The following is a 57671-nucleotide window of genomic DNA, read 5'->3' on the forward strand; positions in this document are numbered from 1 at the left end:
TTGCCCTGGTAGCCGGCGACGTCCACGCCTTCGGTCTGGGTGGCGTCACCCGTGGTCGGCGTGCCGCCCTGACCGTCGTGGGCGACGACCCCCATGCCCATCCGGGCGGTGCCCCGGGCGGGGATGTCGGCGGCGGAGGAGGGGAGGGTGGAGAGGAGGGAGAAGGCGGCGAGCAGGGTTCCCACCGCGAGTGCTCGCAGGCGGCGGGCCGTTCCGGATCTGTGCACGGACATGTGCGTGCCTCCGAAGGGCGAGGGAGCTCCGGGGGCTCGGGGGAGCCCGGGTGGAGCCCGGTGGGGGGAGTGCGCGGCACGCGTGCCGATCGGGGGGATCAGGCCGGAATCCGGCCCAGGAGTGGCGTGCGCATGCCAGCAGATAAGTGTCTGATAAAGAAGCTACGCACGTAGACGGGGACGTGGGAAGAGGGGCCGGAGGCTGCCGTTGGTCTACGCCTGCGAAATACTGGCGGAGCTGCGGCAATGGGTGAGTTCTGGCAGAAACTTTCAGGATCGGGAAACCGGGTCAGGGGTGCTGACGTGCACGAGGGCGGAAACGACGGCGGACGTCCGGTCGAATCCGGTGTGTCGGGAAATGGTATGGACCGGCCCACGGCGCCTGGCGGCGCGGAACGCGAATTCCTCTCCTTGGAACGCGAGTTGACGGTGTTTCTGCGGCGCGCCCGGGCCAGTCAGGGGGAGATGGCCCGCGAGGTGCACCCGGACCTCGAGTCCGCCGCGTACGGACTCCTCGTCCGGCTGGAGGAGTGCGGCCGTCAGCGCGCCACGGAACTCGCCGCCTACATCGGAGTCGGCAAGGCCACCATGTCCCGGCAGCTGCGCGCCCTGGAGGAGCTGGGACTGGTCGCGCGCGAACCCGACCCGGCCGACGGGCGCGCCTGGCTCGTCCACCTCACCGAGGAGGGCCGCGGCCGCGTCTCCAGCGTCCGTGAGGCCCGCCGGGCCCGCTATGTGCGCCAGCTCGCCCACTGGGACCAGAACGAGGTCGCGGAACTCGCCCGGCTGCTGAACCAGCTGAACCGGAACATGGAGAAGTAACCACCTCCGCGGCGCCGCGCGACCTCACAGCTCCACGAACACCACCGACGCGTCGTCGTGCGGCTTGCCCCGTCGGAGCCCCGGCCGCTCCCGCGCGTCCGCGCGTTCCAGGTCCCGTACGCGCTCGACGAGCGAGGCCGCGCCCTCCTCCCGTACGAGGGCGAACAGCTCGGGCCAGCCGCCCGCCCCGAACCGCTCCACCCAGCGGGTGGCGCCGTCCGTCAGGGCCGCCAGGGCGCGCACCGAGGACCGGGGGAGCGTGCCCGTCACCGCGCGGGCGGCCACCGACGGGTCCGCGGCCGCCGTGAAGAAACCGCCCTCCTTGTTGCGGACGGTGGTGTCGACGACGGCGTCCGACACGAGGGCGGAGCGCGGGAGCAGCGAGAGACGGTCGTCCAGCAGGGCGGTGACCTCCCCGGCCGGGGATTCCACCAGCAGCGCCGAGTCCGAGAGGACCAGGTACTCGACCCGCGCGGCGGACCACCGTGCGAGGACCACGGTTGCCTGGGGCGTGCGCGGGTGAGAAAGGTCACAGGTGCCGGCGTGTGCGTCGGCGACGCGGCGGACGGCCCGCGCGAGGACCTCCCGGAGGGGCAAATCCCCCTGCGAAACGGACAGTTCGGTCAGTGCCCCGCCGAGCCGCGCGGTGAACCAGGGGACCGTGTGCAGACAGCCGTGGTCCCCCCGCGGCGGGGTCACGCCGTCCAGGACGACCAGTGAACCCCCTTGTCCTGAAGCGGGAAGCCCGACCGATGCGAAGTCCTCGTTGGGACGCTCCGGGTCTCCCGGCTCGGACACGAGTTCAGTGCGCATTCCGCCAGTCTGCACGAGCCCTTCACACCGGCCCCGGAAGACCGGCCGGACCGCCCGACGTGCGGTTCGGCGCGGCGGCCGCCGGGTTTGGCACGGAATGATCGACTCCGGCGGAACGTGGCGGCGAATACTGTCAAAGCCCGTCCCCGACGTCCAACCGGCCCGCCGCGCGGCCCGGCCACGGGCGCCGTGGAGACTTGCCCGCCAACTCCCCTCCGATGTTCACTCCTTCGGGTGGCGGGTCGGACGATGCGGGACCACTGCCCACCGGCACTGGGAGGGTCGGGAGCCGTACCGGGCGTACGCCGCGATTGACGGGACGTCACCCGGGCCCCAAATGGGTACACGAGTCAGGAATGCGAGCACCGGTGCAGAAGACGCGGCCGAGGCGCACAGGCAAGAAGACGGCCTCCAACTCCACGGAGGGTGGCGCCGTCGGCGACGCCACCGGCTCCACGGGTCGGGGCAGGACCGCCCATGTACGCAACCGGCTCATCGTGGCCGTGGCGGTCGTCGCGGCCGCCATCGCCGGAGCCGGCACGCCCATGGTGCTGTCGGCCTCCCAGCAACTGAACGACTCCCAGAATCTGGTGACGCTCGCCCAGCGCACCCAGCAGGCGCTGACCCTCGCGCACGCGCTGGCCGACGAGCGCGACGAGGTCACCTCCTACGTCGCCGCCGGCCGGCCCAAGGCCAAGGCGCCCTCCGAGGAGCGCAGCGCCCTGGTCGACCGGCAGGTCGACGAGCTGCGCGCGGACGAGGACACCCCCGCCGCCCTCGTCGAGGATCTCGACGGCATCGCGGCGCTCAGGCGCTCCGCCCTCACCGGCAAGAGCTCCGCCCTCGAGGCGCACCAGGCGTACTCCGGCGCCATCGCCGAACTCCACGCCCTCGCCGAGGACCTGGCCGAGGAGATGCCGCCCCGCGCGGGCTCCGGCGCGCACGCCCTCGCCGAGCTGGACACCGCCGTCCAGCAGTCCGCCGCGGCCCGCGGGCTGCTCCTGGCGGCCCTCGCGGTCCCGCACACCACCCAGAGCGTCTACAACCCCGTCACGGGCCTGACGAGCACCACGAACACCTCGTCGGCCGCCGACGCCAAGCAGCGCGACGCGCTGAGCGCCGCCGCCCAGCAGGCACGCGTCCGCTCCGACGCGGCCGTCGCGGACTTCCGCGAGACCGCGCCCAAGCAGGCCGTGTCCTCCTACGACTCCACGGTCACCGGACCCGACGTGGGCACCGCCGACAAGTACCTGGCGAACCTCACCGCGCAGCCGGCCCTCTCCGACTCCGCGCTCGGCACCGGCGTCAAGAAGCTCGACGCCGCGCTGTCCGCCCGGATCGACCTGATGCGCGGCGCCGAGTCCTCGCTCAACGACCACCGCACCAAGGACCTGGAGAAGCTGCGGGACGACGACGTCACCGCGCTGGAGCTGCGCGTCACGCTCCTCGGCGTCCTGATGCTCGTCGCGGCCGGCATGACCATGGCCATGGCCCGCAGTCTCACCCGGCCCCTGGCCGTCCTGCGCCTCGGCTCCGCCCGGCTGGCCGCCGACCCGGCCTCCTCGGAACCGGTCAAGTTCACCGGCCGCAACGACGAGTTCGCCCAGGTCGTCCGCTCCGTCAACGCCCTGCACGCCCACGCGACCGGACTGCACGAGCGGATCACCACCCTCGAGGCCGACCGCAAGCACCTCGTCGGCCAGCGCCAGCAGATGGCCGACGAGCGCGACCGGCTGCGCGCCGAGCTCGCCGAGGCGGCCGCCCACCTGGAGCAGGTGCGCGGCACCATCCACAGCACCTTCGTCAACCTCGCGCTGCGCACCCTCGGCCTCGTCGAGCGCCAGCTCGGTGTCATCGAGGGCCTGGAGGAGCGCGAGCAGGACCCGGACCGTCTCTCCACCCTCTTCAAGCTCGACCACTTCGCCACCGTCATGCGCCGGCACAGCGAGAACCTCCTCGTCCTCGCGGGCGCCGAGCACGTCCAGCACCACGCGGGCCCGGTCCCGCTGGTCGACGTCGCCCGCGCCTCGGTCAGCGAGATCGAACGCTACGAACGGGTCCGGATCGCCGCGCTGCCCCCGCACGCGCACATCGCCGGGTTCGCCGCCGACGACATCAGCCACCTGGTGGCCGAACTCCTGGAGAACGCCACCGCGTTCTCGCCGCCCGACGTGCCCGTCGAGGTCTCCGGCTGGCTGCTGGAGAGCGGCGACGTGATGCTCTCCGTGCAGGACGAGGGCATCGGCATGACCGACGAACGGATGAGGCACCTCAACGTCCGCCTCACCGAGTTCGACCCCGAGGACACCTACGACCAGGAGAGCGGGGAGGGACTCGGCCTCGGCCTGTACGTCGTGGCCCGGCTCGCCCACCGGCACGGCGTACGGGTCAAGCTGCGCGAGCAGAAGCAGGGCGGGGTGGCCGCCGTGGTCGTCCTCCCGAAGGCGCTGCTCGCCGCCGCCCCGGCGTCCACCGTCCCCTCCTCGGTCCGGATCGTCGGCGGAGCCCCCGCGGTGGCCCTGCCCGGCGCCGACGCCGAGGCCAACTCCAACGTGCTGCGCGGCCGTGCCGTCCGGCGCGCCTCGGTGCCGGTCCCGGCCGACGACGACCCGCTGATCGCGGCGGCCGAGGCAGTCGTACGGGAGACCGCCGCCGACCCGCGGACGGCGCCCGAGGAGACGCCGGCCGCCGAGGCCGCGCAGACCCCGGTCATCCCGGCGCCCCGCGGTCCCGAGCCGGCCGCGGAGCCGGAATCCGTCTCCGAGACGACGATGGAGCTGCTGCTCCCGGAACTCGCCCCGGAAGTCCCCGCGTCGGACGCCCCCGCACCGGACGCCTCCGCGTCGGGGACCACCGGTCCGGACGCGGCCGGCGAGCCGTCCGGCACGACCGGCGCGCCCGTCTCCGTGACGGCCGGCACTCTCGTGGAGCCGGCGCCCGGCGCCACCGCCGCCCACCCGGACGGCCCGGCCGCCGACCCCGCCCCGTCGACGGACCCGTTCGCGGAGCCGGACCTCTCGACGGACCCGTTCGCGGAGCCGGACCGCTCGTCCGACCCGTTCGCCGCGCCGGACCTCTCGACGGACCCGTTCGCCGAGCCCGTCCCCTCCGTGGACCGGTTCGCGGACCCGGACCCGTTCGGGGAGCCGGCGCCGCAGCCCGCCGCCGAGGCGCCCGCGCAGGCGCCGGCCGAGCCCGCGGCCCCGGTCGCGGCGGACCCGTACGCCATCGGCCCCGACCACCACGAGCGGGTGCCCGACGAGCAGCCCAGGCTCACCGACAAGGGCCTGCCCAAACGCACGCCGAAGATCTCCGCCCCCGCCGCCGCCCCGCGGCCGCGCGTGGGCGGCGTGGACGCCGACGCACTGCGCCGCAGGCTCGGCGGGTTCCACCGGGGAGCGATCGAGGGCCGCCGCGATGTGGAGGCCGAGATCGCCGAACGGACGGGCGAGACCCCCACGCCCGAAGGACAGGCCCCGGCGGCCCCCACACCAGCACACGCGCCCGCAGGACCCGCGCCCACCGCGCACCGGACCGACGCACAGGACGTAGAAGCATCGGGGGGCACAGTCGAGGAGGCAAGCAGTTGACCGCGACCAGTACCTTCGGCCTGAGCAGCGAAGCACGTAACCTGCACTGGCTGCTGACCAATCTCGTCGAGGAGGTGCCCGGCCTCCAGTCGGTGGCGGTCGTCTCCTCGGACGGCCTGCTCCTGCTCTCCTCCGACCCCGGCCACCACGCCGAGGCGAGGACGGCCGACAGCGCCAGGCCGAAGGGTCCCAAGGGCTCCGCCGCGGACCTCGCCACGATCGTCTCCGGCATCGGCAGCCTCACCCTCGGCGCCGCCAAGCTGATGGACAGCGGCGGCGTCAAGCAGACCATGGTCGCGATGGACGAGGGCAGCCTCTTCGTCATGGCGATCAGCGACGGCTCGCTCCTCGGGGTGCACGGCTCCGCGGACTGCGACATGAGCGTCGTGGCGTACCACATGGCGCTGTTCGTCGGCCGGGCCGGACACGTCCTGACCCCCGAACTGCGCATCGAGCTCCGAAAATCCATCGAGGCCGACGCTTCCGGGAGCGCCTGATGACCGCGTCGAAGGCCAGGAAACTCCCGGTGCGCGGCGGCGACCGCAAGCCCGCCCGGGTACGGCCCTACTCGCTCACCGGCGGACGGACCCGCTTCGGCCACGTCCTCCTGGTGGAGACGTTCGTGGCCGCGCTGGACGCCCCGGAGACGCGCAGGGAGCTCACCAACGGCTCGCTCACCACCCGGGTCATGCCCGAGATGCGGGCCATCGTCGAACTCTGCCGCCGCATGCGTACGGTGGCCGAGATCGCCGCACTTCTCAGGATGCCGCTCGGAGTGGTCCGCGTGCTCTTGAGCGACCTGGCGGACCAGGGAAAGATCCGTGTGTACGGAACAGGTCACGGACCGGGACAGCCGGATCGTGCCCTGCTGGAAAGGGTGCTGAGTGGACTCCGTCGTCTCTGACGCCGAAGCTGGCGTCGCCTCCGACGCCGAACCCGGCGTCGACCCCCTCCTCGACGACGAGGAGAACTTGCAGGCCTGGCAGACGGACCGCACGCGCGCGCCGATCGCCACGAAGATCGTGGTGGCCGGCGGCTTCGGCGTCGGCAAGACCACGCTCGTCACGTCCGTCTCGGAGATCACGCCGCTCCAGACCGAGGCGCTGATGACCCGGGCCAGCGAGGAGACCGACGACCTCACGGGGACGCCGGACAAGCTGACCACCACGGTGGCCATGGACTTCGGGCGCATCACGCTCGACGACGACCTCGTGCTCTACCTCTTCGGCACGCCGGGCCAGCAGCGCTTCTGGTTCATGTGGGACGACCTGGTGCGCGGAGCGATCGGCGCGGTCGTCCTCGCCGACACCCGCCGCCTCTCGGACTGCTTCCCGGCGCTCGACTACTTCGAGAGCTGCGGACTGCCGTACGTCGTCGCCGTCAACCACTTCGACGGCAGCGAGGTGTTCGAGCCGGAGGATGTGCGCGAAGCCCTCACGGTTCCTCCGCACATACCTGTCATGATCATGGACGCGCGCCGCCGGATCTCGGTCGTCGAGACCCTGCTCGCACTCGTCGGCCACGCGCTCGAAGTCAGCCCCGAATAATCAGGGCCCCCGAGGACTGGGAGAAGCAACCCGCATGCGGAAGATACTCGTCGTCGGAGCCGGCCAGTCCGGACTCCAGCTCGCCCTCGGACTCCAGTCCCACGGGTACGAGGTCACCCTGATGTCGAACCGGACCGCGGACGAGATCCGCTCCGGCCGGGTCATGTCGACGCAGTGCATGTTCGACACGGCGCTCCAGCACGAGCGCGATCTCCAGCTGAACTTCTGGGAGTCCCAGGCGCCGAAGATCGAGGGCCTCGGGGTCTCCGTCGCGGTCCCCGGCTCCTTCGACCCGGGCCCCTCGCAGCGCGCCATCGACTGGGTCGGCAAGCTCGACGACTACGCGCAGTCGGTGGACCAGCGGGTCAAGATGGCCGGCTGGATGGAGACGTTCGCGCAGCGCGGGGGCCAGCTGGTCATCCACGGCGCCGCGGTCTCCGACCTCGACTACTTCTCCCGCGCCTACGACCTGGTGCTCGTCTCGGCGGGCAAGGGCGAACTCGTCTCGATGTTCGGCCGTGACGCCTCCCGCTCCCCGTACACCGAGCCGCAGCGCGCCCTCGCGGTGTCCTACGTGCACGGTCTGGGCTCGCGCCCGGAGCACCCGGACTACGACGCGGTCCGCTGCAACCTGGTCCCCGGCGTCGGCGAGCTGTTCATCATGCCGACCCTCACCACCTCCGGCCGCGCCGACATCCTGTTCTGGGAGGGCATTCCGGGCGGCCCGCTCGACGTCTTCAACGGCGTCAAGGACCCCGCCGAGCACCTCTCCCTGACCCTGGAGCTCATGGAGCGGTTCACGCCGTGGGAGTACGCGCGGGCCACGAACGTCGAACTGACCGACGCGGGCGGCACGTTGTCCGGACGGTACGCGCCCACCGTCCGCAACCCGATCGGCCGGCTCCCCGGCGGCGGTCTGGTCCTCGGCGTCGCCGACGTCGTCGTGGCCAACGACCCGATCACCGGCCAAGGCTCCAACTCCGCCTCCAAGTGCGCCGCCGCCTACCTCGCCTCGATCGTCGAGCAGGGCGACAAGCCCTTCGACGAGGAGTGGATGCAGGCGACGTTCGACCGCTACTGGGACACCGCGCAGCACGTCACCAAGTGGACCAACGCGATGCTGGGCGTCCCGCCGGAGCACGTCCTCAACCTGATCGGCGCCGCCGGCCAGCTCCAGCCCGTCGCCGACCGCTTCGCCAACGGCTTCGACAACCCGGCCGACTTCGAGAACTTCTTCTTCGACCCGGAGAAGACGAACGCCTACCTGGCGTCGGTCGCCGGGGCCTGACGGGCTTCTGACCTGCGGTGCGACTGTCGGCGTCTGTCGTTGTCTGTCGTCGCTGGTTCCTCTCGGACGGCCCACAGACGGCCCCAGGGATATCCCTGGGGCCGTCTCTGTGGGTGGTGTTCCCGCGATCCCGCTGGACCGCGCGGGCCTGTCGGCCACCGCTTTAGGAGCGAGGTGGGGTGATCACTGGCGTGACCAGGGAATCCCTGCCTCCGGCAGCGTGGGGCGGTACGCACCCTGGCGAACCTCGATTCCCCGTGAGGCCCCGTCCGATCCGGCACGGAAGTGGCACGCCCCGCGGCCCAGTAGGGCACGAAGGGGGCGAGCTTGACGTCTCGATGGACGGCGTGGCTCGTTACCGCGACACCGGCAGCGGGGCCCACCGGTTGACCGGCCATGCGACGACGAAGGCCCGGCCGATGACTTGGTCCTCGTCGATCGTGCCACCGCCGGGCTGGTCCTGGTGGTACCGGGAGTCCTGAGAGTCCTGGCGGTGGTCACCCATCACCCAGATCCTCCCTTTCGGCACCTTGACCGGCCCGAACGGTTTGTCCCCGCAGGGGGTGTTGCCGGGGTGGATGAACGATTCGTCCATCGCCTTCCCGTTGACCTTCACCGGACCGCTTCCCGAGCATTCCACGGTGTCGCCACCCACCGCGATCACCCGCTTGATCAGGTCCTTCTCGTCCGTCGACGGCATCAGGCCGACGAAACTGAGCACCTTCTGCACCGCGTTCGGCTCCTCGGTCTTCTCAGGGAGCCAGCCACCCGGGTCGTGGAAGACCACGACCTCTCCGCGCTGCGGCTTGGATCCGAACCACGGCGTCAGCTTGTCGACCAGCACGCGGTCGCCAGGTTGCAACGTGTTCTGCATCGAGCCGGACGGGATCGAGAACGCCTGCACGAAGAACGTCTTGATGACCAGCGCGAGCACCAACGCGATGCCGATGAGAATCGGCAACTCCTTCCAGAACGAGCGCGTTTTCCGCCGGCGCTCACCCGCCGTTCCGTCGTCGGTTTCGTCGCCCCCGGATCTCGACCGTTTGCCGGCGACAAGATCTTTCACAACCACGCCTCCCCTTGCGCCCGGTCCGAGCGCACCGTGTCCGAAGTGGTCCCTTGCGTGCAGAGCACAGGGCCCACCACAGCCACAACGAGCGGGAGTTCCCGACTGCCGGAGCTCTCGGCCTGGCTCTGCGCCGGGCATGGCCCTCCCACACCTCAACCTGCCTGCCGTGTTATCCGGGGCCTCTCAGCAAGCTACGCGGCCGGCGGAGTCTCAATGGCTCCAAGCCGGCGGGCCACAGCCGACGAGCCTGCGAAGCCTCTGGACTCGCTCGATGCGAACTATGGGCAGGAAGGTCGTTGAGGTTTCCTCGACCGACCAGCCGGCGGGCTGCGGCGGGTGACGGTCAGCTACGGTTGGGCTGGTTGCTGTACTTCATTGGTGTACAGCAGTTGGGGCATGGGCTTCCTTCTTCGAGTGTCTGGTCAGGATGCACCAGTTCATATCGTCGGGGTCCCCTACGGTCAGACCCACCAGCAAACGCCCCTTGTCCCGGTAAAGGCCGAACGAGATGTATTCGTTGCCCACGGCCACTTCGAGTTGCTGCTGATCGCTGAACTCGTCGATTCTCCAGGTGCCATCCCCGCCGACCTTCTGCGTGACCTTGCCGTCCAGTTCCATCTCGGTAGGGATGCCGACGGCGGACGCCGATCCGTCCGGCTTCAAGGTCACCGTGGTGCCACACTCTCGGGCGCGCCAGGTACCTACGAGCTGAGATTCGTGGACGTTCTTCGCAGACGGATAGCCACCCCATCCCACGCATGCGGAGACCGACAGCACCACCGGGGCCGAAATGAGTGCCCACTTCCATGCTCGGCTGTTCATCGGCCGCCCCCTTCGTACTGGTGGCCTGATCTTAGGCTTCTACCGATGATCTCGGCGTGCTGCCGCCGGAAAGGTACAAGTCCTCGCAGTTCAGGGCCTATCTCCTCGCAACATCACGTGGTGAATCCAGTAACCAGCCGGGGCAACATGCGGTCCGCACGCTACGACGCGGTCGGTGGAGTCTCAACGACCGAGTCACGTCGGCAGGGCGTCAGCCCTCGGATCATGGTGGCACCCCGCGCGGGACCCAACTTTTGAGGTCTGGCCTCATCCTTATCCGGTCGATTGAGGGGCCCCTCGACCTCCATCAACTTCTGTCGTGACCCGGTTCGCCTGCCCCTGAGGTTCGGCGTTGATCGGCCCCGTTCGCGCTTGTTGGTGTCAGCTGGTGATGTCAGGAATCGGGGCGCTCTTGACAGCGCGCCCATCCCTGTCCGAGTCGAACGTAGCTTTATCCAGGAGAGCATCGGAATGCTGGCACCTACGCTGCGGTCATGGACGACCCTGTGCTCACCGCCCGCGAATTGGTGCGGGATCGGTTTCCCGCCGCCCAGGCCGCGTTCCTGGCTGGCAGTGTGCTGACCAACCGCCGGACGCCGACATCCGATCTGGACATCGTGGTCCTCTTGGACGGGCCGCCGGCGCCCAACCGGGAAAACCTGCTGTACCGCGGCTGGCCGGTGGAGCTGTTCGTACAGACCGAGGCCGTCTGGCGTAGCTTCGCCGACCAGGAGACCGCGAAGCGGAATTCGCCGTTGCTCGCCATGTGCTCTACCGGCGTGCTCCTCGTGGATACGAACGGGCTGGGTGCTTCGCTCCAGGCTGAGGCGCGAGAACGTTGGGCGGCGGGCCCACCTCCACTCTCGGACCGTGAGCGTGAATACCAGCGGTACATCCTGACCGACCTGCTCGACGACCTGCGTGGCTGCGCGGACCCTGCCGAGCGGGTGCATTTGGTCTCGCACATGCTGCAGCGCGCGTCGGAGCTGGCTCTGCTGGTCGGCGGACACTGGCTTGGCGGAGGTAAGTGGTTGTCGCGGCGGCTGTCTGCGGCTGACCCCAGGCTGCATGGCGCGTTGACCGAGGCCGCCGTGCAAGCAATCGCAGGGCACACGAGCGTCTTCGCCGCAGCCGTGGCGGAGGTGCTAGACCAAGCCGGCGGCCCGCTGTGGGACGGGTATGCCATCCGATGAGGTCGGTGGACTCCACGCGCCACCACAGGGGACACGAACGCTCCAACCTCGGCCACAGCAACCCGGCACTGACGCTCCGGATCTACGCGCACCTGATGCCGAGCAGCCAGGAACGCACGCGCAAGGCAATCGCGACTGTCTACGACAAGGCCCGGCACGCGGGCTGACGGCCCACAGACGGCCCACGGCCCGTCAACGGCCCACCTGTTGGAGAGAAGTTGCAGGTAGAGGGACTACAGGGCCGAGAGTCCACTTCTCCTACCCGGAGAAGACGAACGCCTACCTGGCCTCCGTCACCGGGGCGGCCGAGGCGTAGCCCTCGTCGGATCCGTCCGTCGCGCCCTCGGGGAGCTTCGGCGGCGTGTACTGCCGCAGGGGCTCCCCGTCCGGGTCCGGGCGAACGGCGCCCAGCAGGGGGTTCGCGGCGATGGGGGACACCTTGATCCGTGCCCCGGGCCGCGGTGCCTGCACCACCATGCCGTCGCCGACGTAGAGGGCGACGTGCGTGGCCTCGGGGAAGTAGACCACCAGATCGCCGGGGCGCAGACGGTCCAGCGGGATGTGCGGGAGCTCGGCCCACTGCTCCTGACTGGTGCGCGGGATGGGCCGGCCCGCCTCGCCCCAGGCCTGTGACGTCAGCCCCGAGCAGTCGTAGGCCTTCGGTCCCTCGGCGCCCCACTCGTACGGCTTGCCGATCTGGTCGACGGCGTAGCGCAGCGCCTCCTCGCCCTCCCGCGTGGGCGGCCGGACGCTGCTGAGGGCGCCGGACGCCATGACCTTCCTCTGCGCCGCGTCCGTCCCCGACCGCTCGGCGCTGTTCAGCTCGGCGATCTGGTCCGCGGTCAGCGAGGCGAGCAGCCGCTGGACGTCGTCGAGGCGCTCGCGTACCTGGTCCCGCTCCTTCTTCTGCCGCGCTGCCAGCGAGAGCTGCCCGTCCAGCGCCTTGCGCGCCGCCCGCGCGAGCCCGTCGGTCCGCCTCTCGCCGCCCGCGACCCGCCGCACGGTCGCGGCCCGCTCCAGCGACAGCTGCCCGATCACGTGCCCCTGGTCGAGGGCGTGCTGCGGATCCCGGGCGAGCAGCAGCCGTACGTACGGGGAGATCCCGTCCCCGCTCTGGTACTGCTGCCGGGCCAGCCGTCCCGCGGCGACCCTGCTGTCCTCCAGCGACAGCCGGGCCCTGGCGAGCCGCGCGTCGAGCCGGGCGACCTCAGCCTGCTGCTTCTTCAGCTTCTCGGCGGTCCCGTTGTACGTCTCGGTGGCCCGCTCGGCGTCCCGGTAGAGCCGCTGAAGGTCCGTCAGCAACGAGGCCACGGACTGTTCCGACGTCACCGCGTCCTGCCCCGGCTCCGGAACCGCCCCCGCGGGCGCGGAGGGAAGCAGCGCGCCGACCGCCACCGCTCCCGTACAGACCAGACGCAGAAGCCTTCCTGACACGCCATCACCTCCGGATCCGGGGCGGCCCTCCACCGCCCGTCTCGCACCGGAAGGATCGGACCATCGGGCGCCGGCCGCGCGCCCACAGGCGGCTTCGGAGCAAGAACGTCACTCGTCGGCGTTGTTCTCCGGCGTGGCGCCGCCACCGCCCTCACCCTTGCGAGCACCCGGGGACCACGGCAGCCGGAACCGGCGCCCGGACGCGTCGCCCTCGGGGTCGTACTCGTACTTCCACCCCTGGTGGAGCCCGAGCCGCTTGCTCGTCGCGGCCTGGACCCGCCGGTAGACCAGCACGGTGGACGGACCGCCGTCGACGCCGGGCACGGGGATCCGGTACGTCTTCGGCGGGTGGCCGGTGATCCCGATCAGGACGGGCAGGACGCGCCCGTCCAGCGGGCCGCCGAAAAAGGGGGTGTCTTCGCTCTTCACCGGACCAGTGTCACAGCAGGTGGGCCGCATTCCCGACAACGGGCAGCACCCGGCGGACCAGGGCGCCCGCGATGCCGTCGGGGCGCTCCATCGCGAGCGCCGCCCGGATCACCGCCGCGGTCTGCGGATCACTCCCGGAGCTCACCACGAGCGCCGCCGTGAACTGCTCGACGAGCCAGTCCCGCAGCTCGTCCAGCGGCGGTTCCTTGTCCTCGTCGAGCCAGATCAGCGAGGCGGCCTCCACGGCCGTGATCCACATCCGCACCGTCATCCGCAGCCGGGGCCCGGGTTCCGGCACCGCCAGATGCACGAGGATGTGCTCCGCCGCCGCCCGGCGGACCCCGTCGACTATCGCCGTGGTCCGCGAGGTCTCGATCACGCTCCCGCCCTGCAGCAGCGCGCTGAACCCGGCGTCGTGCTGGTCCACGAACGCGAGATACCGGTCGAGGGCCCGGGAGAGCCGCTCGGTCAGCGGCCCCTCCGCCGGCTCCGCGAAGCACTGCTCCAGCTCCTGCGCCGCCGACCGCAGGGCAGCCTCGTACAACTGCTGCTTGCCGCCCGGGAAGTACCGGTACACGAGCGGCCGCGACACCCCGGCGGCCTCCGCCACGTCGTCCAGCGAGACCTCCTCGGGCACCCGCTGGGCGAACAGGGACAGCGCGGCCTCGAGCAACTGACTGCGCCGCTCCTCGACACTGAGCCGACGGTAAGCGGGGGTGGAAGCCTGCGAGGTCATGACGGGCAGCGTAACCGCCCCCGGACACACACCCACGTACACAACCAGAGCACCACATGAGCCAACGGCACACATCCACACAGCGATCCCCGGTTCCGGCCCCAAGCCCAAGACGACCCGCAGCCGCCGTACGACGATTCCCGGCCCCACGCCCAAGACGACCCGCAGCCGCCGTACGACGCGAGGGGACGTGCCGGTACATCAGATGCCCGCAGCCGGACGGATCGTCACCAAGGCACACCTTGCGACGCCGGTGGGATCCGTTCGGATGTGGGCGGATGTACCGGCGCGGCCCCGCCCCCACCGAAGCCTCGGCGCCCCGAGCCGAGGCCCCCGGCCGGCCGAGCACACCCGAGCCGAGGCCCCCGGCCGGCCGAGCACACCCGAGCCGAGCCCCCCGCCCCGCCGAGCACTACCTGGTCGAGGCCCCCGGCCCGAACCCGCCGAGGTCAGGCCAGCAACCCCGAAGACCGCCAAAGCCGCCGCCCGGCCCCCCGCAGCACCCCGATCTCGTCCAGGAAGTCCGTCAGCTTCTTCGCCCCGGTCTGCATCACGTCCCGCCGGTGCCCACTGGCCTTCACCTGTGCCATGGCCTCCCGCTTGTCGAGCCCGACGTTCGTGTAGACGTCGGGGTTGACGAACGCCACGGAGAACACCCGCGCGAACTCGCCCGAGGTGAGCCGCGTGAACTCCTGCGACCACCGCGGAGCGGTCAGCATCTGGCGCCGCAACTCCTCCCGGGCGTACCGGACATGCCGGGCCTCCTCCACCACATGGATCCGCGTGACCCCCCGGACGAGGGTCTGCACCCGCTCGTCCGGGAACGTCAGCCGCTGCATCCAGTCGAGGATCTCCTCGCCGAGCAGCGTCGCCGTGAAGGACCCCGGAGTCGTCGAGATGGTCTTGAACAGCCGCCCGAGGTTCATGTGCGCCCGGCTCACGGGATAGTGCGGGGTGCCCCCGCGCGTGATCAGCCGCGCGAACATCTTCGAGTGCCGGCACTCGTCCTCGATCTCGGTCAGCGCGTACCGCACGTGCGCGCTCGTCGCCGCCTTGTCGTAGATGTGCCGCACGAGCAGCTGCATGAGGATGATCTCGAACCAGATGCCCAGCGAGGCCAGCGCGGCCGACTCGTGCTGGGACAGCGCGATCCGCTGCTCCTCGCCCATCGTCCGCCACAGCGGGGTGTCGTACAGCGACACCAGCTCCGGCGGCCAGAACCACTTGCCCTCCTCGAAGGGCGCGTCCCAGTCGAGCTCCTTGTCGGGGTCGAAGGAGTGCTTGGCGGAGGAGTCGAGGAGGCGCTCGGCCACCTGCTCCCGGTCCTTGAGCAGACCGAGCGCGTCACGGAGCACATCGGCCTCGGGCACCGTCGTCATGGCAGTTCCACCTCGTCGTACGGGATCGCTTCTGGAGTTACCGGCGGTCACCACTTATGAGACTGCTTGTCAGCAAGCTCGTCAATCCCCTGTGCCGGACTTGTTGACGGCGCGTCTACTCCGTGTGAGCCTGCGATGTATGCCGACGCATGAGCTGTACGCCGCGGACTCGGGAGATCCCCTCTGGCAGGTGCCGGCCTCGGGGGCGGCCCGCTTCAGCTGGGAGTACGACGACGGTCGTGACCGGCTGCTCGCCCTCTACCAGAAGGGCAAGGACAAACAGTGGGACGGACAGAAACGCATCGACTGGAGCCTGGAGGTCGACCCCGCCGATCCGCTCGGCACCCCCGACGAGGCGATGACGCTGTACGGCACCCCGTACTGGGCGAAGATGACCGACCGGGACAAGGGTGACCTGCGCAAGCACTACTCCGCCTGGCAGTTCAGCCAGTTCCTGCACGGCGAACAGGGGGCGATGGTCTGCGCGGCGCGGATCGTGGAATCGGTCCCCGACCTCGACGCGAAGTTCTACTCGGCCACCCAGACCATGGACGAGGCCCGGCACGCGGAGGTCTACTCCCGCTTCCTGCACGAGAAGATCGGGATGCTCTACCCGGTCAACGACAACCTCCGGGCCCTGCTCGGCGACACCCTCCGCGACTCGCGCTGGGACATGCCCTACCTCGGCATGCAGGTCCTGATCGAGGGGCTGGCGCTGGCCGCCTTCGGGATGATCAGGGACACCACCGACAAGCCGCTGCCGAAGCAGATCCTGTCCTACGTGATGCAGGACGAGGCCCGTCACGTGGCCTTCGGCCGGATGGCGCTGCGCGACTACTATCGGCAGCTGTCCGACGCCGAACTGCGCGAGCGCGAGGAATTCGTCATCGAGGGCTGCTACTTGATGCGGGACCGGCTGCGCGGGGTCGAGGTCCTGGAGAACTTCGGGATCCCGAAGGCGGAGGCGGAGGAGTTCAGCGAGAACTCCGAGTTCCTGCACCTGTTCCGCAAGCTGCTGTTCAGCCGCATCGTCCCCTGCGTCAAGGACATCGGACTGTGGGGCGAGCGCCTCCAGCGCGCCTATCTGGAGATGGGCGTCTTCGACATGGGCGACTCCAACCTGGACCTGCTGATGGCCCAGGACGAGGAACTGGCCGAACAACTGGACGCGGAACGCTTCGCGGCCGAGGAACGGGACCGGGTGACGGAGATCGAGACCACGATCGACGAGGGCCGAGGCTGACCGACCCACCCGATCCGCCCGGACCCGCCCCCGGACCGACCCGACCCGCCCCCGGACCGGACCCGCCGGACCCGACCCCGAGCCTGACCGACCCGCCCCCGGACCGGCCGGACCCGACCCGACGCAAAGCGTCCCAGCCGGACCCGACCGGACCGGCCCCAAGCAGCGGCTAAGGCGCCAACACCGTGGACCCCGGACGCCCGGAGTCGTCGGCCGCCCCCGGCGGGAAAGAGGTCCGCAGGGTGAAGGCGTACGGCGTGGGGCCGTGCTCCCGCAGGTGCAGCAGACGGGACTCGGCCTCCGCGACCGTGGGACGGTGACCGGCCGGGACCCACCACAGGGCGGTCACCGCCTCCTCGAGACGCTCGAAGAACTCACGGCGCCGCGCCATCAGTTCGCGGTGCAGACCCTGGTACATGAACGCCGTCAGGGCGTTCGGGTCGCGCCAGGTGGACATGTTGACCATCATCCACGCGTCGCCGAGGACACGGATGTCCGTGGCGTCGCCGGTGTCGTCCTGGAGACGCCAGACGAATCCGTCGGCGGCGTCCGCGACGGCGTTCACGGGTTCGAGGCCGTCCACGAAGGCCTTCAACTGGGGAGATTCCAAAGGTGCTTTGAGGCGGGCGATGTTGACCTGGGCGAGCTCGTACGAAGCTGTCGACGAAGTCATGACCGAACGGTAGGTCGGCCCCCATACCGGACACAGCCCCTGTCTCACGGACTGAGAGCCGAGAGCCCCCGCCCGCCCCGGACCGACCCCCGCGAAGCCGTCCCGGACCCCCGCGAAACCGTCCCGCACCCCGCGAAGCCATGCCGGACCCCGCGAAGCCATGCCGGACCCCCGCGAAGCCGTCCCGCACCGAACCGATCGCCCCACCCGGCGCCGGAACAGCAGGCACCGCCCTCAAGAGCCCAGCACCGCCTCCATCACCGCCCGCGCGATCGGCCCCGCGAACCCGCCCCCGGTGATGTCCCCCCTGCGCGCCGCCGCGTCCTCGACGACCACGGCGACGGCGACGGCGGGCTCCACGGAGTCGTCCGCCCGCGCCCACGAGATGAACCAGGCGTACGGCGTACCGGAGTTGCCGATGCCGTGCTGGGCGGTGCCGGTCTTGCCGCCCACGGTGGCCCCGGGGATGGCGGCCACCGTCCCGGTGCCCTTCTCCACGACGTCGGTCATCAGCTCGCGCATGCGCTGCGCCGTGGAAGCGGTCATCGCCTGGTGCAGGATCCGCGGCCCGGTCGTGGTCAGCGTCCCGCCGGAGTGCGAGGTCGTCCGCTCCACCAGGTAGGGCGTCTTGACCGTGCCGTCACCCGCGACGGCCCCCGCGATCATCGCCATCTGCAGCGGAGTCGCCCGGGTGTCGAACTGGCCGATGGAGGAGAGCGCCAACTGCGCGTTGTCGAGCCGCAGATCGAAGTTGCTGGGCGCCACCGAGAACGGGATGCGCAGCTTGCGGTCGTTGAAGCCGAACCCGGCCGCCGTACGGGTCATGCCGTCGAGCCCGACGTCCACGCCGAGCTTGGCGAAGACGGTGTTGCAGGACCAGGTGAAGGCGTACCGCAGGGAGGCGTCCGCGCAGCCCTCCGTCTCGTTCGTGAGCCGGGTCGTGGTGCCGGGGAGCCGGTAGGGGTCCGGCGACCCGGTCGGCGCGTCCACGTCGTCCACCACCCCGGAGTCCAGCGCCGCCGCCGCGGTCAGCACCTTGAACGTCGACCCCGGCGGATACGTCTGCCGGATGGCCCGGTTGAGCATCGGCTTGTCGTCCTGGTCGTTCAGCCGGGCCCACGCCCGGGACGCGGCCGGCCCCGTCCCGGACAGCTGCCCGGGGTCGTACGAGGGGGTGGAGACCAGGGCCAGGATCCGGCCGGTGGACGGCTCGATCGCGGCGACCGCGCCCCTGCGGGGGCCGAGCCCCTCGAAGGCGGCCCGCTGCGCCTCCGCGTTCAGCGTGGTGACGACCCGGCCCCCGGCACCGCGGGCCCGGACGAGCCCGTTGAACAGCGGGTACGGGGCGAGCATCGGATCGCTGCCGGACAGGACGCCGTCCTCGGTGCCCTCCAGCAGCGTGGTCCCGTACAGCTGCGAGGCGAAGCCGGTCACGGGCGCGTACAACGGCCCGTCCAGATAGGTCCGTTCGTAGCGGAACTGGCGGCCGGTGTCGCGGGAGCCGGTGACCGCCCGGCCGTCGACGACGATGTCCCCGCGCGGCTGGCCGTAACGGGCGATCGCGGTGCGGCGGTTGGCGGGGTTGTCGTCGTAGGACGGGGCCTGGACCACCTGGATACGGGCGGCGTTGACCAGGAGGGCGACGAGCAGCAGCGCGCACAGTCCGACGGCCCGGCGGATGTACTTGGTCATGGCGCGGGTGTCCCGTCGTACTGACCGCGGGCGCAGTCGCTGATCCGGATGAGCAGGGCCACGATGATCCAGTTGGTGACGACGGAGGAGCCGCCCTGCGCGAGGAAGGGCATGGCCATGCCGGTCAGCGGGATCAGTCCGGTGACGCCTCCCGCGATGACGAACACCTGGAGCGCCACGATCGAGGCGAGGCCGACCGAGAGCAGCCGGCCGAAGGGGTCGCGCAGGGCGAGGCCCGCGCGGTAGCCGCTGACGACGAAGAGGGCGTAGAGGAGGAAGACGGCGGCCAGGCCGGCCAGTCCGAGCTCCTCGCCCGCGGTGGCGAGGATGAAGTCGGACTTGGCGGCGAAGCCGATGAGGACCGAGTGGCCGAGCCCGAGACCGGTGCCGAGGATCCCTCCGGCGGCGAACGCGAAGAGGGACTGGGCGAGTTGGTTGGGTCCCTGGCCCGCGGCGATCGAGGCGAAGGGGTCCATCCAGTCCTCGACCCGGCTGTGGACGTGCGGTTCGAGCCGGCCGACGGCGAGCGCGCCCGCGCAGGCGAGCAGCAGCCCGACCGCGATCCATCCGGTGCGGCCGGTGGCGACGTAGAGCAGGATCACGAACAGGCCGAAGAAGAGCAGCGAGGTGCCGAGGTCCCGCTCCAGGACCAGGACCAGCACGCTGAGCAGCCAGATCGCCACGATCGGGCCGAGGACCCGGCCGGTGGGCAGTTGCAGCCGACGGAACCGCCAGATCTGACGGCCGCTGTAGGCGAGCGCGTTGCGGTTGGCGGCGAGATAGCCGGCGAAGAACACGGCGAGCAGGACCTTGGCGAACTCGCCCGGCTGGATGGAGAATCCGGCGATCCGGATCCAGATGCGGGCGCCGTTCACCGCCGGGAAGAGGATCGGCAGGACGAGCAGGGCGAGCGCGCCGACCACCGACACGTACGTGTAGCGCTGCAGGACCCGGTGGTCGCGCAGACAGAGGACGACGACGATGAAGAACGCGACGCCGAGCGTGGACCAGACGAGCTGGATGGGAGCCGCCCGGTCGTCCGGGGTCTGGAGGTCGAGCCGGTAGATCAGCACCAGGCCCAGGCCGTTGAGGAGGACGGCGATGGGCAGCAGCAGCGGATCGGCGTACGGGGCCCGCAGGCGGACGGCGACATGGGCGACGAGGGCGAGCACGCCGAGCCCGGCGCCGTAACCCGCGGCGCCGGGCGGAACGGTTCCGTGCCGGGCGAGGCCCACCGCGCAGTAGCCGTACACACAGAGCAGGACGGCGAGGACGATCAGGGCGAGCTCGATGCCACGGCGCCTGGGCAGGCGTTCGGCGGGAGGGGCCGGGTCCGCCGCCACGGCCGTTCCGGACATTCCGGGCAGGGTCATGTCCGGAACGTAGCAGGGGGCGGCCCGATGTCCCGTCAGGCGATGACGACCGGCGGGCCCGGTTCGTCGTGGGGGGTCAGCACCAGCGGGGGGACGGGCCGATGTTGTCGATGTAGCGCGCGGCGCCCCAGGCCCAGGTGCCGTCCGTGAGCAGGTACCAGAGCGGGTTGCCGTCGACCTTCTCGCCCGCGGTCTTGCAGAAGATGGAGACGATCTCCCCCTGTCGCGCGACCCGGATCAGCTGGCTGCCGCGGGTCGGGGAGCTGCGCAGGGCGAGTCCGCCGCGGGCGGTGATCCGGCCCTGGTAGAGCCGCGGGTTGCTCTGCGCGGCGCCGTCGCCCCGGCCGTTCCCGTTGCCGTTGCCGTTCCCGTTGCCGTTCCCGTTGCCGTTGCCGTTGTTCCAGGTGTGGCCGCCGCCGTCACCGCCTCCGTTGCTCCAGGTCTGGCCGCCTCCGCCGCCTCCGCCGCCCCCGCCGTTGGTCCAGGTCTGGCCGCCCCCGCCTCCGCCGCCCCCGCCGTTGTCCCAGGAGTTCCCGCCGGTGCTCGGCTCGCGGCCGTCGCCGCCCCCGTCGCCGCCGCCGTCCCACTGGTGGGCGCCGGTGCCGTTGCTCGACTGGTGGCTGTCACCGTTTCCGGAGCCCCCGTCGCCGTCGGCGAGGGCGGGAGCGGCACCCGCGAGGGCGACGAGACTGCCGGCGGCGAGAGCCATACCGACTCGGGTGTAGGTGGACCGCAGAGACATGGAAGGCTCCTCCGGGACGGGGACGGAACAGGGGCGAAGCTGACTTACCGCCACATTAGGATCGGGAGCCGGGGACCGCAGTTCACAGTCCGCCATCGGGGACGCCCGGCTCCGTCCGCCCCTCCTGAGGGAGCGTCAGCGTCGCCACCGCCCCGCCGTCCGGGGCATTGGCGAACTCCAGCCGGGCACCGAGGACCTCCGCCTGGCCGAGCGCGATGGTCAGGCCGAGTCCGTGCCCGGTCGCGCCGCCCTCGGTGCGGAACCGCTGCGGGCCGTGTTCCACCAGGTAGGCGGGGTAGCCGCTCCCGTGGTCCCGGACGGTGACGACCGGGCCGTCGACGGTCAGCACCACCGGGTCCCCGCCGTGCTTGTGGGCGTTCGCCACCAGATTGCCGAGCACCCGCTCCAGCCGGCGCCGGTCGGTCTCGACCCGCGCGTCCCGCACCGCCCGGACCTCGGTGTCGGTCCCCGACGCCCGCACCACCCGTTCGGCCAGCGGCACCAGCGGCTCCGAGTCCAGCTCCAGACGTTCGGTACGGGCGTCGAGCCGGGAGATCTCCAGCAGGTCCTCGGTGAGGGTGCGCAGCGTGGCGACCCGGTCGCGCACCAGCTCCGTCGGCCGCCCCGGCGGGAGCAGTTCGGCCGCCGCGTGCAGCCCGGTCAGCGGAGTGCGCAGCTCGTGCGCCACGTCCGCCGTGAACCGCTGCTCGCTCAGCAGCTTCGCCTGGAGCGACGAGGCCATCGTGTCGAGCGCTCCGGCGACCGCGGCCACCTCGTCCTGCGGGCGCGTCGGGTCCTGGGCGCGGGGGTCGTTGACACGCGCGTCCAGATCGCCCGCGCTGATCCGCCGCGCCACCCGCGCGGTCGCGTGCAGCCGCCGCGTCACCCGGGTCACCGCGAACACGCCCACCAGCAGGGTCACGCCGATCGCCAGCGCCGACGACCACACGATCGCCCGGTCGAGGGCGTCGATGGCGTGCGCGCCCTGGGCGTAGTCGAACTGGACCGCCAGCGCGCGCCCTCCGCCGGCCGGCCCGGCCGCCCACATCGTGGGGTGCGCGTCGTGCTCGCCGACCATCGTGCCCCGCTTCCCCTCCGCCGCCAGTCTCCGCAGCCGCGGGGGCAGCCCGGGCGGGTCGACACCCGCGTCCGGCGGCAGCCGCTCGCCCGCCTCGTAGGCCGCCGTGACGTCGGCGAGCCGCCCGAGCGCACGGTCGCGGGCCTCGCCGACGGTCTGGTCGGTCACCGAGACGTGCACGAGGGCGCCGAGCAGGGCGACGAGACAGCAGCACATCACCGCGATGAACGCCGCCGCCTTCCAGGTGAGGGTGGCGGTCCAGTGCGGCAGCCGCAGCGACGGCCTCATGACGTGCTCGCGGACGGAGAGAGGGCGGGGGAGGGGGCCGGGGAGGCGCGGCGTGCGGACCGGGACGTCGGCGGTGGGGCTCCGCGGGCGGAGCGGGACGTCGTGGGGGAGGTCCGGTGTGCGGACGGGGACGGGGACGGGGATGGGGGCGGGGGCGGTGCCGGTGCGGGTGAGGTCTCGCGTGCGGAGGGAGGCGGCGTCGGAGCGGGCGACCCCGGCCCGGTCGGTGACGCGGGCGGTCCGACCCGCAGGATCTCGTCGCGGGTCGCCAGCATGGCGTTCTGCTGCGGGTCCCAGGACCAGACGGTACGGAACTCGTAGCCCGGCAGGGTCGAGGGCGAGCGGATGATCACCTCGCGGCCCGCCAGCTCCACGCTGAGCACACTGTCCGCGGTCCCCATGACCTGCACCAGCCGGTGACCGATGAACGTGTACACGCGTACCGCCAGCTGGTGGGCGGGGAAGCGGATGCCGAGCACCATGTCGGCCTTCCCGTCGCCGGTCAGGTCGCGGTAGTACGCCCGCAGGACCGGACACCTCGCGCCCCGGGCCCCTGGCTGCCCGCAGTCCGCCAGCAGCCGGGCGGTCTCGGCGTACGCCGCGTGCGGTCCCCGGTACTCGTCCGGATGGGCCGCGACCTCGGCGCGTACGACCGCGACCGGGTCCAGGGCGCGGACGTCGTCCCCGGGAGCCGTGACCCCCTTGACGGTCTCTGTGTCGGCCTCGCCGTAGTCGACGGCCGGCGTCGAGGCGGGCGGGAGCAGCGGCCACAGCCTGGTCGGGCCGACGGCGGTGGGGGTCGCGCCGGCGCCACGCAACTCTCCGGAGTCCCCGCAGCCCGCCAGGGCGGCGACCAGCGCGAGGGCGAGGGCGGCGGTGACGAGGGTGGTTCGGAGGGTGCGGCTGGCCGCGGGGGCTCCGAGTGGGGTCCGGCCGGTCCCGGGAGCTCCGAGCGCGGTCCGGCCGGTCCCGGGGGCTCCGAGCGCGGTCGGGCGGGTCCCGGGGGTGCGGCTTGGTCCGGCGGTGCTGTGGACGGTGCGGTCGGATCTGGGGGCGCGGATTGGTCCGGCAGTGCCGTGGACGGTGCGGCCGGTCCCGGGGGTTCCGCCGAACCGGGTGGTCCGGCGGGTGCCTCCGTACGCGCGCCCGTGTCCGGACTCAGGCTCACGCCGGGGCTCGGGCCCGCTCCGGGGCTCAGGCCGGTGTCCGGGCTCACGCCCGTACCCGGGCCCGCGCCCGTACCCGCGCGTGAGGCGGCTGTGGATCACTGCGCTCCCGGGTCCGGGCCGCCCCGTCCGCCGGCGCCGTCACGGCCCCACCGCACGAGACCGGCAAGGGGAAGGACGCCGTCCGCGCCGTCCGCGGGATGACCGCCGAGCGCGGCCACGCCCCGGTGAGCGGGCCCGGCACGGGTCGGCCGGCCGACCCGTACCCATATTCACTCAGAGATCCTTTATGCCCGCACGAACGCGAGCCGCGCCCACTCGTGCCTGCCCACGCCCGTTCGCACCCTCGCCGCCGCGTCCCCCGTCCCCTGCCTCTGGGCCCTGCCCCGCCTACTCCGCCAGTTCTTCTAGAAGGCGTGCCGTGGGGAGCCCGGCCCGCAGGTACTCCACGAACAGTTCGTTGTGCAGTGCCCAGGGTGAGCGCCGGGCCCGGATCAGCCGGATCGCGTCGTCGGCGGAGTGCCCCGCCAGGATGAGCGCGTGCGCGACGACCAGCCCCGAGCGGTTGTACCCGTGATGACAGCGGACGAGCACCCTGCGCCCGTCCTCCAGCGCGTCGTCGGCGGCCCGCGCGAGCCGCATGACCCCCGTGAGCTGCGTACCGTCCAGCGGCCCGTCCGGGATCGGCCACACATGGTGCTCGACCCCCGGATCGGGCCCGTGCCCCGGCCGCCGCAACAGCGTCAGGACCAGGTCGAACTCATCGTGTACGACGACGGATTGCGGCTGACCCGAACGTCCCGCGCATTCGTGGCCGCCCATCCACAGGCCGGGCACGATTTCACTCCACGGGCTGTCCGGGGACGGAACATCCGGATACCTTCTGCGAGTTCGCAACGGCGCCTCCCACCCAACTGCCCCAACTCCTGCCAAAGGTAACCGGGTTCTTGCCCCTGGAGCACCCCGCCTGTTCCCATGGTCATGGGGTGATGGTGCATGAACGGACTGCGCGTCGTACCGGCCCGGCGTCATGGACAGGAGCGTCTGTACGTGTGCCTGACCGACGGCAGGAGCGTCGCCTGGTACGACCGTGACACGGCCAGGGTCAATCTGCTCAGCGAGGACCGGCGCGAGGACGTGCTGGATGTCCTGGGCCCCTTCCTGACCGGCCCGGTGACCGTCGGACCACCGCCCGTCCCGACCCCGGCCGAGCTGGCCCGCCTGGCCCTGCACCCGGACGACGACCTCGCGCCGAACCGGCCCGGCGAGGCCCTGCTGGCCGACCTCGACCGGGACCCGGGCCCCGTCCGCCGGCTGCGACCCGACCCGCGCCGCCGCGCGCTCGCCGCCGAGCAGACCGTCGGCGCGGCCCTGGAGCCGCTGGAGGGCGGCGGCTGGCACGCGCTGCATTCGATCCCCCTCCCCGGGGGCGACCGTATCCACCACCTCCTGATCGGCCCGGCCGGTCTCTTCTGCCTCCACGCCCTGTACGCCCACAAGCAGCGCGTCCTGGTCGGCGACCCGACGGTCACCGTCGGACGCCGGGAGCCCCGTCCGCTGCTGCGCCGGATCCGCGCCGACGCCGACCGCGCGTCCCACGCCCTGACGGCCGAGGTCCGTGCCGTCCTCGTCGTGGCCGGCCCCGCCCGCCTGGACACACCGGCACTGCCGCGCGGGGTCCGGGTCCTGCGCGACACCGACCTCGCGGGCCTCGGGCGGCTCGGCGGGGTGCTCAAACCGGCGGACATCGAGGCCCTGCACGCGATGGCCCGCGACCGGCATACGTGGCTGCGGGTGTGAGGCGGGGTGGCTGCTGTCCGACGGCGGGCCGGGTTGCTCCCCGGCGTTCAGGGCAGCCGACCGGCACGCTTCTGGGCGTTCAGGGCAGCCGACCCGCACGCTCCTGGGCGGTCAAGGCAGTCGACCGGCACGCTCCTGGGCGGTCAAGGCAGCCGACCGGCACGCTCCGGCTCGAACAGCGGGGCCAGAAGGTCGCCGAAATCCCGTACCCGGGGAGCGATGTCCGTCGCCCGGAACGTGAGTTCGGCGGCCGAGCCGCATCCCTCGACCTCCTCCCACGTCACCGGCGCGGACACGGTCGGCTCCGCCCGGGCCCGTAGCGTGTAGGGGGTCGCGGTGGTCTTGCGGCCGGCGTTCTGACTCCAGTCGACGAACACCTTCCCGCGCCGCAGGCTCCGCGTCATCCGGTGCACGACCAGCCTCGGGAGCGCCTTCTCCGCCTCCACGGCCAGCTCCTTCGCGTACGCGCTGACGTCGGCGGACGGGGTCGGCGCGACGGCGGCGAGCAGATGCAGCCCCTTCGACCCGGACGACTTCGCGTACGCCTCGATCCCGTCGGCGGCCAGCCGCTCGCGCAGCCACAGCGCCACCTCGCAGCACTCCACGACCGTCGCCGGCTCGCCGGGATCGAGGTCGAAGACGATCCGGTCGGCGATCCCGGGCGTACCGATCGTCCACTGCGGGGTGTGGAACTCCGTCACGAGGTTCGCCGCCCACATGAGCGAGGCCAGATCCTGGACGAGGACCATGCGCGCGGGCCCCTCGGTGCGCGGAACCTCGGCGGTGGTGACCCAGGCGGGTGTACCGGGCGGGACGTTCTTGGTGAAGAAGACCTGCCCGTCCGGGCCGTCGGGGTAGCGCAGGAAGGAGACGGGCCGGTCCCGCAGATGGGGGAGCAGGACGTCCGCCACCGTGGCGTAGTAGTGCAGCACCTCGCCCTTGGTGAATCCGGTGGCCGGGTGGAGGACCTTGTCGAGATTGGTGAGCGCGAGCCTCCTGCCCTCCACCTCCGTGATCGGCGTCATACGATGACAATCCCACGAAACCGTCACGAACCCTGCTCAAAGTGATCGGAAGGGTGCTGCACGTGCGATCCATATGGAACGGCGCCATCTCCTTCGGCCTGGTCAGCATCCCCATCAAGGTCATGAACGCCACGGAGAGCCACGCGATCTCCTTCCGCCAGATCCACCTCGACGACGGCGGCCGCATCCGCTACCGCAAGGTCTGCGAGCTGGAGGACAGCGAGGTCACGTCCGCGGAGATCGGCAAGGCGTACGAGGACGCGGACGGCACCCTGATCCCGATCACCGACGAGGACCTGGCCTCGCTGCCCCTCCCGACCGCCCGCACGATCGAGATCGTGGCCTTCGTCCCCGCGGACCGCATCGACCCGCTCCAGATGGACACGGCGTACTACCTGGCCGCGAACGGCGTCCCGGCCGCCAAGCCGTACGTCCTGCTGCGCGAGGCCCTCAAGCGCAGCCGGAAGGTCGCCGTCGCCAAGTTCGCGCTGCGCGGGCGGGAGCGGCTCGGCATGCTGCGCGTCGTCGACGACGTCATCGCGATGCACGGCCTGCTCTGGCCGGACGAGATCCGCGCCACCGACGAGGTCGCCCCCGACGACGCCGTCACGGTCCGCGACAAGGAACTCGACCTGGCCGACGCCCTGATGGACATGCTCGGCGAGGTCGACCTGGAAGACCTGCACGACGACTACCGCGAGGCCGTCGAGGAACTCGTCACCGCCAAGGCCGAGGGCCACGAGGCACCAGCGGCGCCCTCCGACGAGGACTCCGGCGGCAAGGTGCTGGACCTGATGGCGGCCCTGGAGAAGAGCGTGCGCGCGGCCAAGGAGTCGCGGGGCGGGGAGGCCGAGGACGGCGCCGCGACCGGCGGCCGGGACGCCGAGGTCACCCCACTGCAGTCCGGCAAGACGGCGTCCCGGCGGTCGACCCCGGCGCCGAAGGAGGTCGGCGGCAAGAAGTCGACGTCCGCCGCGAAGAAGACGGCGGCGAAGAAGACGACGGCGAGGAAGTCGACGGCGAAGTCGACGGAGACGGCCTCGGGAACGGAGGCCCGGACCGCGAAGCGGGCCGCCCGGAGCACGGCGAAGGAGTCCGACGACACGGGATCCTCCCGGACGGCGGCCAAGAAGACCGCGGCGAAGAAGACGACCGCCAAGAAGACGACGGCGAAGACGGCGGCCAAGAAGACGGCGTCACGCAAGCGGGCGTCGGCCTGAAGGCGAACGACGATTCTGCTGCGGCCGGCGGCCTGAAGGCGAACGGCAACTCTGCTGAGGCCGGCGCCCGTTGACTGCCGACTCGCCACCCGGACATGGGCCGTTGGCCTTCGCCTCACCACCCGAGCAGATGCACCAGCACTCCGCACACGAGGAGGAGCGAGGCGATCTGGGCGATGGCCCAGGAGAGCCGGTAGCTGAGCGTCCGCTGGTTCCGGACCTCCAGCAGCCGGGGAAAGATCTCGCCGGGGTGCTCCAGGTCGTAGGTGTCGGTCCAGTGCACCGAGACCACCATCAGGCTCAGCGCCCCGGACAGCCCGCTCGCGACGAGCGCCGCGACCAGCAGCGCCGTGGACCCCGTACCCCCGGGGAGGACGGTCAGCACGACGGAGGCGGCGGCGACGAGGAAGCCGTCGTAGGCGAGGAGCACCTGCGCCTTGGAGTCCAGGACGCTCAGACACGCGTACAGATAGTCGTGCGCGTACATGTCCTTGGGTTCGGGCTGAAGCCGCTTGAGCGCCTCCAGATGGGCCCGGGAGGACGCGGGCCCCGCGAAGATCCCTTGCCGCAGCCAGGACCGCATCCGCCTCGCCTCCCCGAGCACCGCGCCGCATCCCCGGTCGAGCATGCCCACGAGACCCGGCCCGGCACGCACGCGGGCACGTACCTGCGGCATGTCTACGGCGGTGTCGGTAGGGGGAGGTCCGGCAGGACGAGGAGGAGAACGGCGCGGGCGCGGCGGATGGGGGCGCGCCGGGATCAGGAACGGTCCGGGACCCAAGGCACGTCGGGACCCCGACGGAGCCCTCGGCTCCGACGGAGCTCTCGGCCCCGACGAAGCCCTCGGCCCCGACGAAGCCCTCGGCCCCGACGGGGTTTTAGGCCCCCGACGGAGCCTGCCGTCCGCAGCGACCAAGTGACCAAGTGACCATGCTGCACCGCCCCCATGCCAAGATCGCCCCGTGAGTGATCCCGTGAGCGATCCCGTGAGCGATCTCGAATTCCGTCGGGCGGCCGGCGAAGACGTCTCGACCCTCGTACGCCTGCGGGACGACGCCGCCCGCTGGATGAACGCCCGCGGCACCACCGGCCAGTGGCAGCCCGGGGAGCTGGGGGAGGACCACTTCCGCCGGGTGATGCGGGACGGGGAGGTCTGGCTCGCGGAGATCGAGGGCCGGACGGTGGGCGCCTGGGAGCTGTGGTGGTCGGACCCGGACGCCTGGGGCCCGCAGTCCCCGACCGCCGGATACGTACACCGCCTGATGACCGACCACGCCCGCGTCCCGGCGGGAACGGGCCGCACCCTGCTGCTGGCCGCCGAGCGCCGCGTGGCCGAGACGGGCCGCACCCTGAGCCGCCTCGACTGCCTGGCGGGCAACGACCGCCTGACCGGCTACTACCTCAAGGCGGGCTACCAGGTCGTGGGCCACAAGGAGGGCAAACCCCAGCCGGGCGGCCTCCCGAAGTCGTTCACGCTGCTGGAGAAGCGGCTGGGGTGAAGCGGCGGTCCCCTTCGGCACCGAAACGGGAACCGGCTCAGCCTTGCCCGCCACGGACGAGAGCACCGCAAACCGCCTCGACTACTGCGAGTTGTACGCCTTGATGCTCACCGCAGGGCCGTAGGAGTTGCGGGCCACCGCGGCGGCGGCCTTCCCGGCCACATGGACGACAGCGGTGCCATGGGCAGGGACCTCGGTCAGGCCGCCGATCGGGGTGACCTCGATCGCCTGCTGGGTGACGCCCTTGGGCGGCTGGTCCCACAGAACGTAGGCGATCCGCACGGAGACGGGGATGTCGTCCTCGTTGGTCAGCCTGACCGCCGAGAAGCGCTCGAACTTGGTGATCTCGCGCCCGTGGCCGTCGAGAGCCTGGGTCGTGACCTCGTGCAGTCCCGCGGGTACGGAAGCGATGGACGTGCGCCGCACGGTGACCCGGACGTCTGCCACCTCGTGCTTGCCCGGACCGGAGAAGCGCAGGATGTCGAGGCTCGATCCGTACGGCGTCACCAGCTCCCCGCGGTCGCTCCCGTAGATCGTGCTTACCTTCACGCCGTGCAGCACGTGGTGATGCTTGTCCAGCGCCTCGAACGAGAGCACCGGGACAACGGAGGCTGGCAGATCGTTGGTGATCTGCAGGGTCTGATTCATGGTCTCGTCCACGCCGGAGTCGCCCACGTAGTCGAACGACAGCCCCGTGGCCCCGAAGTTCTCGTCGTCGGAGCGCCCGGAACCGCTCGTGGCCCGGCCCTTCCCCGTGTCCGCGCCCGGTCCACAACCGGTCAGAAGCGCCCCGCCCGCGACCATGGCCACGCACGCGGCAGCCAGTCTTCGTCGGCCCACCTTCACAACCGTCCCCTCCCTGTCGATCACTCCTGGCGGGAAGGTATACGACCGCACCCCACGGCCCCGCGGCATTTTCGCCCCGACCGTTCCGGCTGCTCCAGCGCAGAGCGGGCGACAGCGGTCGGGATCGCGAGCCGATGGGCCGGGACCGCACGTTCATCGGCCAGCCCATCGAGCAGGCCGTAGAGCGAACCGAGAACCCGTTGCCCGAAGACAACTGACCGCGACCGGCCTGGGCTTCATACATCCGATGTGGACGCATCCGACGATGGCCGGAAGCTCGACCCTGAGCGGGTGGAACTCGGCACCAATCCATGCGGCGTTCTTCTCGGCTGCCGCGATGCCTTCGAGGCGGCCCGCTACTTCGTGCGGCCGAAACGGAATTCGAGGTCGTCCTCCTGCCGGAGCTATGAGGCCGAGACCGACTGGTGCCAAATGGAGGTCGTCCCGATCGAAGACCCAAACCTTCCACTGAACGGTGGCCTCGCCCCGAAGCCTTTCGACGAGCTCGACGGCGTACTCCGCCCCTTCGGTCCGAGATACTCCCTGGAGCCCTACGAAGGAGACGGCACCCTGGTTCACGGGAGCCGGGCGTGATCGCTGCCTTACGGGCGGGGGCCTGGCGTCTGCCCAGACGCCTCGCCGTTTTGGCCGACCCACCAGCAGCCCCAAGACCCTCTCCAAGCCTCGTCCACAGACTGCGACATGGAGCCGCCCCAGGCTGCATCTGCCTACGCGTACAGGAGGGCCCGGCCTCACCGTTTCCCCCCGGCGACGGGGTCCACGCACGTCACAAGGGCCCCGCAGGATTCGAACTTGCGCATACGGCTCCGGAGCGCTTGTGAGCTGCATAAATCAGCAGGTCAGAGCCCCAGGCGTGACTGATCGTGCGAGACCAGTCCACGGATAGTCCACGGCCGACTGCGTAGCGTTCAGGAGTCCACTTACGTGCGTCGTGCAATGGACACAGACTGACAGCTGCTCCAACGGCTAGCGGCCAGCTCTCGTTGACGGCGACGACTTCACTCAGTCGTCGATGATGGATTGCGGCAACTCGCTTCGCAGATCAGGGATCTCAGCTTTCTGCGCGACGTGAAGTGCTGAACGTGCCCCGATGGGGGGCGATCGGCACTCTCCCATTCGGAACTGCCGACCGGCCGTTTCCCGCCGGCATCGGTCTCGCGCCGATCCTGCGGCAAGGGTGAGCCCTCGCAATCCGGGCCCACGGCATGTCTGATGGTGGGGTGTGGGATCCTGGACGCCCTCGTCGACGTCTCGGAGCACCGGATCTATGACTCCACCGAAGTTTGAGAGCATCACCCCCTCCGCGGCTCGTCTCACCGAGTCGTTGCGAGACATCGGTTACGACTTCCCTGCCGCCGTTGCAGACCTTGTCGACAACAGCGTCTCTGCAGGCGCCGATCATGTAGACATCTTCATAGAGTTTGACGGCCCTGACTCGTATGTTCTGATTGCCGACGACGGCGCCGGCATGAGTGAAAGTCAGTTGACGGAAGCGCTCCGGTACGGGAGTCGACGCGACTACGCCCAAGGGGAACTTGGGCGCTACGGGCTGGGGTTGAAAACGGCATCGCTGTCCCAGTGCCGTGCCGTCACCGTTGCTACTCGAACGTCGGTTAACGCGCCTCGTCTGTACATCCGCACCCTCGATCTCGACGTGGTCTCGGAATCGGACCAATGGGTGGTTCTGCGCCCCGGGCGTGACGGCCTGCCTCAGCGTGCAGTTGCCTACCTAACCGAGGCAACCGGCACGGTAGTCGTCTGGGACAAGCTGGACCGGGTTCTGCCGGAAAGCCGACCTGAAGGCGGCTGGGCGCGCCGGAGACTGGATGCCATGGCCAAACGCACGGCTGCGCATCTCGGTATGGTCTTTCACCGCTTCCTTGAGGGGACTGGCAGCGGACGAAGGATCATCATCACCGTCAACGGTGAAAAGGTTGAGCCGTGGAACCCCTTCGCCCCGCACGAGCCTGCACGCACGGACCTTCCCAGCCAACGGTTCGAAGTAACCATAGGGAAAGTCAGCGGAACTGTGCAAATGAATCGCTACGTACTGCCCGCCAAGGAGAATTTCAGCTCACCAGAGCAATTTGAGCGCTTGTCAGGCCCATTGAAGTGGAACCGTCAGCAGGGGCTCTACATCTATCGAGCAGATCGCCTCGTGCAATGGGGTGGTTGGAACGGTATTCGCGGCATCGATGAACACACCAAGCTGGCTCGCGCTTCATTGGACTTTGATACTGATCTAGACGGCGCATTCAATATCAATGTTGCTAAGGTTCGCGTAACCGTCCCGATTCAGCTGCGCCAGATGCTTGAGCGGCCGATCAACGAGCTGTGCAGCCGAGCGGACGAGGCGTACCGCAAGACTGCTCGTGGCACGGGAATCGGAACTGTCGTTCCCTCTTTGCCTCGTCAGACGGCATGGAATGGTCCCGAATCACAGGAAGCGGCCGCGATGAAAGATGCCGGGCTGGCGCTTCGTGCCGCGTCGATGCAAGCGGGCGAGTACGCAGCCTTGCTGCGCATCGTGGCGGTCCTTGAGAGGGAAGCCCCTGCGGTGGCTCAGGTGCTGGGGTTGAACACGTGAGCCACCAGCCGACGCTGTCAGTAGAGAAGTTGTTGTTTCTGCTCTTCGGCTTTAGAGCCAGCGCATAGCTTCTGCAGCGGGCATTCGACGCACAGCGGGTCTGCGGGTCGGCAGAGGCTGGTGGCGAGCTCAAGCAGTCCCAAATGTGCGTTGCGTGCGTTTGCGCCGTAACCAATCAGGCGTGCCACGGCCAGACGTCCGTCGGTCAGGCGGTTGCGCCGGTGGACGTCCTCACCGGACATCCGCGCAGCGACACGAAGAACCCCTTGGCGCGCGAGCACCGGTTCTTCCGACTCGGAATCGTCGGCTTCATCCGCCTCATCGTCGTTAGCGCTGACGGGTACGGTCAGAATGGCCAGGTCGGCCACGGCCTGGCTGATGCCGGCAACTTTGGGCAGCAACTCATCATCGGAAAGCATGTGAGGAGCGCCGACGAGTTCGGTAGCCACAGCGAGAAGCTGCTCGCCACGCTTCTCCCGACCGATCCATCGGGAAATCTCGAGCAGTTCCTTCTCGGCGGTGAGTGTGTCGGTAGGAGTGGTCCAGCGCGCTAGCAATGGCCAGAGGGGGCGGGATTGTTGAGGTGGCATTCTGTCCAGCAGGATCTCTGCAGAGATGACCTGCCAGCGAGACGAGGCCGTGAGCCATGGGAGATTGCGATGCGACAGGCTTGTGAACCAGGTGGCCAAGGTTTCGGCGATGTGCTGGGTGCTGGGCCCGGCAGGTCGCGGTTCACCCAGGGCAGCCATAACTGCACCGCCGAGATGCTCACCTAGGAACGGAGGCACAGCGTTACCGACCTGCCGGAATGCGGCTGAGGGGGGGCCCGCAAAGCGGAATCCATCCGGGAACGTCTGCAAGCGGGCCGCTTCGCGCACGGTCAGTGTGCGGTTCTGCCGGGGATGGATGTACCAGTATCCGTCCTTAGCGATGTGGGCTGTGATAGTTCGCGACAGGCCGTCTTCGTCAAGACGCTTGTATTTATCGCGAAAAATGTCGTCCCGGTAACGCTTCAATTCCTCGGGGAGGTCCGAGTACCGGGTGCTCGTAGACATGTACTCGAATGCGATTTCATCATCTTCTCGAACCGGTCGCGTGATGTGGTCGAAAACCTTGCCCGCGTCTGTGCTCGGTACCTGCTGGCGCATTTTCTTTTGAAAGCGGGTGAGGGGTTGAGTGTACTCTTTCCATCCGTGCGCGCCGCCCTCTGGGCGCCAACCACCCTCGACCTCAGGCAGATCCCCGATGGCGTTCCATACCGTGACCTTGTCCGGAGTTTCATCGGGCCATTCGAAATGATGTCCGTCGCGTAGCGCTACTAGTATCAGCCGCTGTCGGAACTGCGGCACGCCATAGCGCCAGGTATCGACGACACGCTCCTCTACGGCGTATCCCAGGGACTCCAATTCGTGGACCATCGTCCGCAAAATGAACATTTCACGGTCGAGTGCCATGTCTGGCACGTTCTCCATGACGACGGCAGGCGGCAGGGCGAGACGGACAACCTCCAAGAATGAGCGCCAGAGGTCCCGGCGCTCGTCATAGGGGTCACGCTGTCCTTCTCGGACGCGATGTCGGATCTTGTAGCGTCCCGCCTTGGAGAACGGCTGGCATGGTGGCCCGCCGGAGAGCAGGGTGATACCGGCCTGCTTGACTAGCTCGGCCACATGCTTGACACGGTCCGCATCGCCTAGATCCCAGTCCAAGGTGAGCCCGCCGAAGTGGTGCCGGTGCGTCTCCAGGGCCTCACGGTCGTGGTCGGCGGACAGGACGACACGGAACCCGGCAGACTGCAGGCCGTAACTCAGACCGCCGGCTCCGCAGAACAGGTCGGCTGCCAGCAGCTTTCCTTCCGAACGCAGCTGCTCGGCGTAGTGCAAGAAGGCGGTGTCATCCCCACACTCCTCCGGGTGCGGTTCCAGACGCAGGAACGGGCCCCGTACCAGTTTCACTTTGTATGGGCTGCGCGAGGATTCCGCGATCTCCGTCATGACGCCTCCTGAGAAAACACCAACACAGGTTACCTTTGCTACTTCGGACGCGATGGCGGGACCGCGCTGCGCCGCACCGCTGACGCCATCCTCGGACCTGCTAAGGAGGGGCGCTGGGTCCGCCGCACGGGGCCAGCGCTGGAGGGGTAGCGAGCAGAATGCGACCGACGCTGAGCGCCTGCTGCGCACCTCCGGGGCATGGCCTGGCCGTGGAGGCCTGATCTTGCCTTCGCGGGGCCAGCTTCGTAGCGATCGTCACCGCAAGCTGCTGCTTGGAGAGCTCCAGGGCCAGTGTCTGTCGGATTCGTCCAGGAGCTTCTCTCTCCGCGGCGTCGATTTCCTCCTTGTCGGTCAGGCAAGGAGTTGTCGCGGTGTACGACCGCTCCTGGTGTGCGAGGAGGGCGACGGCTAGGTCACGCCCTGATCAAGGCTGGTGAGGGCCTGTTCCCAAAGCGCTCTCCGTCTCGGGAGCAGGCCCTAAGGCGCCGTCCTACGGCGCGAACGCGCTGAAGCCCTCTTCGATCGCGTTGTCGTAGACCTCCAAGGCCTTCCTGACCTGGGCCGCCGTGATGGTGGCGTTGGTCGCCAGCTTGGCAGCGATCGTAGTGGCGATCTGCTGCTCGGCCAGCTCTAGGGCACGCGTTTCCCGTGCCCAGTCGGCCAGCATCTCCCACTCGCTCAGCTCGATCTGCTTGAGCCTGGAGAGCTGCTCTTCCTCTTCCTCCCGGGTGTCCACCGCGAACTCGACGGGCCTCGTCAGCAGCTCCTCGGCCAGTTCCTCCGGAACAGTCCAAGGGATGCGGGAGACCTCCTCCCAGCACTTGCTGCTCTTCGCCCACTCGGTGACGTGCTTGCCCTCTTGGATGACCATGTTCATGATCGGCAGACACAGATCATGGGCGGCCTGGACGATGGCGTCGCTAACCTGCTGCTCTCGCCAGATGCGGTCGAGGTCGATACGCCGACCGGTCTCCTCGCAGAGGCGGGCCGTCGTGTAGGCCGTGATCAGGGCCTTGTGGCTTCCAGCGTCGTGCGCCTTGGCTACCTTGTCGACTTCCTTGAAGAGGATGCCCATGGCGATCGTTCGGCGGCAATAGTCTGCATCGATGACTGGGGGCTGCTCTTTGACGTTGGCCTGGAAGGCGGCGAAGCTCTTCTGCGCTCCGCGGCTGACAAGGTGTGGCAACCCGCTCCAGGCGTTCACGAACTTGGCCAGGTCAGATTTGGCGAATCGCTGGGCGGCTGGATTCTCGGCCTTGAACTTGCGCCGAGCGGCGATGGATGTCCCCTGCTTCGCTTCTTCCACCGCGTACGAGCCGCGGGCCCGCTCGTAGAACCAGCGTGTCTGCGGTCCGCCGGGGGTGGTTGGCGGCGCCCACAGGGTGCGACTGACCCGTTCGAATTCGACATGGAACTTGTCGTTGGCCGACAGATCGACCAGCGTGACTTTGTTCTGGGTGTTCGAGTACCGCGAGATGCTTGGGACGATTGCCATCAGGTCGTCCGAGCCCATCAGCGTCAGCTTCATCTGGACGCTGACGCCGTCCAGGTCCTTCTTGTCCCGTTTGAAGACGTGGTGGAGGGTGGCGGTGGTCTGCCCACCGTTCACGATCTGGAGGCCAGTGAGACTGCGGATGCCGATACGCCTGCCTTCAGCGTCCTCGACAAATTCCGCGGCGGTCGCTGTTGCCGTGATGCCGTTGTTGTAGGTCAAGAACCGTCCCGGCTCATTGAGCAGGGTAAGGCGGATTCCTCGGTTGACCGTGCTGCGGGCCTGCAGGAACGCGCGCACGTTCAGTTCCAGGAGACGCGTGCGGTGCTCCTCGTACAACTCGGCGAGGTGGCGTCCGGGAACGACGGCGAGGGTGACGGAGAGATTAGGCTCGACGCTCTGCACCGACAGGCAGTTGATCGGCGGGTCGAATTGCACAACGATCGGCTCGCTAGCGGCACCGGACGTCTGGTGGCGGTAGAGCCGGCCGAGGTCCCAGAGGTGATGCTCGACGGGGAGGCCCTGGAACTCGGTGGGCTCCGGCTGCGTGCGGGCCGCCGATTCACAGTTGCTGAACAGGAAGAGGCGTACTTTGGAGGCGTTGGAAAGCAGCTTCTCGACGCCCTCGCACAGTTGGTGCACCTCGGTGGGCTGATCGAAGTTGCCCCGGATGCTGCCGGCCTTTTGCAGAAAGGCGAGCAGCCTGCGGTAGTGCCTTGTCACGTCGGCCTTGGTCAGCCTGTCGACCATGGGGTCGAGGCTGAAAGCCGTGGTGTAGAGGTCGAGGACCGAGCGGTCGTCGCTGTATCCGAAGCCGTACACCATGACGCCGTGCCCGCTGTGGTAGGCGACGGTCATGTTGGAGACGAAGCCGGACTCCTCCAACTGCTCCAGAGCCCAACGGGTGAACGTCCTCGGGATGGAGCCGTCCTCCGCTTCTGCCAAGGTCTGTATGTCGCCCGTGAGCGTACGGGCGTAGTCGGCAAGGGGCAGCTCAGCCATCAGTTCCTCTGATTACCTCGGTGACCTCATCGGTCGTGGTGCGGTGCTTCTCGAGCGCGATGACGCTGATGTCGTAGGCGCAGTTGCCGATCCCGTCGGGAAGGCCGGTCTCCACGATGCGCGGGAATCCCTTGCCGACGGTCCACAAGTCGGCTCGACGAAGGGTGTAGCGCGGTTCATCGTAAAGGTCCCGCTGGTGCGGCATATAGCCGGTCTGGATCAGACGGTTCTCAAACAGGGCGGATGCCGAGGTGCCGCTGGCGGCCGTGCGGATATCGTCCACCACTGAGTTGAGACTCTCGCCCAGACCGCCCCGGCGCTCGTCGAGTACCAGATGTACGAGCACCAGGCGGCTGACGCCGCGATCGTCGAGTTGCCGTTCGTTGGCGATCCGGACGGTGTTCGGGTTCTTCTTTGTGGTCGTTTTGACCTCGATGGCGACGCGCGCCAGCTGAAAGTCCTGGTTGCTGCCTTCTGGTCCGGTCCATGCCTCCACCGCCACATGCGTCGGCAGGACAGCGAGCAGGTGGCGAAGCCAGCGCAGCTCCCCGTAGAGCCCCAACCGGGCCTCTCTGCCCAGACCTTGCGTTCCGACGCTGCGCATGAGTTGCTGCCAGTGCGTGAAACGTCGGACCGCCCGCTCGAGAACTGTCTCCGGTGACGCGTCCTTCGAGGTAAGCGCGATGTCTTCTGCGAGAGGGGTGAAAACCTCCCGCAGCTCACCGGCGGTCAGGGAGATCTGCAGCTCGAACTCGCGACTGCTCACCGAACTGCAGGACAGGCTCAGGCCGTGAGTCTCGCGCAGGCTGGCAAGGAGGGGGCGGGCACGGTCGACCGCGCGTGAACCGCCCCTCACCAGCAGCATGCGTTGCCGCCCCGGTTGGGACACGCCCACATGGATGTCGTGCCCGCTCTCGGGGAACAGCCGCCGGGTGGAGCGCCCTCGGTTCGGCTGCGGTGCCTCCAGCTCCTGCCACAGCGCTTCGTTGATCACGCGTCTTCGGCCCCGTCGTCGTCACTGAGGTCGTCCGAGTCGTCCTTCCACCAGGGAGCATTCACGACGTACTCGGTCGCGGTGTGGGCCTTGGAGAAGGGGAAGCTGGCGGCGAACCCGATCAGTGGTACCTCGGGGTTCGCCTCCGGCGGCTCCATCAGGTAGATGAGCAGGTGAGCCTGGTCGGGGCGGCGCTGCCAACGAAGCGGCTCACCTGTGGGCAGCGTGGGTGCAAGCGGTCCGCCGTTGCGGTTTTTGCGCCCTTCAGCGGCCTTTTTCGTCGCCTCCCAAGCAGCCTCGTACTGCTCTGGGTCAAGGTCGAGCGACTCGTCCTTGGGGTTCAGGATGCGCTTGATGGTGTGTTTCGTGGAGTCCGGGCGCGCGGTCTTGGAGGCCGCTCGTGTGACCGCGCCCAAGGTGTATTCCGCGAGGTCGACGGACATATCCGCTCCACCTCGGGAGACGATCCGGACGGTCCACCGGCCGAGCTCCCCGGCTTTGGCGCACTGCTGGATGTAGGCAGAGATGGCGTCAGGACGGATCCGGTTAGCCTCCGGCGCGGACTTGTAGAGGTCGAAGAAGCCGGACGCCACCAACTCGGCAGGGATGTCCGACCACACGAGACTGCCAGTCTTCGGGTCGACCTCCGGTGCAGTGTGCGCCAAGAGCATGCCGACGAATGTCTGCAGGCTGTCGAAGTTGCGCTTCGGGTACCCGTTGGTGAGAGGAAAGATGGTCGTTTCAGCGAGTTCGCCGGAAAAGCTGAGCCGCACCCGCGTGCCCTGACGCATCTTGTTGGCAGCTGTGATGCTCAGGCCCAAGGAGGAGGTGCGAACCTTGAGACCGAACTCACGGGGCGTGAAACCGATCGCCGCCATCTCCTCGATGTCCCGGCGGAGTTCATCGGTCGCGGCTGTGATCTCCTCGTAGGCCGCCACCAACTGCGGCGTCGTATGAAGCCGGCACAGGTCTTCGTAGCCGGGCCGGTAGCCAAACCAGCGGCCCATCTGCAGCAGGGTGTCGTAGGTCTTGGCGAAGCGCAGGTAGTAGCTCACCGAAAGACCCTCAAGGGTGAGGCCACGCGACAGCTTCTGTCCCCCGACAGCGATGACGTACATGCCTGTGTGGCGGTTCGAGTAGTAGTCGAGTACGTCCTTGGCCACCCCGTTGATGGCCTTGACCTCGAGCTTCTGGATCGCGGGGAGGATTTCGGCGGCGGTTTGCTCCCAGGACAGCCGTTCGGCCTCGTCCGCGGTGAAGAAAGCGGTGGTGGGCTCGAAGTCCTCCTCCCACATAAGCCGCAGTTCGTTCATGTGCGCACGAGATGCGTCTCCATAGCGGTCCCTTAGACCGTTCCGGAGCAGTCTCACGTAGTCGTCGATCTGGTCTCTGACCTGCCCTTGGACCTTCGTGAAGCGGGTGACGTGCACCAGCATCGAGTTGTGGACATCCACCTGCCCGCGCGCGCGGCGGGCGGCGCAGGTCAGCACGAATGAGTGAATGGCGCGCCGCAGCGAATCCGGCAGCTCGGCGGTCACTGTGAAGCCGGACTTGTGCTTTTCGGGCACCCAGTTCTCGGTGTCGTCGACATGGTGTACCAGCGGCAGTGGGTCGATGTCCTCTTCTTCCGCGTAGGCACGCAGACCGAACAGGCGCTCTGGCCCGAGGTAGTTGGATGGCGCGCGCAATGTACGGATGAAGCTCTCGGGGAACAGGTCGCCGCCGAGGCTGTCGTGGTCAGCATCCGGGTCTATGTAGATGTTCGCATAGGGGGTCGCCGTGTAGCCGACGTAGGACGACTTGTCGAAACTGGTCAGCAGCTTGCGGATAGCGGCGTTGATGCTGGTGGGGTCCGCACCGTCACTGGCCGTGTTCACGGATGCGTTGTCGGCCTCGTCGTCGATGACGAAGAGCGGGATGTCCTGCACTATCTTGCGACCCGTTTTGGGGTCCTCGACGCCGTGGACCTCCGTGACCCAGGTGCGCAGGTAGTCGATGATCTTCGGGTGCTTCTTGACTACCAGAACAACCGGGAAGTTGCCGATCGGCAGGTTCGCCTTGGAGGCGGTCTTCCGGTCGAAGTCGCCCTTCTCGGTGCTGTTGGTCAGCGACGCGACGTGAAGACGAGGCTCACCGGCCATGGCGCCGACGCCGATGTAGCGGTCGGCGCCCTCTTGGTCGGACCGGAGCTGGTACTGGGTGTCGAAGCCCAGCAAGCCCTCGTCAACGCGGAGTTGGGTCTGGGCACGTAGGTCGTTGAGGACGCCGGCGAAGACGACGATCAGCCGGTATCCGGCGTCGGCAGCCTTCGCCGCCAGACCGATGAACTGGCCGGTCTTCCCGGACTGGACTTGGCCGATCACCAGCCCCATGCGACGCCAAGAGCCGGGCCGGTGCGGATCCTCCAACTCCCCGAGAACCTCGTCCGTCGTCCGGTCGATGCTGTTCACCACTTGGAGTGGCATGCCTCGCGAATGCTTTAGAAAGCGTTCATACCGGGTCCAGAAGGCCCACGAACGGTCGTTCTTGGCATCGGGCAGCCATCGGACGTGGTTCTCACTGTCACTCAGCCCTGCTGAACTCTCCTGGAATATGGTGGTGCGGGACTCGACCAGCTTGCGCAGATCGGCTGCCTCCACCGTTACTCCATTGAGGCCGGCGACCATCTTGGCCGTCTCAACAGCCTTGGTCACCTCGTCTGACGTAGCCTGCCGGTCTTCCGGCAGAAACTGAATGGCCACCTTCAGCGCAAAGGACAGGTCCTTGCTGACTGCCGGATCCACGAATTCCTCCCCCTGGAGATATGTGACTTGACGGACGGGAACAGGAGGGTACGCCCCACCCGGGCGGTCACTTGTTCCAGAATCCATTCAGTTGGTCGAATGGTTGCGTCGTGCGGATGACCTGTCGTGCCTCATCCGGAGAGCGGCCTTGGGCGACAAGCACATCGAACATGCGCTGAGCCACTTTGATCGCCTCCTCGGTGGCCCTCCCCGGACCACCGAAGGGTTCGGGATCATCCGCTGTGTCGGTTTCGTGCAGCACTCGCAGCGCCGGCACAGGCACTGTCTCCTCCAGCAACCGCAGCAGCGCCCGGATGTTCGCCGGATCGCCGCCCCCCTCCTGTAGTACCGCCTCCACCAGGGGGTGCTTTCGGTTGATCCGGCAGAGGACCACGTTCTCGTCCCGCCGCACGTTCCACGCGAATGACAGGTTCTCGGCGCGCTGCCGTGCCGCTATCTGACCCCGGTTGCGGACGGTCTCGGCTGCGGCGGACCGAACCGTGCGCGCTATGCGCTGAAGATGCTGGCGCAGCACGACCGGCGGCACCACTGTCGCCTTTCGGACATCAACCTGCCATTGGGCGTCGGTCTCCGCCGGAATGTCGACGGCGATGCGGGCCAGGTTGTACTTCTCCTCGCGCCGGAGCCCACGTATGCCCAGCCAACTTCCCGCGAGAAGAAGGCGGTTTCGGCGGTACACGTAGAAGCCTTGCTGCCGAAGCCACCCCTTAGGACCTCCGGCACGCTCCGCCTCGGCAGAGGTCAACCGCTGCAGCCCCGGCAGTACGTACGGCTCGACCCTGACCTTGTGCCCTTCGAGTGGCAGGTTCTCCACGGGGTGATGCAGCACTGACGGATGGTTGGACAGGAACGGGTCCCACGGCTCGACGGCAAGGCCTGTGACACGCAATGTCAGCGCGGCCGAGCCAGAGAGGAACCGGGCGAAGACGAGTCCGAGATGGCCACGGACCTTCTCAGCCTCGTCGTAGAACTGCCGCTGGGTCCTGCGATCGGCCGCGGTGATCTCCCCGTATCCGGCGAGCCGCTGCCACAGAACTATCGTGCCGACGGACCGTCCCGCGGTGAGTTGCTCCAAGGCCTTCTCGGCCTCGGCCGGCGGCTGTCGGAGCAAGCGCCACTCACCGGTCTGTTCGACCACGTCCAGGTCCCATGTCCGCGAGCGCCAAGGGCCGTCAACCTCCGCGGTGCAGACCGTCAGCAGGCGACACTGGGAGAAGGAAGCCGATTTCAGCCCCACTCCGTACCGGCCCAGATCTCTGGAAGTACGGTCGGTTGCTGACCAGCGGGCCGCGACGGTCATCGCGGTGACCAAAGCGTCCTCCGACATGCCATGACCATCGTCGACTACGGCGATCCACGAGGAGCGCCCATCCCAGGTGAACTCCACATCGATCGTCCCGGCCCTGGCCGAGATGCTGTTGTCCACCAAGTCGGCGACGGCATCAGGGAGTGAGTAGCCCAGCGAACTCAGGGAGGCCACCATCCCAGCGGGCTCGGGAGGTGCGAGGTCATACGCCATGCGGTCCTTGGCCCTGTTCTTCCAGTCCCAGACGGTTGGGTGATGAAGATATCTCCTCGTCGCCGATTGTGGAGCTTCTGTGCGCAAGGTGATCCTGAGGCCAGAGGGCGGCTGTGGGCGCACCCTGCCTGCGTCACTTTGGAGAAGGGGTGACTAACCGTCATGTCGGGATCCTGTAGAGACGTCCACAGGCGTCCACTGCTGTTTTCGGTGACAGGCACTGTCATGGGGTATATAGGGCCTGTATGTCCTGAAACTTCAAGATCGGTGAGAACAGGTGACCTGGCGGCTCAGAGTTGGACCATTCTTGCCACCTCAGTTGACGGTGGGCACCCTCCGCGCGACTTCTGCATCGCGCAACGGTGGTGCTGGCCTTGTTGTCTCCGAAGTAGCGGACATGCCCGTTGTCCATGTCGAACACGTCGTGCAATGGCGTCTGTTCGGTGCTGGCCTTCCACGGGCTGGACCGGATGAGGATCACAGGCCGACGCGGGTCGTCTGGCGTACCGACCTTGGCCATCCCGTTGATCCCAGCCTCGAGCAAGGCGCGCGGAGGGTCCGGTACCGTCTTGGGACGCGATGGTGGCAAGGGGGGAACGAGTGACGTCCCAGGTGGTTTCCTACGTGCTCGATTCGAACACAGTGGTTCAGTTCGAGATCGAGCCGACGGACGATTGGCAACCGGTGGGTGCCGACCCGTTGCTGAATCGGGTTCAGGACTCGGTCCGCCCGGCCGTCGAGGCCGCACGCACGGTACTGGATCAGTTCGTGCGCCTGCGTCCGGACGAAGTAGAGGTGACGTTTGGCATCAAGGTCAACGGGTCAGCGAACTGGCTGGTCGCCAAGGCCGCCACGGAGGCGAACTTCGGTGTGAAGCTGACCTGGCGGTCTGATTCGGGGCCGGGCGGAGGCGAGGGCGGAGACACCGTCAGTGAATGACGTTGCGCCCCGACACAGGTTGAGCCCGGCGTCGGATACGTGGGTGACGGCCATTCACCTCAGTGAGGGTGATCCGAATCCGCGCGGTGCGGGGTTCCTCATCGACACCCGACGGGTGTTGACGTGTGCGCACGTGGTGCATAGCGGTCCGGCGGCTTGTCCGGAACTGTGGGTGGCGTTCCCCAAGGCCGAGGAGTTGATGAACCGGCGGATTAAGGTGCAGGAGGTCGTGGCGCCTGCAGTAGAACTGCGGAGCCAGCAGGACGTTGCGGTCCTTGTCCTCGAGGAGCCGGTGCCCGCGGAGTATGCAGCGCCCCTGCTGCGTCCATCCCCGAAGGAGATGGTGCACAAGCGGTGGTGGGCCTTCGGTTTTCCGGACGGGATCCTGGGCGACTCGGCGGGCGGCCTGGTCGGAGAGTCCCTCGGCTACGGGTGGGTGCGGCTGGACAACAGCGATGGAGACGGCGTCCAGGCCGGTTACAGCGGTGGCGCCCTCTGGTCGGCCGACTATGGGGCTGTGGTCGGGCTGGTCGCTCAAGGGCGGAAGAAGGACGGCTACGCACGGGCGGTCACCATGCGGGCCGTCGCCGCATGTCTGCCCGATCAGCAGCTCCACCTGCTCACCGACTGGTCCACCGAGGATGCAGGCGACGTCGCTCTGTCCGCGTGGGGGTGGACCCTGTCCAAAGATCCTGAGTCGGGGAAGCATTGGCATCCGAGGGCCCGCGGGGTGGGCTCGGACGCTGAGCGCGGTTTCCGTTTTTGCGGTCGAGCGGCGGCGTTGAGGGTCATCGTTGAGTGGATCACCGATTCGGCCGGGGACCACCGTCAGGTCCTGCTCGTCACTGGTTCTCCGGGTGTGGGCAAGTCGGCGGTGCTGGGACGGATCGTTACCACCGCCGACCCGGAGATCGCTGCGCTACTACCGGCCGACGATGATGCAAAGCGCGCGCCGACCGGTGCAGTGGCTTGCGCCGTGCACGCTCGGCACAAGACGGCGTTGGAAGTAGCCCGCGAAATCGCCACTGCGGCCTGTGCGCCCCGTCCCGATGAGGTCGAGGAACTGCCCACCCTGCTGCGGGGAGCTCTGGGGAATCGTGCACCGGGCGGCTTTTCGATCGTCATTGATGCCCTCGATGAGGCCCGCACGCCGGCAGATGCACGCTCAATCATGCGGCACATTGCCGTCGCGACGGCGGAGACCTGCGCCGATCTGGGGGTCCGGGTTGTCGTCGGGAGTAGGCGCACCGACGACTGCGGCGACCTCCTTGCCTCATTTCAGAGCGCCCTTCGGATCATCGACCTCGACACTCCCGACTACTTCGCGCAAGAGGACCTTGCCCGCTACGCGTTGGCGACGCTGCAACTGTTGGGCGACGAGCGACGGGACAGTCCCTACGCGGTCGGGTCGGTCGCCAAGCCCGTGGCTGACCGGATCGCCGAGATGGCGCAGGGTAATTTTCTGATTGCCGGTCTGGTTGCCCGGACCCACGGGCTGCATGATCGGACCGCCATGGATGTTGCGGAGCTGCGCTTCACCGCGACCGTCGATGCGGCGCTGCGCGATTACCTCGCTCGTCTGCCGGACGTAGAGGGTGTGGCTGCGCTGGACGTGCTCACCGCGCTGGCCTATGCGGATTCCCCCGGGCTCACTGTGGAGCTGTGGCGCACGGCAATCAGGGCCGTGAGCGGCTCTGCTCCTGAGGCGCGGGGGCTGAGCACGTTCGCCCGTACCTCCGCGGCCAATTTTCTGGTTGAGTCGACTGATCCCGGTGCCGTCACCGGCAGCTTCCGACTGTTTCACCAGGCATTGAACGAGGCGCTGCTGGGTGATAGGGCAGCGGCGGGAACCCTCGCCGACGACGAGGGCCGCATTGCCAGGGCGCTGATGGGCATGATCTCGTCCGATTGGCAAAGCGCCCCCGGATACCTCCTGCGTTCCTTGCCACGCCATGCGGTACGCGGTGGGGTTCTCGACGAGTTGCTCGACGATGAGGCATACCCCCTCCATGCTGATCTGCGCCGTCTGGTTCCGACCGTCAAAGCCGCTACGTCGGTGTCGGCGCGTGCCCGTGCCCGCTTGCTACGAACAACTCCGCAGGCGTTGGACGCGTCGGCGGCGGACCGGGTAGCGCTGTTTAGCGTGACCGAGGCGCGCGAGCATTTGGGACGCAGCTATCGCGACAGTGCCGTGCCGGCCCCGTATCGAGCCGTGTGGGCCGTCGGGGCACCTCATACGGAGGACATCGTTTTGGAGGGGCACACGGACTGGGTCAATTCCGTCTGCGTAATCTCAGCGGCGGGGCGCGTCCTGCTGGCCAGCGCTGGCAATGACGGGACCGTTCGGCTGTGGAACCCCGACACCGGCGAGGCTGTGCGCGTCCTGGAGGCCCATGCCGTTGCCCACGCAGCAGGGTGTCCTGTTGGCGAGCGCGGGCAATGACGGTGCCATTCGGCTGTGGAACCCCGACACTGGCGACACTCGACGAACCATCGAGGGCCACAGCGGCTGGATCACTGCGCTGTGCACGATCGAGCAGGCGGGGCGCGTCCTGCTGGCCAGCGCTGGCAATGACGGGACCGTTCGGCTGTGGAACCCCGACACCGGCGAGGCTGTGCGCGTCCTGGAGGCCCATGCTGCCCGTTGCCCACGCAGCAGGGTGTCCTGTTGGCGAGCGCGGGCAATGACGGTGCCATTCGGCTGTGGAACCCAGACACTGGCGGCGCGGTGCGCGTCTTGGAGGACGGCCCCGGTTGGATCACCGCTCTGTGCACGATCGTCGCGGACGGGCGGACCCTGTTGGCGTCGGCGCGCATCGATGGGCTGGTGCACCTGCAGGACGTGGATGGAGTGCCAGTGTGCACGCTTGAGGGCGCAGGCGGTCTGATCACCACATTGTGTCCGGTCGATGTAGACGGGCGAACCCTATTGGCGTCGGCTGGCGACGACAGGCACATCTACCTGCAGGATGCCCTGACTGGTGATTCGGTGCGTGTGCTGGAGGGACACACAGATGTCGTACAGGATGTATGCGCTGTGATGTCGGACGGGCATGCATTGTTGGTGTCTGCTGGCAACGACAATACGGTTCGTCTGTGGGATACCGGAGCTCCAGGCGTGGTGACCATGGGCGAACGCCTCGAACCCGTCGAGGCCCTGTGCGCCATCGAGGGGACGCATGGAGCCCTCTTGGCGACCGTTGGCTACGGCGACACCCTGCGTTTGTGGGACTCGGGAACCGGGGAGACCCGGCACACCATCAAGGCCCGGATTGGCACTATCACCGCGTTGTGCACGATCGACGTGGACGGGCGCACCCTCTTGGCTTCTGCGGACAGTGACCACGCCATCCGACTCTCGGATCCCGACACTGGTGAGGACGTTTGCATCCTGGAGGTTGGCGACTGGTCGGTCAGGGCCCTGTGCCCGGTGTCGACCGGCGGGCGCATCCTGTTGGCAGCCGCGGACGACAACGGGGTCGTTCGTTTGCACGACCCTGAGAGTGGCGAGGTTCTGCATGTCCTGCCAGCCGAACGAGAACGTGCGGTGTTGTGTCTGTGCTCCGTGGTGGTGGATGAGCGGGCGTATCTTGCCACAGCCTGGGATGACAATGCTGTGGCTCTGTGGGACACCGAGAGCACGACTGTCGTGCACCGACTAACCGGTCACACCGACTGGGTGCGTGGGATGTGCGTGGTGTCCCTGCAGGGGCGCACCCTGTTGGCCACCGCCGCCGAGGACCGCACGGTGCGGCTGTGGGACCCGGCCACCGGCGAGGCTGTGGCCAGCCTCAAGGGACACACCGCCGGAGTGAGTGCGGTGTGCGCCGTTGCCCTAGACACCCGTACGGTCCTAGTGTCCGCCGGTGACGATCGAACGGTCCGTCTTTGGGATCCAGAGCTGGCCCACGCCAGCGCCGTTATTCCGGTTCGCTCGCCCGTCCGGTCCCTCGCTCCGCACAACCGCCGTGTATTCACCGGACTCACCGATGGGCTATTGGCCTTGGACCTGAGCTGAGCGGGGGCTTCATAATGATCTCCCACCCTTCGACGGGCGCGCCCTGTCAACTCGTGCCGCACGCTAACTTGCCCGTGCTGACGCAGCAACCGGATGAGGCCTCGATCGTGAACGGCACTCCGCCGCCCGAGGCACCTGCATCGTGCGGGCAGCCTCGACCAGCACGAGTGGCCCACCACCATCCCTGGCCACGCGGCTGCGGGGTCCGCGCGCATCCAGCTGACGCCGGGCGCGAGGTAGGACCAACTAATCTGAAGACCACGACACAGGCAGGTGGAAGCATGCGCGTCCGAAGGGCGTGTCGTGCAGCAACGGCAGAGAACTGCACAAGCCGAGCCCCGGATGGATGGGGCCGGATGAGGCGGACGAGAGTGGGGGGAGCGGTCGACTCGCATGGCTGACGAATTCGACGACATGTATGAGACGTTCAGGGCGCTCTTGGACGCCTTTCCTCCTTCGGAGTCCGTCAAGCGACTGGAGCAGTTCGGCATCAGCTCGGACATCGTCCAGCAGATCCGTGAGCGGCACGAGCAGCAGACCATCCGGATCCGGGAGCTGGAGGAACCACATGCGGTCATCCTGGGCAACCGCGATACCTGGTACACCGGCCCGCAGGCCAAGGACAAATGTTGGCCGGCTGTCGTAGACAGGCTGCGCAAGGACGGCTGGCCGCAGCAGTCCGCAATCACCCATCTCGACGACTCCTCCACCCGCATCGTGTCGCTGTTGAACCATCCCAAGGAGCGTTCGTTCTCCACTCGCGGTCTGGTTGTGGGGCACGTGCAGTCCGGCAAGACAACCAACTTCACCTCAGTGATGGCCAAGGCCGCGGATCGCGGCTACAAGTTGTTCATCGTGTTGGCCGGAATTCACAATGGGCTGCGCCGTCAGACTCAGGCGAGGCTCGTCCAGCAGCTAGTAGAGCCCAACCCGTCAATGTGGTCCCAACTCACGGGACTTGAAAAGGACTTCACCCCGCAAGAGAATCCAGCCTCCTACTTCGGCAAGAGCAACAAGACCCGCGTGCTGTGCGTGGTGAAGAAGAACGCAACGGTGTTGCGCAAGCTCGCCCGGTGGTTGGAAAAGGCATCCGACTACCTCGAGGACTGCCCTGCGCTGATCATTGACGACGAAGCCGACCAAGCCACCGTCGCGACGAAGTCGATCAATCCACTGATCATGAGCATCATGAACAGCCTGCCGCGGTCGGCATACGTCGGATACACAGCCTCCCCCTTCGCGAACCTACTCATCGACCCAGGCGCAGAGGACCTTTACCCGAGGGACTTCATCGTCAGCCTTCCGAAGCCCGACCACCACTTCGGTACCGAAGTCCTGTTCGGGCGGTACCCGGTCGACGGCGACGCCCCCGACCAGGTGGACGACGGCTACGACATGATCCGCTCGGTGCCCGAGGGAGACGTGGCCTGCGTGCGCCCCAAGACGAGGGCAGACGTTGAAGGCTTCGAGCCCGTCATCACAGACACTCTGCGCCGAGCTGTGGAGTACTTCTGGCTGGTCACCGCCGCCCGACGTGTGCGCGGAACCGGCAATCCGCACAGCACGATGCTGATCCACACTAGCGTCAACACCGCCGTGCACAACAGTTTCAAGAGGCCGCTCGAGCGGATGCGCGACCACACAGTCGATTTGATGAACAGAGAGGAATGCCTCGCTCGGCTGCGGGACCTTTGGGAAGAGGAGACGGCCCGCGTGCCAGCCGAGGACTTCGGCGAACGCAAGGTGCAGTTTGAAGAATTGATGGCGCATTTGCCGAGTGTGGTTGACCACTGTCGTGTCGTCATGGACAACTCCAGCAGCGAGGATCGTCTCGACTACGGGAACGGCCCCGTGGTGGCCATTGCGGTCGGCGGCAATACCCTATCCCGGGGACTCACCCTGGAGGGACTATCGGTCAGCTACTTCGTACGTGCCGTCTCCGCCTACGACACGCTGCTGCAGATGGGACGCTGGTTCGGCTTCCGCAATGGCTACGCCGATCTGCCCCGCATCTGGATGACCGATGAGTTGGCCGAGTGGTTTCGCCATCTGGCCACGGTCGAGACGGAGATGCGGCGCGACATCGACGTCTACATGACTGAGAACGAAACCCCCCTGACCTTCGCTGTACGTCTGCGCACACATCCCGCACTGCGGGTGACCGCGGCTGCCAAAATGCGCGACGCCGTCATGGCAGCCTCCTCGTTTGGCGGTCAGCGCGTTCAGACCCACTACTTCCACACTGACGTCGAGTGGCTGACCGCGAACATTGACGCCGCCCGTGCCTTGGTCACGGCTGCCGCCTCAATTTCCCTTAAGATCGATGAACGTCCCAAGGACGGGCGGTACGTCTTCTACGAGGTGCCGCACGACGTCGTCACGCGATTCTTGACCAGCTACCAGTTCCACGAAAACTCCGTGAGCACCTCGGAACTGATCGTTGCCTACATCAACAAGCGAGTGGCGGCAGCTGGCTCGCTGCGACGGTGGAACGTTGCCATTATCGGCACGCCTCAGGGCCGGCCAGACTACGACTTCACCTTCGCTCCCGGGGTGACCGTCGGGCGCACCATCCGATCCCGCCTCGACGTCGCTGGCCCCGCGGACATCAAGACTCTGATGAGCCCGCGGGATGCTGCCGTTGATTTGGACGGCTACAAGGCCACCTGGGTCGAAGAGGACTATAGGAAGCAGCGCCAATCACAGCAACCCAACACTGGGTTGCTCGTCCTGTACCCCATTGACAAGACGTCCGCACCAGCCCCCAAGAAGCCGCCATCGACCTCCCCGGCGCGGAAGAGGAAAGAACGCGTTCCCCTCGACGCGGAGGAACATGTCATTGGCATCGCCCTTGTTTTTCCCGACCCCTCCGCCGGTGACTCGTCCGTGGAGAGTTACGTCTCCGCCAATCTGTCCAAGGTCTCAATCGAGGACGAGGATTACAGCTTTCTCGACAACGAGGAGATGTAACCGCCACGCGTCCCGGTCACGTTCAGGGATGCTCGCCCGCGGAGCTCGGGGCGCGTAGCGGCGTAATTCAGTCCGATCTCGTCATTGTGTGCACTAAAGCTTGAGAACGGAACCCGGGCCGGCTATATCCCTGAATGCCTCCGCAAGTCCAGAACAGCTCACAGCCGACATAGGCGATCAGCTTGCGTACGTCGACGAGCGCATGAGCAGCCAACATGGGGAGCTCCTCGGGTGGGAGTACCTCCGCTACGCACTGTCAAGCGCTGTGTTGTGCCGGCCCATGCGCCCATCGTCGGTGCAACGGGACGTCCTGCCCGGGCGATTGCTGTCGTGTACTCGGCTTCTACTTGCCCTGGGTCTTGTCGGGGATCTTGGTGAGCTGGGTTTTCGCTGCTCAGAGGCGTTGGGGTCGGGCGCCTGGTGGTCGACGTTGGTCGTCATTGGCCGCTGTTGAGTAACCTCGGACGGCCCGGAGACGGCCCAGCTTCGCCGCACTCGACTGACACCGCCACCCTTGATGCGCCCCGTCTGAACCTCAGCCGACGACAATCAGCCACGACGGCGGGTGCGCCACCCGACCACGCACGCGTATGCCTCGCTCCGCCCCCACCAGCCTCAGCCACGCTACCTATGCCGTCGACCGGAGCAAGCCGCGGCGACCGGCCCGCGAGGACAGCGCCTGAACCTCAGCTTGGGAAGCTCGGGTTTGCTGACGGCTCTTGCCGCGCCGACCTGCGGCAGAGTGGTTTGGAGCCCTGGTCGCACCCGTGGCTGGTCCCCGCTGTTCCCCACACGATCTGGCACACGAATGGCACGTCCTTTCGCCAAGCTGCCTGAGCGGAAGCAGGGTCTTGAAACCCTTGAGTCTCAGCCCACGACAGTTAGTTACGACGGCGTGCGCGTCGACCACTCGGGCACGCGTGTGCCTCGCTGTGGCCCCACCAGCCTTAGCCACGTTTTCGGGGCTTGCCAGCGCTCGGCTTCAACGGCTGGCTCGTGCAGACGGCGCGTGAGCCTGAGCTCGGGAACCGTGCTTGGCTGCGGCCGCATGCCGGACGAGCCCTGGGGGCCTGGAGGTTTTCTTATCAACCGTTCTCTCTTCAATTAGCCATCAAATGTGGACATATATGGTGATTCAAGCCCATAATGGACTTTAAGTGTTGGCGTACCTCACCGCGAGGCCCCGCGGGGGCTTAGCTAGAGCTAGGCAAATTCACGTTGGAGTTACCTCGGATTCGGGATGATCGATTGTGACAGCCCCAACAATTCCCCCTGATGGCTACGTGCGCAGGCTGCCAGGCGGTTTGCGTCGCGCGCTTTCCGCTGGACGATGGTTGCCGATCCTCGGCGCTGGCGTGAGCGCTAGCGCTGTCACCGAGGACGAAAAGCACCCACCGACCTGGTCGAAACTGGCTGCTGCCCTCGAAGCAGACCTTCCTGGGCGGGTCCCAGCTGGGCCGATAGACGCCCTCAGCGCCTATGCCGATACTTACGGCCGCTCGTATCTTGTCGAACGACTCGGTGAACTGCTTTACGTAAACGATATCCAGCCAGGTGAAGCTCATGTCGCTTTCGCGAAGCTGCCGTTCGATACCGTAGTTACCACAAATATCGACTTTCTAATGGAGCAAGGATATGCAGGACAGCGTCGGCCTTGTGTGCCACTGATTGGTGAGTCGCAGTTGGCCATGCAGCCCAGACCCGAGGCCACTTATTTGCTAAAATTTCACGGTGATCTAAACCACCCAGATCAACTAGTGGTGACCGAAGAAGACTATGATGGGTTTGTACGTCGAAATCCACTTCTTGTGACGTATCTGTCGGGCCGACTCCTCAGTCGGGAGCCAATATTTATTGGATACAGTCTTGACGACGCTGACATGCGCGAGATACTTGGTCTTTTGCGTGAGCGTTTGGGACGCATGACTCGACCATCCTGGGCTATTCTTCCTACCGACCCTGATGATGAGGCACCCAAATTTAGGCGCCGTGGCATAAAAGCAATCGTCCTCGAAGAGAGGGATCCGCAGGCCGACCGCGCTTCGGTTCTTGCGAAATTCTTCAATGAGCTCCGCGACGTCTGGCAGCACGATACTGCATCGCAATTGACTGGGCGCAACGATGCAACTACTGCGGAACTACGAAGGAATCCGATCGCACCACAACTCGCACTAGTCATTGCCAGCCGATCTTTGCTCACTCTCTATCGAGAGTATCTATTCCCGGTAGTCCGGAAAACTGGACTATTGCCGCTTGGAGTGGACGATGTCAGGGCGCAAGATCTGGCAATGACTCCCATGGCCATCGACATGGCTCTGTCCAAGGCTGCGGTTGTCATCTACGACTTGGGGCGAGGTAACTCTTTGCCTCTTGACTATGTGATTAATCGTCGGAATGGGGCGCCGGAGGCCATAGTTTCCAACCCTAGCGATCCGGGACTAGCGGTGGCGCTAGGGGCGGATACAATTCAGCGCCCATCAGAAATGGGTACGTGGCCCGATACCTTCGTCCACAATTTGCTGAACCGGATTAGTAGCCAAAAGCCTTCGCTCGAAGCGGCAGATCTCGGTGACAATTTGCAGCGTCTAGCAGATAACGCGGAAAGCGACCAACTTCTATGGACATGTCTGGCTCTCCTCGAAAGCCAACTGCGAGAAAAAGGTAACCCTTCGACCAATGAAGGAGAATCCCCGATTTTGCCCACGACGGTTTCAGTTGTTGGCCCTATGGCGGCGCTGAGGGAACACTTCGCTGAAGACTTTGAAGTAGTGATCCAAGGTGTAAGGCTTCGTCACGACATGATGCAGAATCTAAGTGTAGCGCCTAGAGACCTGGCGCAAACTGCAGAAATGCTCTTGCGTGTGGTTCAGGAAAGATTGCAACTGCAGTCCAGATAACTTGGTTAAAAGCTCCCTGCGCTTACTACGAAGGGGTCTGCCCTATGTCGACGCCATCCGAAATCCGCGTGAAGGATTGGTCTCAGCTTATGGCGGTCCTAACAGATGATAAATGGCAACCATCGTGTGGAAAGTACCGTGCGAATGTCGTTTATCGAGGCCTTTCAAATGCCAGATATGACCTGCACACAAGCCTGTTTCGACTTCGAGATCGAGCGAGTGGCGAGGTAGAGCAACATCTCCTGCGAAATTTTCGTAAATACGCGCATCGAGACACGTCACCGGGAGACTGGGACTGGAACTGGTTGAGCGTTGGCCAACACCATGGCTTGCCGACGAGACTTCTCGACTGGACCTTTTCTCCCTATGTCGCTCTCCATTTCGCCACTTCCAACGTGCAGCATTTCGATCAGGATGCGGCGGTGTGGTGTGTCGACTACGTTGCCACCCACAATCTCCTGCCGGCTCCTCTCTATGATGAAATTGCCGCCCTGGGAGGCGGCCTATTTACCACAGAGATGCTGAACAAAGCGGCGAAGAGCCTCGACGAATTCGACAAATACAGGGACCCGCATGGGCGCGGTTTGCTTGTGTTTTTCGAACCGCCTTCGCTTGATGACCGCATCGTCAACCAATCAGCGGTGTTCTCTGCAATATCGCATCCGACCGCCTGTCTCAGTGACTGGCTGCTAGATCATCGAGACCTGTACAGAAAGATCGTAATCCCAGCAGATCAGAAGTGGATAGTCCGCAATTATTTGGATCAGGCCAACGTCACAGAGCGGGTGCTATTTCCTGGCCTTGACGGCCTAAGTCAATGGCTATTGCGATATTATGGAAATAGGCCAACCATGCATCCTCAGGCACCGGGGGCGCCCGGGCCAAACTGATGAATCTGTCACTGTCCGCTCGGTACAGCGCTGGCGGGACACCTGACCTGCACGCGAGTTGGCGGGGAAGGTGACAATGATGTGGAGTCGGCAGCCCCAGCCACTTCGTACCCCTTCTCTCACATCAGGCGGCTGATTGCTGTGTGCCGCGCGGGGAGCGTAGCGAGCCGCCTTGAACCCGTAAAGAAGGTTGTTACTCAACAGCTGGCAGAGCCTGGTGATCATGGACCGGTCGTGTCAGAACGGTGGAGCTTCGGTCCATCCTTCGGTGTTGCTCGCGGTTGAAGGCCATGGGGTGCTGTCTGGTGATAGGTCCGTGTCGCAGAACAGGAAGGGATTCCGCTGACCCTCAAGCCCTGCGGAGGTTTCGCCCCATGCGTCGAGAGCATCGATGGCCCGCTCGCGGTGCTGCCAGAGCTCGCTGGTTCCGAGCACCTGGCGGACCAGGGGCACCAGTGCTGCTCGGTGGTGCAGCAACCGAACGTCGTCGAGGAGCGGGATGCATGCCGCGATCGCCCCTTCGCGCACGGCGCGGTCACTGTCGTCGACGTAGGGGAGAACAGCCGACAGCAGCAGGGGTCGTATCTCACGCATGGCTACGACAGGCGGGTGATCGTCGAGAGGGAACCCGAGTCGTTGGCCTACCTCATCAACCGCGTCGGTCACCGAGTCGGCGACTGATCCGAGCCAAGCCAGCAGATCGGCGCGTATGCATCCGGGGAAGGATCGGTTGGTCTTGTCGACCGAAAGCCTTGTTCGAGGATCGGGCAGGATTGCGGCTACGTACTGAGCCGTGGGTACCGTCGCCTCATAGATCGTGCTCTGGTGGTGCAGGATGCCGAACAGGTTGTCCAGCGCCTTGGTTCTCACACCCTGGTCTGCATCCAGTAGCGAGGTCAGGATCTCGGGTGCATCTGTGGCCGGCCCGTAAGCATGCTGGAGTGCGGCCCAGTTGGTTCGGGTGAGTGTTGATCGGGGATCGGGCAGGTCGACGGCAGCTGGAAGTCTGTGATCGTCTCTCACGTGATGCGCCACAGCGGGGCTTCGTACTGGTCTGGACGGCTGCTAAGCAGTAGGGCCCGGAGGTCTTGGCGCTGTTTGCCGTTGAGGCCGAGGGCTTCGGTGATCCTGCGGAACGTCGTGTGCGTAATGCCGCGGTCGCGGGCCTGGGCCTCGAACTGGTCGAGCTGGTGAAGGGCGGCTTCCGGCTCGAGCTTCTTTTCCGGCTGGTTGCCGAGCCAACTGGCCTTGTTGCGCTCGTAGTCGATCTCCGAGTACCCGCAGACCTCGCGGCTGTACTGCTCCACCTCGGCAAGGGTCTCCGTTGCGAGGATGGCGCGTGCGAGTTCGTTGCGGTTGAGGGCGTCGTCCAGGTCTGCTTCGTGGATAGCGGGGCCATTGGCAGTGAGTGGGACCGGCAGGCCGGCGTCTCTGACCTCGCAGAGGCCGCGTACCCCGCGGGCTGTGGCCGCCAGCATCGCCGTCGCCTCGGACGGGTGCCATTCCAGGACCGAGCTGACTGGTTCGACGTGCTCAGCCGTGAGCGTCAGCGTCGGCGGGCCCATTCGGTCAGCCAGGAGCCCGGCCGGGAGCTCTCCGTCCAAGCCGGGACCGGCGACCAGGAGCCTTACGGGCGCGTTGACCTGGCAGCACGCGGCCAGCGTGAGGGCATCGCCGAGCGGGCTGCGGAGGGTGGGTTCGTCGCCCTTGGCGAGTATGTCGCCGCCCACGTCCAGGAGGTCGATGGACTGGGGGGCCAGGTGCTCGATGAGCTCTTCGAGCTGGCGGGTGATGCCCTCGACGCCGTGCATGGGGTCGATCAGGGCAAAGGTGTGGGGGAGCTCGGCTGCCAGGCGAGGGAGCGTCGAGCCTGCGGGAGCGATGGGCTTCGCGTCGCCCGGGACTGTCCAGACGCTTTGCGTGAGGCGACGTAGTCCCGTGAAGTTCTCCGGCCCTCGGGGGCCCGGCACCGGGTCGATCAGGAGACGGTCCCACGCGTACGTGAGGATCACCGCCGGGCTGTCGTCACCCCCGTAGAGGGCTGCATCGAGCATTGCGGCGGCGACTGCGTCGCCCCCTCCTCCTGCTGCCACGATCAACCGGGTCACCCTCGCAGCGTACGGGGTTGCCTGCTGGCCACTCACCCTATAGTGGCTACTGGTCATGGCCACTTAGGGAGGGACTCCGATGCCGCAGATCGAAGAGACCCAGCCCAAGTACCTCCAGATCGCGCACCACATCCGCGATCAGATCCTTCGAGGCGACTTGAGGCCTGGCGATGAGGTCCCGTCGGAACGCCAACTGGCCGCGGACTGGAGCGTTTCGCGCCCGACGGCCGCCCGGTCGTTGGAGGCCCTGAGCAATCAAGGCCTGGTGGAAAAGCGTCAGGGGTCGGGGACCTATGTGCGGGGCCTCGCGGTCAATCGACGCGCTCGGGAGCTCTACGGTCGCGCCAAACAGACGGGCAAGATCTACACGCCGGGCGAGTACGCGGTCATCACTTCCGCCGGCTGGTTGGAGGCTCCCGACTACGTGGCCGAGGCGCTGAGTCTGACGGCTGGAAGCCGAGCTGTTCACCGCCGCCGCGTCACCAAGAATGAGTCGGGTCCCATCACCATCTCCACCTCGTGGTTCGGTACCGATGTAGGCGAGCGGGCGCCCAAGCTCTGTGATCCTGACCGGATCCAGGAAGGGACGCTCATGTACGTCGAGAGCGCCACGGGTCGCCAGGGCAGCTATGCCGAAGACCGGATGTGCGCCCGACTCGCGTCCGAGGATGAGGCTGCTGATCTCGAACTTGAGCCCGGTGCAGCGGTTCTGATTGTTCATCACGTGGTGTACGACATACAGGATCGACCTCTTGAGTTCGCCGAGGCCACGTACCCGCCTGAGCGTTGGGCGTTCGAGCAGGGCTACCCGATCAGCTAGAAAGTCGGCCATCTCTCTGCGAACCGCTTGTGGCCTCCAGTGGCTAATGCCACTATCCAGTAAGTGGCTAAGGCCACTTGACCGGAAGGGGGCACGGGCGTGAGTCGGGAGTGCGGGGAGTTACGGCAGGGCTCGCCGGGAGCGGTCTGCCGTGGATGCCGGGGGCGAGGGTGGAAGCACGTCGGCTCCCGCTCCTCCCTGGCGCTCTCCGCTGCTGCTGCTCGCGTCCGTGCCACGTCCAAGCGGCGCTGTCTCGACTGTGACGGCACCGGTAGGGAGTAGTGGCGCTCATGGCGGATGCGAGTGAAGAGTCCGAAGCCGCGGTTGCCGGACCGAAGCCGATCGGGGGTATGACCCTCTATCCCGTGCCCGAGTCCGTGGCGCGGGCCAGGCGGTGGTTCCGGAAGTTCACCGCCCCGTACAACTATGACCCTCTATCCCGTGCCCGAGTCCGTGGCGCGGGCCAGGCGGTGGTTCCGGAAGTTCACCGCCCCGTACAACCTGGCCTGTCCGATCGACGACTGCGTGCTGATGCTCTCCGAGCTGGTGACGAACGCGATCCTGTACGGGGAATCCGAAGAACCGTGGCGGGTTCGGGTCGAGTGGTCGCGCCTGGGGG

Annotated in this window: 47 protein-coding genes and 2 pseudogenes (2 of these 49 running past the window's edge); 23 read left to right on the forward strand and 26 right to left on the reverse strand. The window is 67.6% G+C overall.

Annotated elements, in window-relative coordinates:
• Positions 1–233, reverse strand: partial view of a lysozyme gene (locus IO36_RS17420; protein ID WP_037620934.1) — the start only. It extends 586 nt beyond the left edge of the window; the window shows 233 of its 819 coding nt (coding positions 1–233); its start codon is at positions 231–233; its stop codon lies off the left edge, out of view.
• Positions 234–536: 303 nt separating this feature from the next.
• Here IO36_RS17420 and IO36_RS17425 point away from each other — a divergent pair, with 303 nt between their 5' ends.
• Complete coding sequence (locus IO36_RS17425) at positions 537–1055, forward strand: MarR family winged helix-turn-helix transcriptional regulator (protein WP_078943262.1); 519 nt, start codon at positions 537–539, stop codon at positions 1053–1055.
• Between the two features lie 24 nt (positions 1056–1079).
• Here IO36_RS17425 and IO36_RS17430 read toward each other — a convergent pair whose 3' ends face one another.
• Positions 1080–1868 (reverse strand): protein phosphatase 2C domain-containing protein, encoded by a 789-nt coding sequence (locus IO36_RS17430; RefSeq protein ID WP_078943263.1) that lies wholly within the window; start codon positions 1866–1868, stop codon positions 1080–1082.
• Between the two features lie 368 nt (positions 1869–2236).
• Here IO36_RS17430 and IO36_RS17435 point away from each other — a divergent pair, with 368 nt between their 5' ends.
• From IO36_RS17435 to IO36_RS17455, 5 genes are read left to right on the forward strand one after another with little or no spacing between them, the layout of a single operon-like run.
• Positions 2237–5458, forward strand: a complete 3222-nt coding sequence (locus IO36_RS17435) for a sensor histidine kinase (protein WP_037620936.1) — start codon at positions 2237–2239, stop codon at positions 5456–5458.
• Positions 5455–5955 carry a roadblock/LC7 domain-containing protein gene (locus IO36_RS17440; protein WP_037620937.1) on the forward strand — a complete coding sequence of 167 codons (501 nt, stop codon included), beginning with the start codon at positions 5455–5457 and terminating at the stop codon, positions 5953–5955. The genes IO36_RS17435 and IO36_RS17440 overlap by 4 nt, the downstream gene beginning before the upstream one ends.
• Positions 5955–6362, forward strand: a complete 408-nt coding sequence (locus IO36_RS17445) for a DUF742 domain-containing protein (protein ID WP_037620938.1) — start codon at positions 5955–5957, stop codon at positions 6360–6362. Before IO36_RS17440 ends, IO36_RS17445 begins: the two co-directional genes overlap by 1 nt.
• A complete protein-coding gene (locus IO36_RS17450) occupies positions 6343–7005 on the forward strand; it encodes a GTP-binding protein (protein WP_037620939.1) in 663 nt (220 codons plus the stop codon). Before IO36_RS17445 ends, IO36_RS17450 begins: the two co-directional genes overlap by 20 nt.
• A gap of 34 nt (positions 7006–7039) precedes the next feature.
• Positions 7040–8293, forward strand: a complete 1254-nt coding sequence (locus IO36_RS17455) for a styrene monooxygenase/indole monooxygenase family protein (RefSeq protein ID WP_037620940.1) — start codon at positions 7040–7042, stop codon at positions 8291–8293.
• Positions 8294–8648: 355 nt separating this feature from the next.
• Here IO36_RS17455 and lepB read toward each other — a convergent pair whose 3' ends face one another.
• Both lepB and IO36_RS17465 read right to left on the reverse strand, forming a co-directional pair.
• Positions 8649–9500, reverse strand: a complete 852-nt coding sequence (gene lepB, locus IO36_RS17460) for a signal peptidase I (RefSeq protein ID WP_078943264.1) — start codon at positions 9498–9500, stop codon at positions 8649–8651.
• 234 nt (positions 9501–9734) lie between these two features.
• Complete coding sequence (locus IO36_RS17465) at positions 9735–10184, reverse strand: hypothetical protein (RefSeq protein WP_158997391.1); 450 nt, start codon at positions 10182–10184, stop codon at positions 9735–9737.
• Positions 10185–10678: 494 nt separating this feature from the next.
• Between IO36_RS17465 and IO36_RS17470 the strand changes: the two genes are divergently transcribed.
• Positions 10679–11377, forward strand: coding sequence for a nucleotidyltransferase domain-containing protein (locus tag IO36_RS17470; protein ID WP_037620942.1), 699 nt, complete (start codon positions 10679–10681; stop codon positions 11375–11377).
• Positions 11378–11424: 47 nt separating this feature from the next.
• Positions 11425–11544 (forward strand): annotated as a pseudogene (locus tag IO36_RS45985) (site-specific integrase); the annotation flags it as partial.
• A 112-nt stretch (positions 11545–11656) separates the two neighbouring features.
• On the opposite strand, the gene IO36_RS17475 reads toward IO36_RS45985, so the two are convergent.
• From IO36_RS17475 to IO36_RS17490, 4 genes are all read right to left on the reverse strand, one after another.
• On the reverse strand, positions 11657–12811 hold the full coding sequence (locus IO36_RS17475) for a C40 family peptidase (RefSeq protein ID WP_037620943.1): 1155 nt from the start codon (positions 12809–12811) through the stop codon (positions 11657–11659).
• 108 nt (positions 12812–12919) lie between these two features.
• Positions 12920–13240: a hypothetical protein gene (locus tag IO36_RS17480; RefSeq protein ID WP_037620945.1), complete on the reverse strand. Its 321-nt coding sequence runs from the start codon at positions 13238–13240 to the stop codon at positions 12920–12922.
• A gap of 10 nt (positions 13241–13250) precedes the next feature.
• Complete coding sequence (locus IO36_RS17485; protein ID WP_037620946.1) at positions 13251–13976, reverse strand: TetR/AcrR family transcriptional regulator; 726 nt, start codon at positions 13974–13976, stop codon at positions 13251–13253.
• 449 nt (positions 13977–14425) lie between these two features.
• On the reverse strand, positions 14426–15355 hold the full coding sequence (locus IO36_RS17490) for an AurF N-oxygenase family protein (protein ID WP_037620947.1): 930 nt from the start codon (positions 15353–15355) through the stop codon (positions 14426–14428).
• Between the two features lie 139 nt (positions 15356–15494).
• On the opposite strand from IO36_RS17490, the gene IO36_RS17495 reads away from it, so the two are divergent.
• Positions 15495–16598 (forward strand): ferritin-like domain-containing protein, encoded by a 1104-nt coding sequence (locus tag IO36_RS17495; RefSeq protein WP_037620948.1) that lies wholly within the window; start codon positions 15495–15497, stop codon positions 16596–16598.
• A 169-nt stretch (positions 16599–16767) separates the two neighbouring features.
• Here the strand turns inward: IO36_RS17495 and IO36_RS17500 are convergent, their stop codons facing one another.
• The 7 genes from IO36_RS17500 to IO36_RS17530 all read right to left on the reverse strand — a co-directional run bounded on the left by IO36_RS17500 (position 16768) and on the right by IO36_RS17530 (position 24507).
• Positions 16768–17271: a DUF3291 domain-containing protein gene (locus IO36_RS17500; protein WP_037620950.1), complete on the reverse strand. Its 504-nt coding sequence runs from the start codon at positions 17269–17271 to the stop codon at positions 16768–16770.
• Between the two features lie 234 nt (positions 17272–17505).
• Entirely contained in the window at positions 17506–18963 is a 1458-nt protein-coding gene (locus IO36_RS17505; RefSeq protein ID WP_037620952.1) for a penicillin-binding transpeptidase domain-containing protein, read from the reverse strand.
• The gene (locus IO36_RS17510; protein WP_037620954.1) at positions 18960–20336 is read right to left on the reverse strand and encodes an FtsW/RodA/SpoVE family cell cycle protein; all 1377 of its coding nucleotides are present in this window, start codon (positions 20334–20336) and stop codon (positions 18960–18962) included. Before IO36_RS17510 ends, IO36_RS17505 begins: the two co-directional genes overlap by 4 nt.
• Positions 20337–20412: 76 nt before the next feature.
• Positions 20413–21078 (reverse strand): SH3 domain-containing protein, encoded by a 666-nt coding sequence (locus IO36_RS43810; RefSeq protein ID WP_037620956.1) that lies wholly within the window; start codon positions 21076–21078, stop codon positions 20413–20415.
• A gap of 82 nt (positions 21079–21160) precedes the next feature.
• Positions 21161–22444 (reverse strand): sensor histidine kinase, encoded by a 1284-nt coding sequence (locus tag IO36_RS17520; protein ID WP_037620957.1) that lies wholly within the window; start codon positions 22442–22444, stop codon positions 21161–21163.
• Positions 22441–23262, reverse strand: a complete 822-nt coding sequence (locus IO36_RS44580) for a hypothetical protein (protein ID WP_342455121.1) — start codon at positions 23260–23262, stop codon at positions 22441–22443. The genes IO36_RS17520 and IO36_RS44580 overlap by 4 nt, the downstream gene beginning before the upstream one ends.
• A 738-nt stretch (positions 23263–24000) precedes the next feature.
• Positions 24001–24507, reverse strand: coding sequence for a protein-tyrosine phosphatase family protein (locus IO36_RS17530; protein WP_037620958.1), 507 nt, complete (start codon positions 24505–24507; stop codon positions 24001–24003).
• Positions 24508–24606: 99 nt separating this feature from the next.
• Between IO36_RS17530 and IO36_RS17535 the strand changes: the two genes are divergently transcribed.
• Positions 24607–25410 carry a nuclease-related domain-containing protein gene (locus tag IO36_RS17535; RefSeq protein WP_037620959.1) on the forward strand — a complete coding sequence of 268 codons (804 nt, stop codon included), beginning with the start codon at positions 24607–24609 and terminating at the stop codon, positions 25408–25410.
• Between the two features lie 143 nt (positions 25411–25553).
• Here the strand turns inward: IO36_RS17535 and ligD are convergent, their stop codons facing one another.
• Positions 25554–26435 (reverse strand): non-homologous end-joining DNA ligase, encoded by an 882-nt coding sequence (ligD, locus tag IO36_RS17540; RefSeq protein WP_037620960.1) that lies wholly within the window; start codon positions 26433–26435, stop codon positions 25554–25556.
• A 53-nt stretch (positions 26436–26488) separates the two neighbouring features.
• Here ligD and IO36_RS17545 point away from each other — a divergent pair, with 53 nt between their 5' ends.
• Positions 26489–27655, forward strand: a complete 1167-nt coding sequence (locus IO36_RS17545; RefSeq protein WP_037621013.1) for a non-homologous end joining protein Ku — start codon at positions 26489–26491, stop codon at positions 27653–27655.
• Positions 27656–27770: 115 nt separating this feature from the next.
• Here the strand turns inward: IO36_RS17545 and IO36_RS17550 are convergent, their stop codons facing one another.
• Entirely contained in the window at positions 27771–28331 is a 561-nt protein-coding gene (locus tag IO36_RS17550) for a hypothetical protein (RefSeq protein WP_037620961.1), read from the reverse strand.
• A gap of 286 nt (positions 28332–28617) precedes the next feature.
• Between IO36_RS17550 and IO36_RS17555 the strand changes: the two genes are divergently transcribed.
• Positions 28618–29154, forward strand: coding sequence for a GNAT family N-acetyltransferase (locus IO36_RS17555; protein WP_245173326.1), 537 nt, complete (start codon positions 28618–28620; stop codon positions 29152–29154).
• 81 nt (positions 29155–29235) lie between these two features.
• Here IO36_RS17555 and IO36_RS17560 read toward each other — a convergent pair whose 3' ends face one another.
• A complete protein-coding gene (locus IO36_RS17560; RefSeq protein WP_158997393.1) occupies positions 29236–29994 on the reverse strand; it encodes a hypothetical protein in 759 nt (252 codons plus the stop codon).
• Positions 29995–30249: 255 nt separating this feature from the next.
• Between IO36_RS17560 and IO36_RS46875 the strand changes: the two genes are divergently transcribed.
• Both IO36_RS46875 and IO36_RS17565 read left to right on the forward strand, forming a co-directional pair.
• Positions 30250–30594, forward strand: coding sequence for a hypothetical protein (locus IO36_RS46875; RefSeq protein ID WP_158997395.1), 345 nt, complete (start codon positions 30250–30252; stop codon positions 30592–30594).
• A 694-nt stretch (positions 30595–31288) separates the two neighbouring features.
• Positions 31289–32608 carry an ATP-binding protein gene (locus IO36_RS17565; protein ID WP_037620965.1) on the forward strand — a complete coding sequence of 440 codons (1320 nt, stop codon included), beginning with the start codon at positions 31289–31291 and terminating at the stop codon, positions 32606–32608.
• 17 nt (positions 32609–32625) lie between these two features.
• On the opposite strand, the gene IO36_RS17570 is transcribed toward IO36_RS17565, so the two are convergent.
• The 6 genes from IO36_RS17570 to IO36_RS48205 all read right to left on the reverse strand — a co-directional run bounded on the left by IO36_RS17570 (position 32626) and on the right by IO36_RS48205 (position 42930).
• Positions 32626–34599, reverse strand: coding sequence for a DNA cytosine methyltransferase (locus IO36_RS17570; protein ID WP_037620966.1), 1974 nt, complete (start codon positions 34597–34599; stop codon positions 32626–32628).
• 490 nt (positions 34600–35089) lie between these two features.
• Entirely contained in the window at positions 35090–37093 is a 2004-nt protein-coding gene (locus tag IO36_RS17575; RefSeq protein ID WP_037620967.1) for an AIPR family protein, read from the reverse strand.
• The gene (locus IO36_RS17580) at positions 37086–38087 is read right to left on the reverse strand and encodes a PD-(D/E)XK motif protein (RefSeq protein ID WP_037620969.1); all 1002 of its coding nucleotides are present in this window, start codon (positions 38085–38087) and stop codon (positions 37086–37088) included. The genes IO36_RS17575 and IO36_RS17580 overlap by 8 nt, the downstream gene beginning before the upstream one ends.
• Positions 38084–40870, reverse strand: coding sequence for a Z1 domain-containing protein (locus IO36_RS17585; RefSeq protein WP_037620970.1), 2787 nt, complete (start codon positions 40868–40870; stop codon positions 38084–38086). The genes IO36_RS17580 and IO36_RS17585 overlap by 4 nt, the downstream gene beginning before the upstream one ends.
• Positions 40871–40937: 67 nt before the next feature.
• A complete protein-coding gene (locus tag IO36_RS17590; protein WP_037620971.1) occupies positions 40938–42410 on the reverse strand; it encodes an ATP-binding protein in 1473 nt (490 codons plus the stop codon).
• A gap of 223 nt (positions 42411–42633) precedes the next feature.
• Positions 42634–42930, reverse strand: coding sequence for a hypothetical protein (locus tag IO36_RS48205; protein WP_245173327.1), 297 nt, complete (start codon positions 42928–42930; stop codon positions 42634–42636).
• 80 nt (positions 42931–43010) lie between these two features.
• On the opposite strand from IO36_RS48205, the gene IO36_RS17595 reads away from it, so the two are divergent.
• The 7 genes and pseudogenes from IO36_RS17595 (at position 43011) to IO36_RS44610 (ending at position 54124) form a co-directional block, all read left to right on the forward strand.
• Positions 43011–43349, forward strand: coding sequence for a CU044_2847 family protein (locus tag IO36_RS17595; RefSeq protein WP_245173328.1), 339 nt, complete (start codon positions 43011–43013; stop codon positions 43347–43349).
• A complete protein-coding gene (locus IO36_RS44590) occupies positions 43342–45792 on the forward strand; it encodes a trypsin-like peptidase domain-containing protein (RefSeq protein WP_107065729.1) in 2451 nt (816 codons plus the stop codon). The genes IO36_RS17595 and IO36_RS44590 overlap by 8 nt, the downstream gene beginning before the upstream one ends.
• A pseudogene (locus tag IO36_RS49350) lies at positions 45743–45934 on the forward strand (WD40 repeat domain-containing protein); the annotation flags it as partial. The gene IO36_RS44590 and the pseudogene IO36_RS49350, both read left to right, overlap by 50 nt.
• 59 nt (positions 45935–45993) lie before the next feature.
• Positions 45994–47367, forward strand: coding sequence for a WD40 repeat domain-containing protein (locus tag IO36_RS44600; protein WP_051900594.1), 1374 nt, complete (start codon positions 45994–45996; stop codon positions 47365–47367).
• Between the two features lie 393 nt (positions 47368–47760).
• Positions 47761–50337 (forward strand): Z1 domain-containing protein, encoded by a 2577-nt coding sequence (locus tag IO36_RS17605; RefSeq protein WP_037620972.1) that lies wholly within the window; start codon positions 47761–47763, stop codon positions 50335–50337.
• 1283 nt (positions 50338–51620) lie between these two features.
• Positions 51621–53234 (forward strand): SIR2 family NAD-dependent protein deacylase, encoded by a 1614-nt coding sequence (locus tag IO36_RS44605; protein ID WP_158997401.1) that lies wholly within the window; start codon positions 51621–51623, stop codon positions 53232–53234.
• Positions 53235–53278: 44 nt separating this feature from the next.
• Positions 53279–54124, forward strand: coding sequence for an FRG domain-containing protein (locus IO36_RS44610; RefSeq protein ID WP_078943270.1), 846 nt, complete (start codon positions 53279–53281; stop codon positions 54122–54124).
• 237 nt (positions 54125–54361) lie between these two features.
• Here the strand turns inward: IO36_RS44610 and IO36_RS44615 are convergent, their stop codons facing one another.
• Positions 54362–55159: a hypothetical protein gene (locus IO36_RS44615; protein ID WP_245173330.1), complete on the reverse strand. Its 798-nt coding sequence runs from the start codon at positions 55157–55159 to the stop codon at positions 54362–54364.
• Complete coding sequence (locus IO36_RS17620) at positions 55144–56178, reverse strand: DUF1152 domain-containing protein (RefSeq protein WP_037620974.1); 1035 nt, start codon at positions 56176–56178, stop codon at positions 55144–55146. Before IO36_RS17620 ends, IO36_RS44615 begins: the two co-directional genes overlap by 16 nt.
• Before the next feature lie 133 nt (positions 56179–56311).
• Here IO36_RS17620 and IO36_RS17625 point away from each other — a divergent pair, with 133 nt between their 5' ends.
• Entirely contained in the window at positions 56312–57052 is a 741-nt protein-coding gene (locus IO36_RS17625; protein WP_037620975.1) for a GntR family transcriptional regulator, read from the forward strand.
• 426 nt (positions 57053–57478) lie between these two features.
• Positions 57479–57671 carry the 5' portion of an ATP-binding protein gene (locus IO36_RS17630; RefSeq protein ID WP_037620976.1) on the forward strand. The gene runs 191 nt beyond the window's last position, so 193 of the gene's 384 nt are visible here — the first part of the coding sequence; it begins with the start codon at positions 57479–57481; its stop codon lies off the right edge, out of view.

The organism is Streptomyces aureus (genome assembly GCF_000725495.1).
In the GTDB taxonomy this organism is placed as follows: domain Bacteria; phylum Actinomycetota; class Actinomycetes; order Streptomycetales; family Streptomycetaceae; genus Streptomyces; species Streptomyces aureus_B.

Bases quoted from the DNA above. Each gene is read 5' to 3' on its own strand.
- IO36_RS17430 (WP_078943263.1), bottom strand. From the start codon at position 1,868: ATGCGCACTGAACTCGTGTCCGAGCCGGGAGACCCGGAGCGTCCCAAC.
- IO36_RS17445 (WP_037620938.1), top strand. From the start codon at position 5,955: ATGACCGCGTCGAAGGCCAGGAAACTCCCGGTGCGCGGCGGCGACCGC.
- IO36_RS17455 (WP_037620940.1), top strand. From the start codon at position 7,040: ATGCGGAAGATACTCGTCGTCGGAGCCGGCCAGTCCGGACTCCAGCTC.
- lepB (WP_078943264.1), bottom strand. From the start codon at position 9,500: ATGCCCGGCGCAGAGCCAGGCCGAGAGCTCCGGCAGTCGGGAACTCCC.
- IO36_RS17465 (WP_158997391.1), bottom strand. From the start codon at position 10,184: ATGAACAGCCGAGCATGGAAGTGGGCACTCATTTCGGCCCCGGTGGTG.
- IO36_RS17470 (WP_037620942.1), top strand. From the start codon at position 10,679: ATGGACGACCCTGTGCTCACCGCCCGCGAATTGGTGCGGGATCGGTTT.
- IO36_RS17485 (WP_037620946.1), bottom strand. From the start codon at position 13,976: ATGACCTCGCAGGCTTCCACCCCCGCTTACCGTCGGCTCAGTGTCGAG.
- IO36_RS17490 (WP_037620947.1), bottom strand. From the start codon at position 15,355: ATGACGACGGTGCCCGAGGCCGATGTGCTCCGTGACGCGCTCGGTCTG.
- IO36_RS17495 (WP_037620948.1), top strand. From the start codon at position 15,495: ATGCCGACGCATGAGCTGTACGCCGCGGACTCGGGAGATCCCCTCTGG.
- IO36_RS17500 (WP_037620950.1), bottom strand. From the start codon at position 17,271: ATGACTTCGTCGACAGCTTCGTACGAGCTCGCCCAGGTCAACATCGCC.
- IO36_RS17505 (WP_037620952.1), bottom strand. From the start codon at position 18,963: ATGACCAAGTACATCCGCCGGGCCGTCGGACTGTGCGCGCTGCTGCTC.
- IO36_RS17510 (WP_037620954.1), bottom strand. From the start codon at position 20,336: ATGACCCTGCCCGGAATGTCCGGAACGGCCGTGGCGGCGGACCCGGCC.
- IO36_RS43810 (WP_037620956.1), bottom strand. From the start codon at position 21,078: ATGTCTCTGCGGTCCACCTACACCCGAGTCGGTATGGCTCTCGCCGCC.
- IO36_RS17520 (WP_037620957.1), bottom strand. From the start codon at position 22,444: ATGAGGCCGTCGCTGCGGCTGCCGCACTGGACCGCCACCCTCACCTGG.
- IO36_RS17535 (WP_037620959.1), top strand. From the start codon at position 24,607: ATGAACGGACTGCGCGTCGTACCGGCCCGGCGTCATGGACAGGAGCGT.
- ligD (WP_037620960.1), bottom strand. From the start codon at position 26,435: ATGACGCCGATCACGGAGGTGGAGGGCAGGAGGCTCGCGCTCACCAAT.
- IO36_RS17550 (WP_037620961.1), bottom strand. From the start codon at position 28,331: ATGCCGCAGGTACGTGCCCGCGTGCGTGCCGGGCCGGGTCTCGTGGGC.
- IO36_RS17565 (WP_037620965.1), top strand. From the start codon at position 31,289: ATGACTCCACCGAAGTTTGAGAGCATCACCCCCTCCGCGGCTCGTCTC.
- IO36_RS17570 (WP_037620966.1), bottom strand. From the start codon at position 34,599: ATGACGGAGATCGCGGAATCCTCGCGCAGCCCATACAAAGTGAAACTG.
- IO36_RS17575 (WP_037620967.1), bottom strand. From the start codon at position 37,093: ATGGCTGAGCTGCCCCTTGCCGACTACGCCCGTACGCTCACGGGCGAC.
- IO36_RS17590 (WP_037620971.1), bottom strand. From the start codon at position 42,410: ATGGCGTATGACCTCGCACCTCCCGAGCCCGCTGGGATGGTGGCCTCC.
- IO36_RS48205 (WP_245173327.1), bottom strand. From the start codon at position 42,930: ATGGCCAAGGTCGGTACGCCAGACGACCCGCGTCGGCCTGTGATCCTC.
- IO36_RS17605 (WP_037620972.1), top strand. From the start codon at position 47,761: ATGGCTGACGAATTCGACGACATGTATGAGACGTTCAGGGCGCTCTTG.
- IO36_RS44610 (WP_078943270.1), top strand. From the start codon at position 53,279: ATGTCGACGCCATCCGAAATCCGCGTGAAGGATTGGTCTCAGCTTATG.
- IO36_RS17620 (WP_037620974.1), bottom strand. From the start codon at position 56,178: ATGCTCGATGCAGCCCTCTACGGGGGTGACGACAGCCCGGCGGTGATC.
- IO36_RS17625 (WP_037620975.1), top strand. From the start codon at position 56,312: ATGCCGCAGATCGAAGAGACCCAGCCCAAGTACCTCCAGATCGCGCAC.